General features: G+C 59.3%; 48 protein-coding genes and 2 pseudogenes (1 of these 50 running past the window's edge). 29 read left to right on the top strand and 21 right to left on the bottom strand.

What is annotated here, in order from left to right:
• Together Ga0074115_RS03880 and Ga0074115_RS03875 are read left to right on the top strand one after the other, a co-directional pair.
• Positions 1-1654 carry the 3' portion of an EAL domain-containing protein gene (locus Ga0074115_RS03880; RefSeq protein ID WP_060528225.1) on the top strand. Its footprint begins 1595 nt before the window's first position, so the window shows 1654 of its 3249 coding nt (coding positions 1596-3249); its start codon lies beyond the left edge, outside the window; it ends in the stop codon at positions 1652-1654.
• Between the two features lie 84 nt (positions 1655-1738).
• Positions 1739-5095, top strand: coding sequence for a PAS domain S-box protein (locus Ga0074115_RS03875; RefSeq protein ID WP_057957097.1), 3357 nt, complete (start codon positions 1739-1741; stop codon positions 5093-5095).
• Between the two features lie 67 nt (positions 5096-5162).
• Here Ga0074115_RS03875 and Ga0074115_RS03870 read toward each other — a convergent pair whose 3' ends face one another.
• Entirely contained in the window at positions 5163-6767 is a 1605-nt protein-coding gene (locus tag Ga0074115_RS03870; protein ID WP_057957096.1) for a methyl-accepting chemotaxis protein, read from the bottom strand.
• 511 nt (positions 6768-7278) lie between these two features.
• On the opposite strand from Ga0074115_RS03870, the gene Ga0074115_RS03865 reads away from it, so the two are divergent.
• A complete protein-coding gene (locus Ga0074115_RS03865) occupies positions 7279-8349 on the top strand; it encodes a TIGR04283 family arsenosugar biosynthesis glycosyltransferase (RefSeq protein WP_057957095.1) in 1071 nt (356 codons plus the stop codon).
• Between the two features lie 93 nt (positions 8350-8442).
• On the opposite strand, the gene ppsA is transcribed toward Ga0074115_RS03865, so the two are convergent.
• The 10 genes from ppsA to Ga0074115_RS03815 all read right to left on the bottom strand — a co-directional run bounded on the left by ppsA (position 8443) and on the right by Ga0074115_RS03815 (position 22858).
• Entirely contained in the window at positions 8443-10830 is a 2388-nt protein-coding gene (ppsA, locus tag Ga0074115_RS03860) for a phosphoenolpyruvate synthase (RefSeq protein ID WP_087959723.1), read from the bottom strand.
• A gap of 175 nt (positions 10831-11005) precedes the next feature.
• Complete coding sequence (locus tag Ga0074115_RS03855) at positions 11006-11206, bottom strand: hypothetical protein (RefSeq protein WP_006475765.1); 201 nt, start codon at positions 11204-11206, stop codon at positions 11006-11008.
• A 1-nt stretch (position 11207) separates the two neighbouring features.
• Positions 11208-11792: an electron transport complex protein RnfA gene (locus Ga0074115_RS03850; RefSeq protein ID WP_006475764.1), complete on the bottom strand. Its 585-nt coding sequence runs from the start codon at positions 11790-11792 to the stop codon at positions 11208-11210.
• A gap of 11 nt (positions 11793-11803) precedes the next feature.
• Positions 11804-12448: an electron transport complex subunit RsxE gene (gene rsxE, locus Ga0074115_RS03845; RefSeq protein ID WP_057957262.1), complete on the bottom strand. Its 645-nt coding sequence runs from the start codon at positions 12446-12448 to the stop codon at positions 11804-11806.
• Positions 12445-13161, bottom strand: a complete 717-nt coding sequence (locus Ga0074115_RS03840; protein WP_060528224.1) for an RnfABCDGE type electron transport complex subunit G — start codon at positions 13159-13161, stop codon at positions 12445-12447. The genes rsxE and Ga0074115_RS03840 overlap by 4 nt, the downstream gene beginning before the upstream one ends.
• The gene (locus Ga0074115_RS03835; RefSeq protein WP_057957260.1) at positions 13158-14201 is read right to left on the bottom strand and encodes an RnfABCDGE type electron transport complex subunit D; all 1044 of its coding nucleotides are present in this window, start codon (positions 14199-14201) and stop codon (positions 13158-13160) included. Before Ga0074115_RS03835 ends, Ga0074115_RS03840 begins: the two co-directional genes overlap by 4 nt.
• Before the next feature lie 6 nt (positions 14202-14207).
• On the bottom strand, positions 14208-15548 hold the full coding sequence (gene rsxC / locus Ga0074115_RS03830) for an electron transport complex subunit RsxC (RefSeq protein ID WP_057957259.1): 1341 nt from the start codon (positions 15546-15548) through the stop codon (positions 14208-14210).
• A gap of 184 nt (positions 15549-15732) precedes the next feature.
• Positions 15733-20718: a 2-oxoacid:acceptor oxidoreductase family protein gene (locus Ga0074115_RS03825; protein WP_060528223.1), complete on the bottom strand. Its 4986-nt coding sequence runs from the start codon at positions 20716-20718 to the stop codon at positions 15733-15735.
• 27 nt (positions 20719-20745) lie between these two features.
• Positions 20746-21582: an RnfABCDGE type electron transport complex subunit B gene (locus Ga0074115_RS03820; RefSeq protein ID WP_198295035.1), complete on the bottom strand. Its 837-nt coding sequence runs from the start codon at positions 21580-21582 to the stop codon at positions 20746-20748.
• Between the two features lie 313 nt (positions 21583-21895).
• Positions 21896-22858, bottom strand: a complete 963-nt coding sequence (locus tag Ga0074115_RS03815; RefSeq protein ID WP_232432885.1) for a ligand-gated ion channel — start codon at positions 22856-22858, stop codon at positions 21896-21898.
• A gap of 632 nt (positions 22859-23490) precedes the next feature.
• Between Ga0074115_RS03815 and Ga0074115_RS17210 the strand changes: the two are divergent.
• Both Ga0074115_RS17210 and Ga0074115_RS16560 read left to right on the top strand, forming a co-directional pair.
• Positions 23491-23626: pseudogene (locus tag Ga0074115_RS17210) on the top strand (IS5/IS1182 family transposase); the annotation flags it as partial.
• Between the two features lie 90 nt (positions 23627-23716).
• Positions 23717-24146 (top strand): annotated as a pseudogene (locus Ga0074115_RS16560) (IS5 family transposase); the annotation flags it as partial.
• 10 nt (positions 24147-24156) lie between these two features.
• On the opposite strand, the gene Ga0074115_RS03800 reads toward Ga0074115_RS16560, so the two are convergent.
• Positions 24157-24747, bottom strand: a complete 591-nt coding sequence (locus tag Ga0074115_RS03800) for a Maf family protein (protein WP_057956195.1) — start codon at positions 24745-24747, stop codon at positions 24157-24159.
• Between the two features lie 312 nt (positions 24748-25059).
• Between Ga0074115_RS03800 and Ga0074115_RS03795 the strand changes: the two genes are divergently transcribed.
• From Ga0074115_RS03795 to Ga0074115_RS03715, 17 genes are all read left to right on the top strand, one after another.
• Positions 25060-25320 (top strand): OadG family protein, encoded by a 261-nt coding sequence (locus Ga0074115_RS03795; protein WP_057956194.1) that lies wholly within the window; start codon positions 25060-25062, stop codon positions 25318-25320.
• Between the two features lie 61 nt (positions 25321-25381).
• A complete protein-coding gene (gene oadA / locus Ga0074115_RS03790; RefSeq protein ID WP_060528222.1) occupies positions 25382-27181 on the top strand; it encodes a sodium-extruding oxaloacetate decarboxylase subunit alpha in 1800 nt (599 codons plus the stop codon).
• A gap of 4 nt (positions 27182-27185) precedes the next feature.
• Positions 27186-28325 carry a sodium ion-translocating decarboxylase subunit beta gene (locus tag Ga0074115_RS03785; RefSeq protein ID WP_057956192.1) on the top strand — a complete coding sequence of 380 codons (1140 nt, stop codon included), beginning with the start codon at positions 27186-27188 and terminating at the stop codon, positions 28323-28325.
• A gap of 79 nt (positions 28326-28404) precedes the next feature.
• A complete protein-coding gene (locus Ga0074115_RS03780) occupies positions 28405-28935 on the top strand; it encodes a YceD family protein (protein WP_057956191.1) in 531 nt (176 codons plus the stop codon).
• 53 nt (positions 28936-28988) lie between these two features.
• Entirely contained in the window at positions 28989-29168 is a 180-nt protein-coding gene (rpmF, locus tag Ga0074115_RS03775; protein WP_005959210.1) for a 50S ribosomal protein L32, read from the top strand.
• Between the two features lie 96 nt (positions 29169-29264).
• The gene (gene plsX, locus Ga0074115_RS03770) at positions 29265-30287 is read left to right on the top strand and encodes a phosphate acyltransferase PlsX (RefSeq protein WP_057956190.1); all 1023 of its coding nucleotides are present in this window, start codon (positions 29265-29267) and stop codon (positions 30285-30287) included.
• Entirely contained in the window at positions 30284-31252 is a 969-nt protein-coding gene (locus tag Ga0074115_RS03765) for a beta-ketoacyl-ACP synthase III (protein WP_057956189.1), read from the top strand. Before plsX ends, Ga0074115_RS03765 begins: the two co-directional genes overlap by 4 nt.
• Positions 31253-31283: 31 nt before the next feature.
• Positions 31284-32225 (top strand): ACP S-malonyltransferase, encoded by a 942-nt coding sequence (gene fabD / locus Ga0074115_RS03760; RefSeq protein ID WP_057956188.1) that lies wholly within the window; start codon positions 31284-31286, stop codon positions 32223-32225.
• Complete coding sequence (gene fabG, locus Ga0074115_RS03755) at positions 32222-32965, top strand: 3-oxoacyl-ACP reductase FabG (RefSeq protein WP_005960716.1); 744 nt, start codon at positions 32222-32224, stop codon at positions 32963-32965. The genes fabD and fabG overlap by 4 nt, the downstream gene beginning before the upstream one ends.
• A 189-nt stretch (positions 32966-33154) precedes the next feature.
• On the top strand, positions 33155-33388 hold the full coding sequence (gene acpP / locus Ga0074115_RS03750) for an acyl carrier protein (RefSeq protein ID WP_005960717.1): 234 nt from the start codon (positions 33155-33157) through the stop codon (positions 33386-33388).
• Positions 33389-33487: 99 nt separating this feature from the next.
• On the top strand, positions 33488-34729 hold the full coding sequence (gene fabF, locus Ga0074115_RS03745) for a beta-ketoacyl-ACP synthase II (protein ID WP_005960718.1): 1242 nt from the start codon (positions 33488-33490) through the stop codon (positions 34727-34729).
• A 56-nt stretch (positions 34730-34785) separates the two neighbouring features.
• Complete coding sequence (gene pabC / locus Ga0074115_RS03740) at positions 34786-35628, top strand: aminodeoxychorismate lyase (protein ID WP_060528221.1); 843 nt, start codon at positions 34786-34788, stop codon at positions 35626-35628.
• A 76-nt stretch (positions 35629-35704) separates the two neighbouring features.
• The gene (gene mltG, locus Ga0074115_RS03735) at positions 35705-36703 is read left to right on the top strand and encodes an endolytic transglycosylase MltG (protein WP_082626822.1); all 999 of its coding nucleotides are present in this window, start codon (positions 35705-35707) and stop codon (positions 36701-36703) included.
• Positions 36700-37341 carry a dTMP kinase gene (gene tmk / locus Ga0074115_RS03730; protein WP_005960721.1) on the top strand — a complete coding sequence of 214 codons (642 nt, stop codon included), beginning with the start codon at positions 36700-36702 and terminating at the stop codon, positions 37339-37341. Before mltG ends, tmk begins: the two co-directional genes overlap by 4 nt.
• A complete protein-coding gene (locus tag Ga0074115_RS03725) occupies positions 37342-38331 on the top strand; it encodes a DNA polymerase III subunit delta' (RefSeq protein WP_060528220.1) in 990 nt (329 codons plus the stop codon).
• Positions 38332-38354: 23 nt separating this feature from the next.
• Positions 38355-38705: a PilZ domain-containing protein gene (locus Ga0074115_RS03720; RefSeq protein WP_005960723.1), complete on the top strand. Its 351-nt coding sequence runs from the start codon at positions 38355-38357 to the stop codon at positions 38703-38705.
• Between the two features lie 37 nt (positions 38706-38742).
• A complete protein-coding gene (locus tag Ga0074115_RS03715) occupies positions 38743-39528 on the top strand; it encodes a TatD family hydrolase (RefSeq protein ID WP_057956513.1) in 786 nt (261 codons plus the stop codon).
• 5 nt (positions 39529-39533) lie between these two features.
• Here the strand turns inward: Ga0074115_RS03715 and Ga0074115_RS03710 are convergent, their stop codons facing one another.
• From Ga0074115_RS03710 to Ga0074115_RS03670, 9 genes are all read right to left on the bottom strand, one after another.
• A complete protein-coding gene (locus tag Ga0074115_RS03710) occupies positions 39534-41315 on the bottom strand; it encodes an AMP-dependent synthetase/ligase (RefSeq protein WP_057956517.1) in 1782 nt (593 codons plus the stop codon).
• An 85-nt stretch (positions 41316-41400) separates the two neighbouring features.
• Positions 41401-43428, bottom strand: coding sequence for a 3-hydroxyacyl-CoA dehydrogenase NAD-binding domain-containing protein (locus Ga0074115_RS03705; protein WP_060528219.1), 2028 nt, complete (start codon positions 43426-43428; stop codon positions 41401-41403).
• Positions 43428-44729 (bottom strand): acetyl-CoA C-acetyltransferase, encoded by a 1302-nt coding sequence (locus Ga0074115_RS03700; protein WP_057956511.1) that lies wholly within the window; start codon positions 44727-44729, stop codon positions 43428-43430. The genes Ga0074115_RS03705 and Ga0074115_RS03700 overlap by 1 nt, the downstream gene beginning before the upstream one ends.
• Positions 44730-44750: 21 nt before the next feature.
• A complete protein-coding gene (locus Ga0074115_RS03695) occupies positions 44751-47216 on the bottom strand; it encodes an acyl-CoA dehydrogenase (RefSeq protein WP_082626856.1) in 2466 nt (821 codons plus the stop codon).
• A complete protein-coding gene (locus tag Ga0074115_RS03690) occupies positions 47213-48190 on the bottom strand; it encodes a YiiX/YebB-like N1pC/P60 family cysteine hydrolase (protein ID WP_060528218.1) in 978 nt (325 codons plus the stop codon). The genes Ga0074115_RS03695 and Ga0074115_RS03690 overlap by 4 nt, the downstream gene beginning before the upstream one ends.
• Positions 48191-48398: 208 nt before the next feature.
• The gene (hypD, locus tag Ga0074115_RS03685; RefSeq protein ID WP_057956510.1) at positions 48399-49496 is read right to left on the bottom strand and encodes a hydrogenase formation protein HypD; all 1098 of its coding nucleotides are present in this window, start codon (positions 49494-49496) and stop codon (positions 48399-48401) included.
• Positions 49497-49552: 56 nt separating this feature from the next.
• Positions 49553-50371, bottom strand: a complete 819-nt coding sequence (gene hypB / locus Ga0074115_RS03680; RefSeq protein ID WP_057956509.1) for a hydrogenase nickel incorporation protein HypB — start codon at positions 50369-50371, stop codon at positions 49553-49555.
• A gap of 75 nt (positions 50372-50446) precedes the next feature.
• The gene (locus Ga0074115_RS03675; RefSeq protein ID WP_057956508.1) at positions 50447-50803 is read right to left on the bottom strand and encodes a hydrogenase maturation nickel metallochaperone HypA/HybF; all 357 of its coding nucleotides are present in this window, start codon (positions 50801-50803) and stop codon (positions 50447-50449) included.
• Complete coding sequence (locus tag Ga0074115_RS03670; RefSeq protein WP_057956507.1) at positions 50796-51032, bottom strand: HypC/HybG/HupF family hydrogenase formation chaperone; 237 nt, start codon at positions 51030-51032, stop codon at positions 50796-50798. Before Ga0074115_RS03670 ends, Ga0074115_RS03675 begins: the two co-directional genes overlap by 8 nt.
• An 82-nt stretch (positions 51033-51114) precedes the next feature.
• Here Ga0074115_RS03670 and Ga0074115_RS03665 point away from each other — a divergent pair, with 82 nt between their 5' ends.
• The 7 genes from Ga0074115_RS03665 (at position 51115) to Ga0074115_RS03635 (ending at position 57646) form a co-directional block, all read left to right on the top strand.
• Positions 51115-51630, top strand: a complete 516-nt coding sequence (locus Ga0074115_RS03665) for a HyaD/HybD family hydrogenase maturation endopeptidase (protein WP_060528217.1) — start codon at positions 51115-51117, stop codon at positions 51628-51630.
• Positions 51631-51716: 86 nt separating this feature from the next.
• Positions 51717-52157, top strand: a complete 441-nt coding sequence (locus Ga0074115_RS03660; RefSeq protein ID WP_057956506.1) for a hydrogenase expression/formation C-terminal domain-containing protein — start codon at positions 51717-51719, stop codon at positions 52155-52157.
• A gap of 16 nt (positions 52158-52173) precedes the next feature.
• On the top strand, positions 52174-53265 hold the full coding sequence (locus Ga0074115_RS03655; RefSeq protein ID WP_057956505.1) for a hydrogenase small subunit: 1092 nt from the start codon (positions 52174-52176) through the stop codon (positions 53263-53265).
• Complete coding sequence (locus tag Ga0074115_RS03650) at positions 53262-53924, top strand: hypothetical protein (RefSeq protein WP_057956504.1); 663 nt, start codon at positions 53262-53264, stop codon at positions 53922-53924. The genes Ga0074115_RS03655 and Ga0074115_RS03650 overlap by 4 nt, the downstream gene beginning before the upstream one ends.
• On the top strand, positions 53921-55186 hold the full coding sequence (locus Ga0074115_RS03645; protein WP_057956503.1) for a (Fe-S)-binding protein: 1266 nt from the start codon (positions 53921-53923) through the stop codon (positions 55184-55186). Before Ga0074115_RS03650 ends, Ga0074115_RS03645 begins: the two co-directional genes overlap by 4 nt.
• A 55-nt stretch (positions 55187-55241) precedes the next feature.
• Positions 55242-56963: a nickel-dependent hydrogenase large subunit gene (locus Ga0074115_RS03640; protein ID WP_057956502.1), complete on the top strand. Its 1722-nt coding sequence runs from the start codon at positions 55242-55244 to the stop codon at positions 56961-56963.
• A gap of 170 nt (positions 56964-57133) precedes the next feature.
• Complete coding sequence (locus Ga0074115_RS03635) at positions 57134-57646, top strand: hypothetical protein (RefSeq protein ID WP_060528216.1); 513 nt, start codon at positions 57134-57136, stop codon at positions 57644-57646.
• The last annotated feature ends 25 nt before the right edge of the window (positions 57647-57671 follow it).

The following is a 57671-nucleotide window of genomic DNA, read 5'->3' as shown; positions in this document are numbered from 1 at the left end:
GCTGGCAACCACGGTGTTCGACAACACCCACGACGGCATTCTGGTCACCGATGAGAAAGGAACCATCCTGACGGTCAACCCGGCCTTCAGCGAGATCACCGGTTACAGTGAGGCCGAGGTGCGGGGGCAGAATCCCCGCCTGCTTCGGTCCGGTAAGCAGAGGGCCGATTTTTATGAGGCCATGTGGTCGACGATTCGCCAGCAGGGACGCTGGCAGGGTGAGATCCGAAACAGGAATCGAGATGGGGAGATCTTTCCTGCCTGGCTGACCATCAGCAGCGTCAAGGATGACCAGGGAGAAGTGACCAACTATGTCGGTATCTTCTCCGACATCTCCCCCCTCAAGCACAGCCTCGAACAGATCGAGCACCTGGCCAACCATGATCCTCTTACCGGTCTGCCCAATCGGTTGCTGTTTCTGGATCGCCTCAAGGTCGCCGTGCGTCAGGCGCGCCGCGGCGGCCATTCGTTGGCAGTGCTGTTCCTCGATATCGATCGTTTCAAGGATATCAACGACAGTCTGGGGCACGCTATGGGCGACCAGTTGCTGTTGGAGATGGCTGCGCGCGTTCGCGGACAGGTGCGGGAGGAGGATACCGTCGCCCGACTCGGTGGTGATGAGTTCGTGATTCTCATTGGAGATGTGGAGTCAGCCAGCGAGGCGGAACTGGTGGCGAGAAAGGTGATGCAGGGTCTGGAGGTGCCGATCCGGCTGGAGACCTCGGAGATCATCCTGCGGGTAAGCATGGGCATCAGCCTCTATCCCAACGACGGTGAGAGTGCGGATGAACTGATCCGGCATGCTGATATAGCCATGTATCACGCCAAGGAGCGTGGCCTCAGTGAATATCATTTTTACAACGATGAGATGAGTGCTGGTACGCGGGCGCGTCTGGCCATGGAGTCGGCACTGCGTAGAGCTATCGAGGGTCAGGAATTTGAGCTTCACTACCAACCTCAGGTCAATCTTGCCGATGGCAGCCTGTGTGGTGCCGAGGCACTGCTGCGCTGGCATCATCCACAGGAGGGACTGGTGACCCCTGACAGGTTTATCCCGCTGGCGGAAGAGACGGGGTTGATTGAACCCATCGGCGCCTGGGTGCTGGAGAGCGCCTGCCGCCAAGCCGTGGAATGGCAGGCTCAAGGCATCTCCTTCGGCCGCATCGCGATCAATGTCTCAGGTGTGCAGATACGGCGTGGCACCCTGGTGGAACGGGTGACAACGGCGCTGGAGCTGAGCGGCCTTGATCCCACCCGCCTGGAGCTGGAGATCACGGAAAGCGTCATCATGGAACAGACTGGCCAGACTCTGACGATGCTGCAGGAACTCAAATCCCTAGGTGTGCAGCTCTCGGTGGATGACTTTGGCACCGGCTACTCCTCTCTCAGCTATCTGCAGCACCTGCCGGTGGACAAACTGAAGATCGACCGGGCCTTTGTCTGCAATCTGCCCAATGCAGGTAAGGATAAGGCCATCGCGCGGGCGGTGATCGCCTTGGGGCAGGGGCTTGGCTTGCAGACTATTGCTGAGGGGGTGGAGACGGAGGCGCAACGCGATTTCCTTCGACAGCATGGTTGCCAGGAGGGACAGGGATGGCTCTTCGGGCGGCCCATGACGTCAAAGCTATTCACCCAGCGCTATGTCGGACATTGACGTGACGGCCCCTTGCCCCTCACTCATCATCACCTCAAGTACTGCCTGTCGCTGGGCGATGGCCGGACAGTGGAGGAGGCTTCGGTGAAGGCATGGGATGATGGCTTTCGCCGCACGTTGCTGCTGACCCTGATCTTCGCCCTAGTGGCTGGGCTCTGGTTGTTGGGGGGCGACACTGTTATCAGCGGGCTCTTCCCGAACACTACTCCTCCCGAATGGCAGGAGGCCTGGAAGGAAGGGTTGTATCTGCTGGTTATCTCGCTGATTTTCTTTCTGCTGTTGCGACGTGAGGCGGCCATTGCCGCGCGCCATCGGCAGGCATTGATAGAGAACCGGGACCACTACCGCCAGTTTTACGCAGAGGCGCCGGTCGCCTATCAGTCTGTCGATTCAAAGGGAAACATTCGTGAGGTCAATCATCAGTGGGAATGCTTGACCGGCTATTCACGGCAGGAGGCTTTGGGCCGACCCATGCGTAGCTTGATCTCCGAACGGGGACTACCGGCCTTTGATGCGACCTATGTCCGCTTTTTGCGTGGCGAAGATATCGGGGGCACAGAGCTGCTCCTGTGCCATCGTGATGGTCGGGAGTTGATTCTGAAAGTGGAGATCCGTGTGCGTCGGGAGTTCTGGCATGGAGAGGCTGAGGATATTTGTGCCAATACATACTGCGCTCTGTTTGATGTTACCGCCCAGCGGCACTTCGAGGAGGCGCTGCGCGAGAGCGAATCCCGGCTGTCGCTGGCGTTGGAGAATGCCACTGACGGTATCTGGGACTGGCATGTTGCGACCGGTGAGACCTATTTCAGCCCACGTTGGGAGACCATGCTTGGTTTCGAGCACGGCGAGCTGCCGCCGAACTACCGTAGCTGGACCGATCGCGTCCATCCCGATGACTTGCCATTGGCTGAGGCGGCGCTGGAGGCCCATTTCGCGGGCCGTACCCCAGAATACGCCATAGATCATCGGCTGCGCACCAAGGGTGGCCGCTGGAAATGGATACTTGCCCGGGGACGGGTGGTGGAGCGTGATGCTGCAGGCCAGCCCTTGCGCATGGTCGGCACCCATGTGGACATAGATCGGCGTAAGTCGATGGAGCAGCGGCTGATCGCCTCGGAGGCGCGCTATCACCTGGTGGCGCAGGCGGGCCGGGTCGCCGCCTGGGAGCTCTGGCCGGAAACTGGGCGCTTGCTGGGGGATCCAATGCTGTTCCGCCTGTTGGGCTACCAGCCTAAAGATCTGAGTGACGCCTGGGCGGAGTGGATCAAACTGGCGTTGCCCGAGAGCCAGCGTCAAATCGAGGAAGAGATAGAACGATTGCGCCGGGGCGATGCGCAACGGGTCTCCCTTGAGATGCAGGTGCGGCACAAGAGTGGTCGGACGGTCTGGTTGCATTGTAATGGCCGCCTGATGGATGAAGGGGAGGATGGAATCGAACGGGTGCTTGGCATCTGTGTTGATATCAGTGAGCTGCGACAGGCGATGGCCGATCTGCAAGCGAGGGAGACCCAGTTTCAGGAACTGCTCGACTCGCTCAGGGAAGGGGTCTGGGCCGCCGAGCTCGATGGCAGCCGCATCCTCTATGTCAACCGTGCTGTGGAGGAGATCTACGGTCGTCCCGCCAAGGCCTTCGATGAACAGCCGGAGCTCTGGCTTGAGGCTGTGCATCCGCAGGACCGCAAGGGTGTTGAGGAGAGAACCGCCCGCCTCTGGGATGATGGACGGGTCGAGCTCGAGTACCGTATTTGCCATCCTGATGGCGAAGTGCATTGGGTACTCGACAACAAGTCGGTGATCATGGATGCGCAAGGCCGCCCCGTGCGCATCGGTGGCGTAATGACAGACATCACCCGGCGCAAGCAGGCGGAGCAGGCATTGATCCGGGAGCACCTGCAGGCCGAGCGCTATCTGGAGGTGGCGGAGGTGATGCTACTGGGGCTCGACCAACAGGGGCATATCAAACTACTCAACCGCAAGGGATACGAGATCCTCGGCTATGAGCCGGGCAGCCTCGAGGGGCGGGACTGGTTTGAAACGGTGCTGCCTGACGGGGAGGTAGAGCCGGTCCGGCAGATCTTCGATGAGATCATGCAGGGTCGTGTCGATCTGCATACTTATGTGGAGAATGAAATTGTCACGCGCAGTGGGGAGCGGCGGCTCATTGCCTGGCGCAATGCCACTGTCCGTGATGATGAGGAAAGGATTACGGGCACTTTCAGCTCAGGCAGCGACATCACGGAACTGCACCTGGCCGCTAGTGAACGGGAACGGCTGCGCCGGGAATTGGCGCAGGCACAAAAGATGGAGGCGGTGGGGCGGCTTACTAGCGGCATCGCCCATGATTTTAACAATATTCTCGCTAGTGTTCTCGGCTATACCGGCCTGGCAATAGAACGTTTTGCTGGCGAATGCCCGGCAAAGATGAGGGACTATCTGTACGAAGTTCAGACTGCCGGTGAACGTGCCCGGGATCTGGTGGCACAGCTATTGCGATTCAGTCGGGGCAGCGGGAGTGAACCCCAGTGCCTTCAGCTTATCCCCCTCGTCAAGGAGGTGGTGAAGATGCTGCAGGCGCCCATGACTACAGGTATCACCTTTGAGACCGATCTTGATCCTGACACGCCGCCGGTCTACATCGATCCGGTTCAGGCCCATCAGGCCCTGGTAAACCTCTGCATCAATGCCAGGGACGCGATGGGGGGGCGGGGCATGATCCATATTAGCCTGCACCGGTTGAAGCAGGTTCAGGCCGAATGCGCCAGCTGTCACAAGATCCTCAATGGTGAATGGGTGGAACTCTCGGTGAGTGATGAGGGAGTGGGTATAGAGCCGGGTCAGTTGAATCACATCTTCGACCCCTTTTTCACCACCAAGGAGCTGGACGAGGGGAGTGGCATGGGGCTGGCCGTGACGAGGGGTGTTGTTGAGCAACATGGCGGTCATATCCTGGTGAATAGCGTACCCGGGGAAGGTAGTTGCTTTCGGTTGCTGCTGCCGCTCGCCGCCGAAATGGCATTGAAAAACGAAAGGCTTTCGTCGTCGCCTGACACCACCGTACCAGAGCGGATCAGCGGACATCTGCTGGTGGTAGATGATGAACATTCACTCATCGACTATCTGCAAGACCTGTTACAGAGCCAAGGATGCAGGGTCACGGCAGTGGATAATGCACAGAAGGCCTTGGAGTGCTTTATGGACGCACCCGAATCATTCGATCTGGTGATCAGCGACCAGATCATGCCCAATATGACCGGCAGTGAACTAGCCCGTCGTCTGCTGGCAATTCGTCCTGGGTTGCCGGTTATTATCTATTCCGGCAATAGTGAGAGCCTGGACGAGAAACGTGCCCATGAGATGGGTATCAGCCGTTTCTTGCGCAAGCCGGTGGAACCCAGGACCCTGTTGCAGGTGGTGGCGGAGTTACTGCCCGCAACCGACTGATCCCCCAGGGGCCACCGCAAGTTGTCGAATGCAACGCCTGGTTTGACCCCGCCATGCTCAGTTCCCCTCATGTGGCATCGATCCGGAAACGGCTGGCCTGGGAGCGGAGGGAATCTAGCCCCTGGCTGAGCATGCTGCTGACCTGGATCGTCTTGTCCGCTGCCTCGGCGGTTTCCGCTGCCACGGTCCCGATGGTCTCGACATTTCGACTCATGAGCTCAGCGGTCTGTCCCTGTTCCTCCGCAGCAGTGGCGATCTGGGTATTCATGCTGGTGATGGTGCCGATGGCATCGATGATCTTCTCCATGGCATTGCTGGCCTCGACGGCGCGGCTGCTACCCTCGTCCGCTTGGAGCCGGCTCTCCTCCATGGTTACCACAGCCTTCTTCGACTGTTGTTGCAGGCGTTCGATGATCTGGCGGATCTCTTCGGTGGAGGTCTGAGTGCGGGCCGCCAGGGCACGGACTTCGTCGGCTACCACGGCGAAGCCGCGTCCTTGCTCACCGGCGCGGGCCGCTTCGATGGCTGCATTAAGGGCCAGTAGGTTGGTCTGTTCCGCAATGCCTTTGATCACCTCCAGCACCTGACCAATGGACTGGCTGTCCTGTTCCAGCTCACCGACTACCGTCGCTGCGGCGCCGCTCTGCTGCATTAAGGCATCCATCACATCCGCTAACTGGGTCATTATTCTCTTGCCGGAGACCGCCTCCTGGTTGGTCTCCTCTGCCGCATCCGCGGCTTGGGCAGCGCTGCGGGCCACGTCCTGAACTGCATCGGAAGTGGTGTTCATAGCACTGGATAACTGGTTGATCTCGATATACTGCTTGCGCGCCCCGTTCCGGGAGATCTCGGCCACCGAGGTCAGGTTGATTGCCTCCTGACCGATGTGGATGGCGTCATCGATCACTTGGCGCACCATGTTCCCGATCTCCACCAGCATGGCGTTGTAGGCGCGGCTAGTCTGGCTTACTTCGTTGTCCAGATCGGATTCGGGCATCGGTTGCGTGAAGTCCCCTTCGCTGACCCGCAGGAACCGGTTACGCAGGGTCTCGATTGGGTCCATCAGTGTATGCAGGGTATAGATACGGATATTGTTAGTGAAGAGCAGCAGGACGACGATCATGCCGATGGCCCAGCCGGCTCGCAGGAAGACCTGGTGGTTGGCCTCTCTCTCCATTAGCTTGACTGCCAGGTTGGCCTCCTCCTGTACTTTTTGGGCCTTTTCCCGAATCGCCTTCAGGCTGTCGGGGGAGGGGGTGGCGAGATAGGCCTCCAAGTGCCGCCGGTAGGCCGACCAGAGTTGGCTGGTCTTTGCCAACTGTTGCCGGATAGCCTCGTTCATTGGCGGGGTGATGCCTGCTTCGGGATCTCCCAGGAGCAGTCGGTGCTGGGAATCTTCGAACAGCGCCAGGGTTTTCTGTACCACCGCCGGCGATTCCACCCCCTGAACCACCATCAACGCCTCCTTAGCCACCCGCTGGCTTAACATGCGCTGGCGGCCGGCGATGTTGATGGCAGCGGCGTCACTGTCGAGGCTCCAGTAGATGGATGCAATCGAAAACAGACCAAAGGCGATCAGTAGGACATTGAGCGTTAGCAACTGGCTGCGGATGCGCTTGATTCCCACCAGATCCAGGGAATGTTGGATGAAGCTGCCGATCAGTCTTTTCATGGTTCAGCCTTCTTTTGAGTGCGTTTGAACGGGGCCCGGCTGCATGCCGTCTCGGCGTTAGAGATATCGATTAGTTAAAAAATATCGAATACATCGATATTCGGCGGGAAGAGGCAATACTTTAGGATTACTTTGTCTGACTGGACCTAAAAATAACTGATTGAAAAATATAAAATATATGGCATGAATGACCTGCCAAGCAATGAAAGGAAAAGCATCAAATGAGGATTGCCAAGGTCATCTTGGTTATCTAATAGGAGTATAAATATAATAAATCGCATTGTAGGGCGATTCTAAGATTTTCAATACTGTTTCAAATTACATTTCACGAACAAGACAAGGTCCGTATTTCATTTGGCCACACACGATATCAATGGTCTGATGCAAGCGCAGAGAAAGAACATGGAACGCATGGAGGAGGTGGTTGTGGAAGCCGATGCCCTACGTTTCCAGCAATCCCTGTGGGATCATCGTGCCATCTTGGATCCAGTTGCTATGGCCGCATTTTTTTATGCTCTCTAGCGCTTCTCAACTCAGTGTCATCATCCCGGCTATCGATGAGGAAGATGCCCTGCCGCTGTTACTGAAGCAGTTGTGGCGACAGCAGGATATTGAACTGGAACTGATCCTAGCCGATGGTGGTTCGCGGGATTCGACCCTGTCGATCGCCACCGCCCACGGGGTTAGGGTTGTGGCAACGGATGCGGGGCGGGGGCGGCAGATGAATGCTGGTGCCGCCGTCAGCTCTTCTCCGTTCCTACTGTTCTTGCATGCGGACTCGGGCCTGACTGATGAGCGGCAGTTGGCCGATGCCTTGGCTGCGCTCAAACAGGCGATGCAGGCGCGTGGTCAGCAACGCATTGCTGGCCATTTTCGCCTGAGTTTTCGCCGCAGCCGCCCCGATCAGGGGTTCGTCTACCACTACTACGAAGAGAAGAGCGCCCTCAACCGGCCGGAGTGTACCAATGGCGATCAGGGGTTTCTGCTGCCGCGTAGCCTGTTCGATGCACTCGGTGGGTTCGATGAGTCGCTCTGGTTTCTGGAGGATCAACGCCTGGCCGAGACGATCCGCAGCAAAGGAGAGTGGATCACCCTGCCGGGTACCCTGGAAACCTCGGTGCGCCGTTTCGAGCAAGAGGGGCTGGGTCGGCGCATGATCCTCTCGGCACTGATCATGAATTTTCACGCTATCGGCCTGGATGCTTTCTTCGAGCGTGTCGCATCAGTCTATCGTAACCAGTCGCAGACCGGGCAGCTGCAGCTGGCGCCGATCTTCCGCTTGATTGATGCGCTGAACCGGGAGGTCGGCAGTCGCGTGGCCCGACAGCGCTGGCTGGCGTCCGGGCGTTATGTGCGTGGTCATGCCTGGCAACTCTTCTTCCTGTTCGATCTGGTGCTGCAACGGCTGTTGGGGGTCCGCCGCCGACCCGGTCTCTGGCTGCATGACCGTGTGTTCCGGCCGCTGACCGATTTTGTGCTCTTCGACTGGCTGACAGCCGGCCTCGCCTGGCTCTGGTTCCACGCCAGCTGGCGGCTGTTTCGCCGGCTGGAGCGGGGCCAAACGGAGCTCGACTCACCGTGAAATATAGGGCGGCCCGTGGCCGCCGCGTGTCATCGATTAAAATCAAGGATGATGTCGTGCACAGCCCGATCTATAGCTTGGCCGCTGCAGCTTCTAGCAACTTTGGGTGGCCAGCGACTGCCAGGTGCTGACCACCGTGTCCGGGTTGAGGGAGATGCTGCTGATGCCTTGTTCCAGCAGCCACTGGGCTAGATCCGGATAGTCGGATGGACCCTGACCGCAGATGCCGACATACTTGCCCTGCTTGCGGCAGGCTGTGATCGCCATGCCAAGCATCTTCTTCACCGCCGGGTTACGCTCGTCGAACTTGTCGGCGATCAGCGCGGAGTCGCGATCCAGCCCCAGGGTCAGCTGGGTCATGTCGTTGGAACCGATGGAGAAGCCGTCGAAGTGCTCGAGAAACTCCTCCGCCAGCACCGCGTTGGAGGGCAGTTCGCACATCATGATTACGCGCAGATCGTTTTCGCCGCGCTTCAGACCGTTGGCCGCCAGTAGCGCCTGCACCTGAGCCGCCTCTTCCAGGGTGCGCACGAAGGGGATCATGATCTCCACATTGTCGAAGCCCATCTCCTCGCGTACTCGCTTCAGCGCTCGGCACTCCAGCTCGAAGCAGGGCTGGAAGCTGTCGGAGAGATAGCGGGAGGCACCGCGAAAGCCGATCATCGGGTTCTCTTCGCTGGGTTCGTAGCGCTCGCCGCCGATCAGGTTGGCGTATTCGTTCGATTTGAAATCCGACATGCGCACAATCACCGGATGTCCCTGAAATCCCGCCGCCAGGGTGGCGATGCCCTCCACCAATTTGTCGATATAGAAGGAGACTGGGTCGGCGTAGCCGGCGCACTGATCGCTGATCTGCGCCTGCAACTCTTCAGGCAGCTGGTCAAACTCCAAGAGCGCCAGTGGGTGCATGCCGATGGTGGTGTTGATGATGAACTCCAGCCGTGCCAGACCGATGCCGGCATTGGGGATGCGGCTGAAGGCGAAGGCGTGGCTCGGGTTACCGATGTTCATCATGATCTTGGTGTCCAGCTCCGGCAGTGCGCCGCTGTCACCTTCGGTGACGCTGAAGTTGAGCTGTCCCTCATAGATAAAGCCGTCGTCGCCCTCGGCGCAGGAGACAGTTACCACCTGGCCGTCGCTCAGTTTGTCGGTGGCGTCGACGCAGCCCACTACCGCCGGAATGCCCAGCTCGCGGGCGATGATCGCCGCGTGGCAGGTGCGGCCGCCGCGGTTGGTAACGATGGCGGCGGCGCGTTTCATCACCGGCTCCCAGTCGGGGTCGGTCATGTCGGTCACCAGCACGTCGCCTGGCTGAATCCTGGCCATCTCGGAGATGTCGTTGATCACTTTGGTGGTGCCGGTGCCGATACGCTGGCCAATGGCGCGACCCTGAGCCAACACAGTGCCCTGCTCTTCGAGACGAAAGCGTTCCACCTTGGCGTGATCGACCCGGCTCTCCACCGTCTCGGGGCGCGCCTGCAGGATGTAGAGCTGGCCATCTTCACCATCCAGACCCCACTCGATGTCCATCGGACGGCCGTAGTGTTGCTCGATGATCAGCGCCTGGCGGGCGAGGGCTTCCACCTGCTCATCGGAGAGGGAGAAGCGTTTGCAGTCAGCCTCCGGTACATCGATGGTGATGACGTTCTCCTCGCCCGCCTTGCCGTAGGTCATCATGATCGCCTTACTGCCGAGGGTTTTGCGCAGGATGGCGGGGCGACCAGCAGAGAGATTCTCTTTGTGGACGTAGAACTCATCCGGGTTGACTGCGCCCTGTACCACCGTCTCGCCGAGACCGAAGGCGCTGGTGATGAAGACTACGTCGCGAAAGCCTGATTCGGTGTCGAGGGTGAACATCACGCCTGAAGAGCCGATGTCGGAACGCACCATGCGCTGGATGCCGGCGGAGAGTGCCACCTCGTCGTGGTTGAAGCCCTGGTGCACCCGATAGGCGATGGCGCGGTCGTTGTAGAGTGAGGCGAACACCTGCTTGATGGCAATCAGCACATCGTCGATGCCGCGTACGTTGAGGAAGGTCTCCTGCTGGCCGGCGAAGGAGGCGTCGGGCAGATCCTCCGCAGTGGCCGAAGAGCGTACCGCCACCGCCGGTTCGACACCGCTTGCGCGGGTCATCTTCTGGTAGGCATGCACCACCGCGTTCTGTAGCGCTTCCGGCAGAGGGGTCTCCACCACCCACTGGCGGATAGTACGGCCCGCTTCGGCGAGGGCCTCTACGTCGTCCACGTCGAGCTTTGCCAGCAGAGGGTCGATGCGCTGATCGAGGCGGCTGTAGCGGATAAACTCGCGGAAGGCGTGGGCGGTGGTGGCAAAGCCGTCGGGCACGCTGACCCCAGTTTCAGCGAGGTTACTGATCATCTCGCCCAGGGAGGCGTTTTTGCCACCGACCTGTTCCACGTCGTCCATTCCCAGGTTCTCGAACCAGATGATTTGTTCTGCCACAGTATCGCCCTCGTTCTTCATAAGCTGATTTGAATTACGCATGGTGTTGCCCTCGCGTCAGATGCCTTGTTGGAGCCTGGGAAATCTGCTGGATGTACTTCCATGTTGATCTCCACTAAAAAAAGATGTTACCTGTGTGTGCCGATATCCCACGCTAATGGAAGGCTTTTTTTTGTGATAGGCGGCACACAAAAGATTATTTATTCGTCTTAGTTTGTTCCCGTTTGCAGCTTCCACCACTGCCACATAGGCAGTTGCCACCGCAACCGCCTCCTTCTTGCGGGGGCGGGCCGAACTCTGGGTGGGCCTTGGCAAACCGCCGTGCCAGCGACTGCACCAATAGCCAGCCCAGCAGTAGCAGCGGGATCACGCTCATGGCGATCAAGTAGTCCCACATCTCACCCGCCTCCCAGTCCGGCAAATCCCATGAAAGAGAGCGATAGCAGGCCACCGAGCATCAGACTGATGGCCGCACCCTGGGAGAGACTCGGCAGGGTGGAGAGCTCCAATTTTTCGCGCAGTCCGGCCATTAGTAGGATGGCGAGAATGAAGCCGGTACCGGCACCGATCGCATAGACTAGCGACTGCAGAAAGTCGTACTCCTTGAAGGTCTGGAACAGCGCTAGGCCAAGGATCGCGCAGTTGGTGGTGATCAGTGGCAGGAAGATGCCGAGGGAGCGGAACAGCGCCGGGGTGAACTTCTTCAGTGTCATCTCCACCAGCTGCACTGCGCTGGCGATCACTGCGATGTAGGCGATCAGGCGCAGAAATTCGATGTCGAAGGTAACCAGTATCTGGTTGATGGCGAAGGCGCAAACTGAGCTGACCAGCATCACGAACATCGTCGCCAGCCCCATTGGCAGGGCGGTGTCGAGCTTTCCCGAGACGCCGAGAAAGGGGCAGAGGCCGAGAAACAGCGCCAGCACGAAGTTGTTGGCCAACACTGCGTTGAGAAAGATGAAGCTGAGTGATTCGGTTGGCATGTTCTTTCTCCTTAACTTTGCTCCACTGCTGCCAGTTTTGCGGCTTCACGGCGCTGATTGATCCACTCGAACAGCAGTAACCAGGCCCCCAGCACAATGAAGCCTCCTGGCGGCAAGACCATCACCACCCAGGGCTGAAATGCCTCGCCGAAGAGATCGATGCCGAACAGTGCGCCGGCGCCAAGCACCTCGCGCACCACACCGAGGCAGAGCAGGGCGAAAGTAAAGCCGGCCCCCATGCCAAGATTGTTGATGAAGGTCTTGATGGGGCGATTTTTTGAGGCATAGGCCTCAGCGCGACCGAGGATAATGCAGTTGACGACAATCAGCTGGATGAAGGCGCCGAGCGCGTTGTAGAGATCGAGGGAGATCGCCTGAATCGTGTAGTCGACGATGGTGACGAAGGTGGCGATGATAACGATGTAGGTGGCGATCCGCACCTGCCTGGGGATCATATTGCGCATCAGCGAGATCAGCAGGCCGGAGGCGAGCAGCACAAAGGTCGTTGCCAGTCCCATCGCCAGCGCATTAATACCGGAGTTGGTTACCGCCAGCACCGGGCACATGCCGAGCAGCATCACGAATACCGGGTTCTCTCTCCAGAGGCCGGCGGTGAAGGTCTCCCAACTGACCTGGTTTTCCTGTTTTCTGCTCATTCTTCCACCTGTCTGTTTGGCGGTGTGACGGGCTCGGGTTCGATCTGATCGAGATGGGGAGTGAGTTGCGGCAGCAGGGCTCCGGCTGATTGGTTCAACGCCTTGCCCACCGCCTTGGAGGAGATGGTGGCGCCGGAGATGGCGTCGATCTCCCAGGGGTTGTGTTTGCTGCCGTGCTTGACGGTGACGATCGGGTGTTCGAGGACTGTGCCGGCCGAGTCGAGGCGGGCGTCGAGCTGGTCGAAATTGGCGACAAAGCTGGCATCCGTGATGATCTTGTCGCCTAGGCCTGGGGTCTCGGTTAGCTTCAACACCTTGATGCCGCGGATGCACTGGCAGGCCGGATCGTAGCCGTAGAGCAGATGGATCACATTGGCATAACCCTGGGCCCCTGCATTGGCGGCGATGCCGCGCAGTTGGCCCTGGGCGTCGAAGCCGGCATAGATGCGGGTTCCACTGCCTGGATCTTTATCACTGACGGGTGTGATGCCCTGATCGGTGACGATGAAATCTCGGTGCGAGACTGCCTCGGGGATCACCTGGAATACCGCCGCCTCGATGGCGCGGCGCTGATTCTCTTCGATGGCTGGTTTGGTCAGATGCACAGTGGTGACCACCAGCGCACCGGAGAGCATGGCGATACCGCCGAGGGTACGGATCATCCTGCCGGTGGGTGTGGCCGGCTGCTGCAGTTCGTGCTCGGCCAGACTCATCGGTTTGCCCTTGCGCCAAACACCCGGGGTTGGGTGAACTGGTCGATCAGTGGGGTGGCGGCGTTGCCGAGCAGGATGGCGTACATCACCCCTTCAGAGAGCCCGCCAAAGAGTCGGATGATGACAGTGAGAAAGCCGATCAGCAGGCCGTAGATTATCACTCCCCGGGGAGTGACCGGAGAGCCCACCATGTCGGTGGCCATGAACCAGGCCCCCAGCATCAGGCCGCCGGAGAACAGCATGAAGAGTGGATCCGGTGTATTGGCCGGATCATTCAGATAAAAAGCGCCGCTAGTCAGCACCACGCCCGCCATCACCGACAGCGGGATGCGCCAGTCGAGCATGCGACGGAATGCGAGATAGAGTCCGCACAGGAGGATTAAAAGAGCGGAGGTCTCACCGGCGGAGCCGGTGGCGGTGCCCAGCAATAGGTCGAGGCTGTTGGTCTCGATACCTTCGAATTTCTGCAGACCTAGTGGGGTGGCGCCGCTGAAGGCATCGATCCGCACCTGCTCCACCCAATCGCCAAGCGCCGGTGGTTTCAGGAAGGGCAGGGTCAGGGTGGTCGGTACAAAATGGCTGAAACGGCCGTCGAACAGGGACGGTATCCAGCTGGTGATTGCGACCGGGAAGGCGGCCTGGACAAACGCACGTCCAACCAGGGCCGGGTTGAGCACGTTCATGCCCAGGCCGCCGAACAGGGCCTTGCCGAGGGCGATGGCGGCAAAAGCGGCGACAACTCCCATCCAGAGCGGAAAACCGGGCGGCAGGGTCAAGGCGAGCAGCAGCCCGGTGATGGTGGCGGACCAGTCACCGAGGCTGCTGGGTTCACCGCGCATCTGGTTGAATAGCCGCTCGAACAGCAGACAGGAGAGTGTCACGGTCAGCAACAGTGCCAGCGCGCTCAGGCCAAACTGCCAGACTGACCAGGTCGCGATCGGCAGCAACGCATAGACTACGTTGCGCATGATCTTCACCACATCGTCCGCCGCATGGGCGTGGGGGGTGGTGCGCAGTTCGATTTGCGGTTTATTGGTCATTTTTTATCAAGCCGCCTGTTCCCGGTTGATCGCCTTGGCGATGCGGAAGTACTGCACCAGCGGGATGTTGGAGGGGCAGACATAGGAGCAGCAGCCGCACTCGAAGCAGTCGTTGAGATGGTAGCGCTCCGCCATGGTTTGGTATTGGCGTTTTGCTGCCAGCTGGCCCAGCTGCGACGGGTTGAGGTGCATCGGGCAAGCGTCGACGCAACGCGCGCACTTGATGCAGGGCCAGATGCGGCGGGTCTCCGAGTTGATGTTCGGTTCATTGAGCACCAGCAGGCCGGAGCTGCCTTTGGTGATCGGTGTCTCCAGCGCGGAGACCGCTGGGCCCATCATCGGGCCACCGAGGATGAATTCGTTCTGTCCGCCGCTGTAACCCACCTGATCCAGCACAAAACCGATCGGAGTGCCCAATGGGACGAGATAGTTGCCGGGGTGCTTCACGCCGGGGCCGGCTACGGTGATCACCCGTTCGATCAGTCCTTCGCCCTTTGGCAGCAGTTGGCCGAGCGCAGCCAGGGTGCCGACGTTGTTGACCACCACGCCTACATCCGCAGGCAGGCCGCCGGCAGGGACTTCACGGCCCAATGCTGACTTGATCAGCATCTTTTCCGATCCCTGGGGATATTTGGTCTCTACTGCCACTACCTTGATGGTGTCGTCTCGGGGGGCATGGGTCTGCAGCTGCTCTACCGCATCCATCTTGTTATCTTCGATGCCGATCACCGCCTGCTTGGTGCCGGTGGCGCGCATCGCGTAGCGGATGCCGCGCATCAGCGCTTTCGGGTGCTCCAGCATCACCCGGTGATCGCAGCTCAGATAGGGCTCACACTCACAGCCGTTAACCACCAGGGTATCCACCTGCTTGCCCTCTGGGAGGGTCAGCTTGACATGGGAAGGGAAGGCGGCGCCGCCTAGCCCGACCATGCCGCTCTCTTGCACCGCCTGGATCAGCTGCTGTGGGGAGAGTGCGCCGATGTCGCGCTCCGATCCCCACAACACCTCTTGGGTGGACCCCTCATAGACCTCGAGCAGGATCGATAGCGACTTCGGCCCGCGCGCCGTCGGCATCAGCTCGATGCCTTTGATGCGTCCCGTCGCCGGTGCGTGGATCGGCACTGAGACAAAGCCGTCCGCCTCGGCAATCGGCTCGCCGCGCACCACCTCCTGGCCCTTGTTGACGATCACTCTGGCCGGTTTGCCGATGTGCTGATCGAGCGGCAGCACCAGCAGTTCGGGAAACGGCAGTCGACGGATTGGCTGTGAGGCAGTCTGCTGCTTGTTATCCGGCGGATGAATGCCGTGCTGAAAAGAGCCCCGGCCGAAAAGCCCGAACAAGCTCATCGCTCATCACTCCCTAGCGAGAAAAAAAAGTGGGAATGCAAAGGGCGCAAAGGAGACGCAACGGACACCAAGAAAGATAAATTCATGGACTTTTTCGCTGTCCTCATCTTCGTCGGCAACGATATGCTTTCCTTAGTGATTGGCATCATTAATAACCTTACGGCCTTTGCGTTATGCTTTTGACTCACTGGAACTTGGCTGCCCGTTTGATCAGTTTCTCCACATCCTTCTCACCCATGTTCCAGGGTGTACCGGGATGCAGGCAGCCGGCGGTGCACTTCTCTGCCGCCTTGACGATGTCTTTGTAGCTACCCGCCTGGGGGTCGATGACTATGGCCAGTTTGTCGTCGTTATAGGCGAAGATCTTCGGGTTGATCCCGGTGCACTCGTCACAGGCGGTGCATTCGGGGGTTTCGATCCAGACCGGTTCATAGCCCTCGGCGATGGTGCCGCTGTTGCTCCCGGCCGTCGCCGCGCCGCTGCCATTGGCGGAGACTGCGCCGGTCAGTGCCGCCGCATTGCCGGAGGCTGCCATCGATAGCAGGGTGGAGCTGAGGCGGTTGGCCATATCGACCTTGGCCTGTTCCACCAGGGCATCCACATCCACCTTGTCGAGTTCGCCGGCGATGCTCTTGAGCTGGTGCCAAAATTGGCGGCGCTCTTCAGCAGATTTGACGATCTCTGCAGAGCAGAGGATGCGCATCAGGCGGTTCTTTCCATCGACGCCCCAGATGTAGGGGTAGTTGCCCTCCCGCTCGTCATCGTCCATGTCGAGGAATTCGTGGAAGGGGATCATCTCGTCACCCCAGGTCTCCGGCGGCGCCTTGCGGAAGTGCTTGCGGAAGCGCCCTTCGGTGGCGGCGAAGTCGGCGAAGGTCATCGGCAGTTCCAGTTTTGCTTCTTTGCCGTGCTCATCGACGTAATCAAGAGTGTAGCTCGGCCAGTCCCCTTCAAGCGCCGGGTTGCCCTCTAGGTCGATGCATTCTTCCAGGGTCTCACCCGCATCCGGGTCGAACTTCATCAGCGGATAGGCGCGGGACTCCACCGCCAGTTTTGACTGGCGTGCGGTAGCATCGTCGGCGACGCCGTGCTCCGGCTGGCAGACCGCGTAGATGTTGAACAGGGCCGGCCGGCGGCTGTTGAGACCGTCAATATAGCCCTCGATCAGGTGAGTGATGTTGCTCAGCGAGCCCTGCAGCACATAGCTGGTGCGATGTGCTACGCCGATCAGGCTTATCTCTTTGCGCATCTCCTCTTTGCCCTTCATCGCTTTGCCGTAGGGGGACATATCGGCTATCTGGGAGATGAAGCCGGAGGTGCAGGCCTGACCGCCAGTGTTGGAGTAGACCTGGGTGTCGAGCACCAGCACCTTGATCGGCATACCGGATGCCAGGGCGCGGGAGAGGTTCTGGAAGCCGATGTCGTACATCGCGCCGTCACCGCCCACCGCGACCACCGGCGGGCACATCAGCCACTCGTCCTCACTAAACTCTTTCCAGCTGAACTGCTGGAAGAAGGGGTCGTGCTCCACAGGATTGTATCTATCTGCAAGCTCCAGCTCGGCACGGCGGATCGCCTTGAAGCCGTCGGCCATCTTCGCCATGTGGCCCTCGAACAGGCCCATCGCCATGGAGGGGCTGTCCTGAAACAGATGGCTGGCCCAAGGGAAGGGGTAGGGATTGAAGGGGTAGGTGGAGCCCCACACCGAGGTGCAGCCGGTTGAGTTGACTATGCCCATCGCGGCGCGGCCTTTTTTGCTCGGGCCTTCGCGGTAGTGCCAGTGCAGGTCGCGCAGTTGGTTTAGTATGCCTGTTACCCGTTTCAGCCACTCCCTGTCGAGCAGGGTGTTCTCATGCCCTGGGTCGATGGTGTCGCTCAACCGGGCGAGGGTCAGATCGCCTTCATCAGTTTCTGCCGCTTCATTGATCGCATTGGGGTCGCTCAAGTCGACACCGGAGGCGAGCTTGAGGCGGATGTGCTGCTCCAGTTGGGCGATCAGGTCGTCTAGTTTCGCCAGCTGCCGTTTTACTCGCGGCTGCATCAGCGCGGTGACTGTGCCGGTGAAGAGGTGGGTGACGGTCTTCTCGCCACAGCCCAGGCAGGCGCCATCGCCGCACTCCATTGAGCTGTAGGTGTGTTTGTCGAGCAGCAGGGTCTCCAGCGCGCCGATCTTCTCGTCGAGGTCGTCGATACGGCTGTAGATTTCGTTGGTGGTGGGCAGATCGAGCCAGAAATTCCAGTCGTTGCGCAGCCGTTCGATGGCTGCGTTGTCCTGATGCTCGGCGACTAGCGCCAAGTCGTCACAGACATCCACACACTCCATGCAGCCCTTGCAGGTGTAAGGATTGACGGTGATGGAGAAGAGTCCGCCGCTGTTGGGGGCCTTCTTCTCTTTGATGTTCCAGTAGGGCTTGGTGACAGCGAAGTCGAAGCTGCCGAGACCGTCGATGAAGCGGCCGAATTCCGCCTCCAGGGCGCTCCTGCGCATCCCTGCTCCCGCGTCATTAGGACGTCCCTGTTCGTCGTTGGTCTTGGCGTCCGCCTCCAGGTCGCTGGCGGCAATGGTCTCCAGGATCGCCTGGTCGAGCAGGTCGCGGACTCTGGCGTTCGCCCCCTGCTCTTTGATCAGTTCGCGCAGCCGCTTCTCCACCTTGCGGGTTTCGCGGCGCAGGTACTGGGTCGGCATGCCACCGGCTTCGATCCGGTTAATGACCGAGTTGAAGATCTCGCTGATGGTGTTGACCAGGCCGGGGATCGAGGAGTCGGGGCAGACGGTGTAGCAGTCGCCGCAGGCGGTACAGTTCTCCGCCACCCATTTCGGGTAGTCGAAGCGGATCTGTGTCATATCGCGGAAGATGCCGGTGGAGGCGGGCACCAGCGATAGCGCCTGGTAGGGGTCGGCCAGGTTGTCGGAGCCCTTGCCGCTGGCGTAGAAGCTGCCGGTCTGCTCCCAGAAGCGGTGGATGTCGGCGATGCCGCCGTCGCCCTCGGGCAGTTGTTTGAGCATCACCGGCAGGCCGATCTCCTTCTTCAACTGGTTGACGCTCTGAGTGCCGACCTGCATATCGGTGATCGGGTGGATCTCATCGAAGCCACGACGCACGATGCGCAGGTTGTCTTCCACCACGCGTTTGCCTTTGGCGCCGAACTTGGCCTGCAGCTGCGCTTCGATGGATTGGAACAGCTTCTTCTCGTCGAGGCTGGCCATCTCCATTAGCGGTGAGCCGGCGAAGAAGGCGCCTTGGAAGGCATTGCCCTGCATGCGCAGTTGCAGTTCCGGGTTGCTGGCCTCCTCGCGGGCGATCTTGAAGCCGTCGATGTAGAAGATCTTGATCTCGTCATCCACCGCCTGCTGCTGCATCCAGCGTGGAAAGCTGGCCCACACCGCTTCGGGGCTCTGCAGACTCGACTGGATGATCAGGGTGCCGCCCTTTTTCAGGCCGTAGAGAGGGTTGGAGTGGCTGAATACATTAGGGTCGGGGCTCAGCACCACGTCCACATAGTGGTATTCACAGTTGAGCGGGATTGGTGTGGGGGCCGCGGAGAGGTAATAGGTGGTGGGCTGGCCCTTCTTCTCGGAACCGTATTTCGGGTTCGCCTTGATCTCATAGCCGAGCAGGTCGTAGAGGGTCATCACCAGGTTCTTGCCGGTGGTGATGGCGCCCCAGCCACCCACTGAGTGCATCCGCACCGTGATGGAGCCTTCCGGCATCAGGTTGGGGTTTTCGGAGCCGCGTACCGAGAGCTCACCCACATTAGGGTAGGCCTCCAGCAGCTTCTGGATGTGGATCTCCTGCTTCGGGTTAGCGGCCTCGCGCACAAAGTCGATGCCGAGGTAGAAGAAGGTCTTCTGATCACCGTCGGGCAGCATGTTCTCGATGGCGCCGATCAGCCCCTCGGGCTGTAGGTCGCGGGAGCCCATGCCGTAGGCACCGGAGTAGAGGCGTGGCGCCTCTTTCAGCGTCTTGTAGGTGGCGTAGTCGGGGTAGGGGAGCCTGTTTCCGGATTGGCTATCAGCTTGGCCGTTCTCCATGCACTTGGAGATGGCGGCGCGCACTTCGCGCATCAGTGGCAGGTCTTCTGCTAGCGGCTGGTCGGTACGCTCCAGCACCACCACACCTTTTTTCCCCTGCAGCGCCTTGCCGAGCAGGTCGCCGGGGAAGGGACGGAACAGGGTGATGTCGATTACACCGATCTTCAGTTTGCGGCTCTTTTGCAGATACTCGGCGACACCGCGTGCCTGTACTACCATCGAGCCCATGCCGATGATCAGGTAGTCGGCCTTGTCGCTGTTGAAGCTGCCGATGCGACCGTAGCGGCGCCCCGTCAGCTCGTAGTACTCGTCCATCACCTGTTCGGTCAGCTCGGTGATATGGTCGTAGAAGTAGGGACGCTGCGCCGCCTGAGTTTGCATGTAGGCGTCCTGGTTCTGTACGCCGCCCGACTGCATCGGGTTGTCCACGTCCCAGATCGCCGGGATGCGGCGGCGCTTCTCACCGTAGAGCATCCGCTGGGCCGGGGTGGGGGATTCAATCTCGTCGTCTGGGCGGCCGAGAAACTCCTCAATCAGCTCGCGCTCCGGCACCTGCAGGGGTTCGATTAAATGGGTGGTGAGAAAGCCGTCCTGGGCCACTACTGCGGGGGTCAGTGACAGTTCGGCCACCTTGCGACCGATCAGGTTGAGGTCAGCGGCGCCCTGGGCGTCGTTGGCGAAGAGTTGGAAGAAGCCGGTGTCGTCGATGCAGTGGAAATCGTCGTGGCCGCAATGCACGTTGAGCGACGCCTTGGTAATGGCTCGGCAGCCGATGTTCAGCACATAGGGAAGGCGTTTACCCGCCGCCGCGTAGAGCGACTCGTGCATGAAAGCGACACCCTGGGCCGAGGAGAAGTTGGTGGCGCGCAGACCGGTCATCGTCATGCCGGCGGTGACGGCAGCGGCGGCGTGTTCGGATTCGGGTTCGACAAAGATCAGTGAACGGTCGGAGATATTGATATGACCCTTGGCTCTCTCCTCCGCCCAGTACTCGCCCATCTGCGTCGATGGCGTGATGGGATAGGCGCCGGCCGCGTCGGAGGCCTCCCGCTCACACATGATCACGGCGGTATTGCCGTCCATTGCCATGCGGATGCCAGGGTACTTGAATTGTTTCTCAGGCTTTTTGCCGAACATTGGTTACTCCACCAAACTTCAAAATTTCTAACTCACGGGTAGCGCTTCTTCCCGCACGATGTGCTTCGCCTTGATGCCTTTGTGAACGCTACCGTCTGCATCGAGCCAGACGATGGCGCCGGTGGGGCAGCGCTGAGTTGCGATGGGAGAGGCGAGGCCGTTCTTTTCGTAGTTGATCACCGCCAGGTTATTCTGAATTGTGATCAATCCTTCCGGGCTGTCTTTGGCGCAGCGCTCGCAGTTGGTGCAGGCGACCTCGCAATCGGCCTCGGCCAGGTCACCGTCCATCTGGCTTTTGCAGGCGACCCAGAGGCGGTGGGTGATCGGTTGGATCGAGAAGAGCCCCTTGGGACAGACCTCAACGCAGTCTTCGCAGGCGGTGCACTTGGCGCTGTCTACAATCGGTAGGCCGTGGGTATCCATGGTGATGGCTTCGAAGTCGCAGACCTCGGCGCAGTCGGCCAGACCGAGACAACCCCAGCTGCAGGCCTTGGGTCCGCCGGAGACCGCAGCGGCGGCACGGCAGGAGTCGAGGCCGGCGTAGTGGGCGCGCATGCGGGCGACATGGCTGCCGCCGGCGCAGGCGAGGCGGGCGACGCGCTTGACGATGTCGCCGCTCTCCACGCCCAAGTAGTCGGCGATCTCTTCGTTGCCGTCGGCGCTGTTGACGGTGCACTGGCCTGGCTGTAGCTCGCCGGCGATCAGTGCCTCGGCGAAGGGGCGGCAGCCAGCGGTGCCGCAGGCGCCACAGTTGGTGGAGGGCAGCATCTCCTCCACCACATCGATGCGCGGATCCTCATAGACCCAGAGCTTGCGGTTGGCGATGGCGAGGGCTGCGGAAAGCGCGAGCCCGAGTCCACCCATGAAGAGGATGGATATGGTCACCTGAATCAACGCCTCGCTGCCCATGACACTAAAACCCAACTGAGTTGCTTGGTAATAAACCTATAACTTTTGAGGGAGTCTAGGCAGGTGGCGATTATTAATCTACCAAATGTTTTTAATACAAACCATTAAAATAAATGGAATCAATACATTAGATTGAATATACCAATGAAGGGGCGGTCTAGCGGAATCGAAGGCCTAGCTGTAGGCGGAGATCACCTGCGGAGAGCATTGGGCTCTTTGCTACGATAGAACTGCTCCGTTTTCTGGCAGATCAGCGACGAAGCGACGGTCAGTATGATCGCCAGAAAAAGAGTAACCACAGGGTGAGGGCACCGAGGAGGTAGGCCAGTGGGTAACTGGTGATAGCGTAGATGTCGAGCTTTCTCGCGAGTGCTTGTTTGCCGTGATTTTCCAAGCGCCGTAGCCAGACATTACCCAATACCACCAGGGCAGTGATGATGAAGGTGCCGACGAGAAAGGCATCCATCAGGGTGATGTAGCCGAGCCGGGGCAGGTCACTGGAGATGGTGAAGTTGAAGGCGATGAAGAGCAACAGATTGCCGCCGGCCAGATCGATGCGCTTGGTGTAGTCCTGCAGGAAGAAGGTGAACCAGGAGACGGTGATGATCAGCAGCACCGGGATCAAAATCCGCATCAGATAGTAATTGAGATGGCGCTCGGCGTGGAACTCCAGCACGAAGCGGGAGGCATCCCCTTTGGTAAATTCATTGTGGGTCGTCAGGTGGGTATTCACCTCGGTGACGATCCACTCCTCTTCGCCTAACTGATCCCCCAGTCCGCTGAACCCCTGCATCTCCTGAAATCGGAATAGACGCTGTGGGAAGATCGAATCCACATGGATGAAAAAGAGTTGGTTGTCGAATGGAAACAGCCGGAAGTCGAACGCTGGGGCCTGGAAGGTGGAGGTGAATCGTTCGAGGTACATGATGGTACCATCCTCCGCGAGGGAGATGAGGCGGTTCTGGAAGTCCATTCGCCCCTGCTGGTTATGGTAGGTGAAGGCCGGCCAGCGGATTTGCTTCTCTTCTAATAGTTTGAGAAAAGTGGCAAGGGTGTAGGTGCGGTGTTTTGGTTCACCGGGGGCGTGCTCGAATGCCAGCAGCGGCTGGCGCCAGTCGATGCGCAGGCTGCCGACAACGCTGAAGTTCTCCTCCTTCTGATTGATGCCGGTGATCTGGTCGATCTTCAGGCCGATAAATACATCGCTGGGTTCGGCTGCTAGGCAGGTCAAGCTGATTAAAGATAGCAGACAGAATATGAGAGTCTTTGCAACGGTGTTTCCGTGGCTTCTTTGTATTGGCTGCATTGTTTTTTCGATTGAATTGCCTATCTACGGATCAGAATGGCCTGATGGCAGGAGTCTGCTAAATGGTCAGCAGCTTGAATAGAACAAAACAACACGATAGAAAAAAGAAAGATAATATGTTTTTAATTTCCATGATTAATATTCCACGTCGAGTAGTGTAAATTAGACCTAAAATTTAAGGATCTTGATTGATACTTATCCCAGGAAAATTGCTCTATAAAGTCCTCTTCTTAGTATCATATTACCCGCCACGGAGCAGTGATGAAATTTGCCTGTTAAAATGGCGAGTTTGTTATGGAAAACAATGCCGCGGCTGGTGGTGCTAGTGCGGACGTCGGTGGCGGCTCTGCTGTAGAGTTTGGCTGTTGGGGCAATGTCATACAAAAAGGAAAGCGCTTTTTGATTGTAAGTTAGGGAAAGGAGTTTTGCGCGCAGTTTTTTCTCTTTGTTTTTTCTCTTTCGGTGCCAGCTTCTGTCAGTTAGGGAAACTCTGAACAAGCCCCTGGAATGAGTGATAATAGTACTTTCCAGTTTTACGAGATAAGAGCATCGACCCGATGAGCTTCTCAGATGCGGAGCATGCCGCCAAACGAAAACAGACCCGCCGGGAGAAGTTTCTGCTGGAGATGGATAAGAGCATCCCTTGGAAGCGACTGGAAGAGCGGATAGCCCCTCACTATCCCAAACTCCATCGCGGGATCACTCAGTTCATATCAATGCTGCAGTCAGTGAATGCGAAGCAGGCTCGACAGGGGATAGGGCTGGCGGCCATCCCCCCGCTTTGTCCTGTATGAAATCACCTCCGCGTCAGTTTGCCGGGTTATCGCTATTTAGGAAGCGTATCCTCGATGAAACCACCACCCTGAATTTTCGGCACCTGCTGGAACAGCATCAACTTGGAAAACAGTTATTTGATGAAGTTTCAGCCTACCTGGGTGAACGCAGGACTCCTGTTACGGGAAGGTACGATCATTGATGCCAGCCTGATTGATGCGCCCAGTTCTACCAAAAGCCGGGAAGGCAAACGTGACCCAGATATGCATCAGACGAAAAAAGGCAATTAATGGTGCTTTGGCATGAAGACCCATGTCGGCGTTGATGAGACTTTTGGTCTGGTCCACAGTCTGGTGATACCGCAGCCAGCGTGCACGACCTGATGCCCGCCCATGTGCCCTTACATGGCGAGGAAGAGCGCGTATATGCTGATTCTGGGTGTTGAAGCATTATGCTCCAATCACCGCAACCCCTTCCTCTTCCAACATCCCGACCAGCCGGATCAGCGGCAGGCCGATCAGGGCATTGGGGTCGTTACCTTCGAGTTTCTCAAACAGTGTGATGCCAAGCCCCTCTGATTTAAACGAACCGGCACAGTTATAAGGTTGTTCCCTCCTTAGATAGTCGTCAATGGCTGCGGCATCCAGTGGCCGAAAATGAACATGAAATGGCTCACAGATGATCTGTGACTCGCTGCTGGCACTATTGAGCAGGCAGAGCCCGGTATAGAAGGTCACCCGGCGTCCCGCTGCGGCGCTAAGTTGTTCCAACGCCCGTTCGTGGTCTCCTGGCTTGCCGAGAATGCGTTCATCGATGGTCGCTACTTGGTCTGAGCCGATGATCAGGGCGTTGGGGAATTGCCCGGCCACCGCTTGCGCCTTCTTCAGGGCAAGTCGCTGCACCAGCGCATCAGGCGTCTCCCCATCGAGGGGTGATTCATCCACCTCTGGCGAAGCCGTGGTGAAGGATAAGCCGAGGCGGGCGAGCAATTCTTTGCGAAACGGGGAGGTGGAGGCGAGCACCAACGTGCGTTCGCCCATCCTGTCTTTTCCGTGCATGATTTACATTCTATTTAACAATGGGTTGAAGGGGATGAGGTGCGCATTTTAGCAAATAAAGTGGAGTGTCATCTGTTGGGAATACGGGTCGTAATCAAGTATTGCTTTTCCTAAGAGGAGTATTTTTTAGGATTGAGTATTGCAATACAGACTATGAATAATATTAATATAACAGTACATTTTCCAATAAAAACAATAGGTAATTAGATATACTTAATGTTTTATCTCCTTGACAAGGGGCGCTGAGAGAACGTACAACGTCCACACTGAAAAAACCAAGGGTGCTCTGTGCCTATGCTAATTTCTGATCTGATGCTCTCTGGCGTGAAGTTGATGTTCTTGGGGATGGGGGGCGTGTTTTCCTTTCTGGTGATCTTGGTGTTTACCATGTTAGCCATGTCCCGTTTGGCTGAAGTGCTCAGCCGATCCCCGGCCCTCAACGGCACAAATGAATTGAGTCCTGTAAGGCCGGTGGTGACACAGTCCGGCGTGCGCAGTGATCTCGTCGCGGTCATTTCAGCAGCGATCACCCGCTACCGCACGACACAGGTCTGATTTCGCTGTAGAGTTGCGCGCATACAGACTCCCTTTATCCTTCACACAGCCTGTTTCCCTTATGAGCGATAAGAAACCCCTCGGAATAACCGATGTCGTCCTGCGCGACGCGCATCAGTCGCTGTTTGCAACCCGCCTGCGCATCGACGACATGCTGCCGATTGCGGAAAAGCTGGACAAAGTCGGCTTCTGGTCGCTGGAGAGCTGGGGCGGTGCAACTTTTGATGCCTGCATCCGCTTTCTGGGAGAAGACCCCTGGGAGCGCATCCGGCGCCTCAAGGAGGCGATGCCCAACATCCCACAGCAGATGTTACTGCGCGGACAGAATATCCTCGGTTACCGGCACTATGCCGACGACGTGGTAGAGGCCTTCGTCGATCGCGCTGCTGCGAACGGAGTCGATGTGTTCCGCATCTTCGATGCGATGAATGACCTGCGCAATCTGGAGACTGCGGTCAAGGCGGCCCTGAAGACCGGCAAACATGCACAGGGCACCATGTCCTATACCGTTAGCCCGGTGCATGATCTCGACTACTGGGTCAACATGGGGCGCCAGCTCGAGGAGATGGGCTGCAACTCGATCTGCATTAAGGACATGGCCGGCCTGCTGCGCCCCTACGTGGCTGAACAGCTGGTCAGCCGACTGAAACAGACCTGTTCCATCCCAATCGCCATGCAGAGCCATGCCACCACCGGCATGAGTACCGCCACTGCGGTCAAGGCTGCGGAGGCGGGCATCGACATGATCGATACCTCGATCTCCTCCATGAGCATGACCTACGGCCACTCGCCTACTGAATCGGTAGTGGCAATCATGCAGGGTACCGACCGGGATACCGGTCTCGATCTGCATCTGCTGGAGGAGATCGCTGCCTACTTCCGGGAAGTGCGGAAGAAATATGCCAAATTTGAAGGGGCCCTGAAGGGAGTCGACTCGCGGATTCTGGTGGCCCAGGTGCCTGGCGGCATGCTGACCAACATGGAGAGCCAGCTGCGCGAGCAGGGCGCCCACGATCGCCTCGACGAGGTGCTGGAGGAGATCCCCAAGGTCCGCAAGGATCTGGGTTATATACCACTGGTCACTCCGACTTCGCAGATCGTCGGCACCCAGGCGGTGCTCAATGTGCTGATGGGCGAGCGCTACAAAAGCATCGCGAAAGAGACCGGTGGTGTTCTCAGAGGGGAATACGGTGCAACGCCTGCACCGGTCAACGCTGAACTCCAGGCGCAGGTCTTAGCGGAGGGCGAAGAGGTGATCACCTGTCGTCCAGCCGACAGGATCGACCCGGAGATGGACAAACTCACCACGGAGTTCCGGCGGCTTGTCGAGGAGAAGGCAATCCGTGTCGCTGATGCGGAGGTGGATGATGTCCTGATCTATGCGCTCTTCCCACAGGTGGGGCTGAAGTTTCTCGAGAATCGGGACAACCCCGATGCCTTCGAGCCGGTGCCGGGCACTGAAGCCGAGCCAGAGGCGAGCGCGACTGCCGCTCCGGCAGCTGCCGCCGGAGGTCCTGAGTCCTATCAGGTGGAGGTCAATGGGGTCGCCTACAACGTTAAGGTGACGCCAGGCGGTGCGGTTACTGATGTGCGGCCGACGGTTGCTGCACCAGCCGCAGCGGTTGCCGCGCCTGAGGTGGCCGCGGACGGCATCCCCATTGTTGCGCCACTGGCGGGCAATATCTTCAAGATCAAGGTGGCTGAAGGGCAGAGCATTGCCGCCGGTGAGGTGGTGATGGTGTTGGAGGCGATGAAGATGGAGACTGAGGTGCGGGCATCTGTCGCCGGCATCATTGGCAATATCACTGTAAAAGAGGGGGATGCCGTGCAGGTTGGTGAGACCCTTCTGAGACTTGCCTGACGCTATGGAGATAGGATTCGAACCAATCTGGCAATCCATGGGGATTGCCAACATGAGTTGGGGCCAGCTGCTGATGATGAGTGTCGGTGGCCTGCTGATCTATCTGGCAATCGCGCGCAAATTTGAGCCATTGTTGCTGTTGCCGATCGGCTTCGGCGCGATCCTCAGCAATATCCCGGTGGCAGGCATCGGCGGCGAGGGTGGGCTGCTCTACTATATCTACCATGTTGGCATAGAGACCGGCGTCTTTCCGCTACTGATTTTCATGGGTGTCGGGGCGTTGACCGATTTCGGTGCGTTGATCGCCATGCCCTGGACACTGCTGCTGGGGGCAGCGGCCCAGTTCGGTATTTTCATTACCCTGATCGGTGCGTTGGCGCTGAATATGGTGCCGGGCTTCAACTTCTCCCTGGCCGATGCCTCCGCGATTGCCATCATCGGTGGCGCAGATGGTCCCACCGCGATCTTTCTCGCCTCCCGGCTGGCGCCCGATCTGCTCGGTGCGATCGCCGTGGCCGCCTACTCTTATATGGCCCTGGTGCCGATCATCCAGCCGCCGATCATGCGCCTGCTCACCTCTGAGGCGGAGCGCGGCGTGGTGATGCAGCAGATGCGTCACGTCAGCAAGCTGGAGAAGATCCTCTTCCCGTTCACGGTATTGCTGCTCTGCATCCTGTTTCTGCCCTCGGCGGCGCCGCTGATCGGCATGCTAACCTTTGGTAATCTGCTGCGCGAGAGCGGCGTGGTGGACCGTCTGAGCCATGCGGCGCAGAACGAGCTTATCAACATTGTCACCATCTTTCTCGGTCTGGCCGTGGGATCCAAGCTCTCGGCTGATAAGTTTCTCAGCCTCGAAACCCTGGGCATTCTGGCGCTGGGTGCCTTCGCCTTCTGTATCGGCACCGCCGCTGGCGTGCTGATGGGAAAGGTGATGAATCGTGTCACCGGCGGCAAGATCAATCCGCTGATCGGTGCGGCCGGGGTCTCGGCGGTGCCGATGGCGGCTCGGGTGGTTAACAAGGTGGGGCTGGAGTCCAACCATCATAATTTCCTGCTAATGCACGCCATGGGACCGAACGTGGCCGGTGTCATCGGCTCTGCGGTAGCGGCGGGCATCCTGCTGGCCATCGTCGGGGGACAGTAATCCCCATTCTCAGACTAACTGCGTGAGCGGGCTGATGTTTTTGACATCGGGCCGTGTTGCATAATATCATCGCGCGCTTATGTCGAAACGGTTGCCCGAGCATCTTGATCCTTGGCGGTTTGCCGATCTTGGCGAGACGTTTGCCGGTAGCGTTGCGCTGCAGGATCTGTCGAGGTTGCGTGAGTCTCTGCTGGATGATCAGGGGCGCGCCAGCTTTGAGCTGGAATTCTATCGCGATGAACACCGCCGGGCCTGTCTGAAGGGGCGTGTCGAGGCGACACTGTTGCTCGAGTGTCAGCGTTGCCTGAAGGCAGTGCGGCTGAAGGTCAGCAGCGATACCGCCATCGCCTTTGTCGAAGGTTTCGATGAGGCGGAACAGCTGCCGGAGGCGCTCGATCCCTGGATGGTTGAGGATCAGCGGGTCAGTCTGCAGGATCTGATCGAGGATGAGCTGCTGCTGGCCTTGCCCCAAGTGGCGATGCATCCTGCTGATGAGTGCACTGCAACTGACACAGGCGCTAGGGGTGATACGGCGATTGAGGCAGCAGACGAGGCGGAGCGCGAGAATCCGTTTGCCATCCTCAGCGGACTGAAAGCGACAAAAGATTGAGATACAACAGGTATCGATTGATACTGATTTGAACTGAATATAGGAGCAAAATCATGGCTGTTCAAAAGAGCAAAAAGACCCCTTCCAGACGCGGCATGCGTCGTTCTCACGACTCCCTCACCGGTGAAACCCTCTCCATCGATTCCACCTCTGGCGAGACCCACCTGCGTCACAATGTTACCGCCGATGGTTTCTATCGTGGCCGCAAGGTAATCAACACCAAGGGCGAATAAGGCCGTTCAGGCTGATTTTGCACGACTGATTCAGGTTCCTGGCGCGTCTTCGACGGGCGTGCCGGGATCTTTGCATTTTGGGGGGCCTACGGCGGCATGAATAGCGCTGTCACTATCTCACTCGACGCCATGGGCGGTGACCATGGCGCTGCGGTTGTCGTGCCTGCCGCGCTGGATTACCTCAGGAATGATCCTGATGTGTGCCTGATTCTGGTCGGAAACGAGGCGCTCCTGCGGGAGAAGATCGGTGGCCACAGTTTCGGCGATCGCCTGCGGTTCCACCATGCTTCCCAGGAGGTGGGGATGGACGAGCTGCCCTCGAAGGCGTTGCGCGGCAAGAAAGACTCCTCCATGCGGGTGGCGATCAACCTGGTCAAAGAGGGTGTCGCCGATGCCTGTGTGAGCGCTGGCAACACTGGTGCGCTGATGGCAACCTCCCGCTTTGTGCTGAAGATGCTACCGAATGTGGATCGCCCGGCGATTATTACGGCGCTGCCTTCTATCGAAGGGCAGACCTACATGCTCGATCTGGGCGCCAATGTGGACTGCAGTGCCGAGCACCTGTTCCAGTTCGCGGTGATGGGGAGTGAACAGGTCTCTGCGGTTGCCGACATCAGCAACCCTCGGATCGGCCTGCTGAATATCGGCCAGGAAGAGATCAAGGGCAACGAGCAGGTGAAGGGAGCGCATGAGTTGCTGGCCGCCAGTTCGCTGAACTATATCGGCTATGTGGAAGGCGACGACGTTTTCAAAGGCGGCGTCGACGTGGTGGTCGCGGACGGTTTTGTCGGTAACGTTGCGCTGAAGAGCAGTGAAGGTGTCGCCAAGATGATCAGCCACGCCATGAAAGAGAGCTTTCGGCGCAACTGGCTGACCAAGCTGGCTGGGTTGGCGGCGATGCCAGTGCTGAAGGCCTTTCGGCGTCGCATCGACCCACGTCGTTACAATGGTGCCAGCCTGCTTGGGCTGCGCGGTATCGTCATCAAGAGCCATGGTGGCGCCGATCAACTGGCCTTCGAAAATGCCATCGGCATTGCCCGTAAAGAGGTGCTCACCGACGTGCTCAGCCGCATCGCTAGCCAGGTTGAAAAGCATCTGGAAAAAAGGGAAGGCGCGTGATCTATTCCCGCATAATCGGTACCGGAAGCTACCTTCCGGAGAAGATCCTGACCAATCAGGATCTGGAAAAGATAGTGGATACCACGGACCAATGGATCGTCGAACGGACCGGCATTAAAAAGCGCCATATCGCCGGTGACGAGGAGTACACCTGCGATCTGGCGGAGAAGGCCGCACGCAACGCGATGCAGATGGCGGGGATCGATGCGAAGGATATCGACCTGATCATCGTCGCCACTACCACCCCGGATCAGGTCTTTCCCAGCACAGCCTGTCTGCTGCAGGGGCGGTTGGGCATCCATGGCCCGGCGGCGTTTGATGTGCAGGCGGTCTGTACCGGCTTCGTCTATGCCGTGAGTGTGGCCGACAAGTTCATCAAAACCGGTAGCGCCAAGCGAGCCCTGGTAATCGGAGCGGAGACCCTGTCGCGTATCACCGACTGGAACGATCGCAACACCTGTGTGCTGTTCGGCGATGGTGCTGGCGCTGTGGTCCTAGAAGCGAGCGACGAGCCGGGCATCATTTCCACCCATCTGCACGCCGACGGCGCCTTCGAGAACATGCTGCGGGTCCCCAGCGGGATCTCGCGGAATTACGGCGCGCTACGCGAGGGCAGTGCCTTCATGGAGATGCGTGGCAACGAGGTGTTCAAGATGGCGGTTACCACCCTGGGGCGGATCGTCGACGAGACTCTTGAAGCCAACAACATGCAGAAGTCGGATGTGGATTGGCTGATCCCGCATCAGGCCAACATCCGCATCATCCAGGCGACCGCGAGGAAGCTGCGTACCCCGATGGAGCAGGTGGTGGTGACTGTGCACGAGCATGGCAACACCTCTGCTGCCTCAGTGCCGCTGGCGTTGGATACCGCAGTGCGAGATGCTCGCATCAAACGCGGCGAGACCCTGCTGATGGAGGCCTTTGGCGGCGGTTTTACCTGGGGCTCCGTGCTCGCCAAATTCTGACCCTAGCTAAAACAGGATTGCACAAACAATCATGAGCGACACCAATTTCTGTATCGTATTCCCCGGTCAGGGCTCCCAGTCGGTGGGGATGCTCAGTGCCCTGGCGGAGACCCATCCGGTGGTGCTGGAGACCTTCAACGAGGCCTCAGATGCACTGGGTTTCGATCTCTGGCAACTGGTTCAGCAGGGTCCGAAGGAGATGCTGAATCAGACCAGCAATACCCAGCCGGCGATGCTTGCCGCCGGTGTTGCGGTGTGGCGTGCCTGGCTGGCCGAAGGCGGTCCGCAGCCGGTCACCATGGCCGGCCACAGTCTAGGAGAGTACAGCGCGCTGGTCTGCGCCGGTGCCCTACAGTTTGCCGATGCGGTAAGCCTGGTGGCCGATCGCGGGCGCTTCATGCAGGAGGCGGTCCCGGAGGGTACCGGAGGCATGGCCGCCATTCTCGGCCTTGATGACGACAAGGTGCGCGAAGTCTGTGCTGCGGCAGCGGAAAGTGAAGTCGCCGAGGCGGTTAATTACAACTCACCCGGTCAGGTGGTGATTGCCGGCAGCAAGGCGGCGGTAGACCGTGCCTGCGGTCTGGCCAAAGAGGCGGGCGCCAAGCGTGCCCTGCCGCTGCCGGTGAGTGTTCCCTCACACTGCGCGCTGATGCGCCCAGCGGCTGAGCGCCTCAGCGAGCGCCTGGCGGATATTACCATCAGCAAGTCAACGATTCCGGTGATCCACAACGTCGATGTGGCCGAATCGGTAGATGCGGATGAGATCCGTCGCTGCCTGGCGGAGCAACTCTACAGTCCGGTGCGCTGGGTCGAGACGATTCAGTCGATGGCGGCGCAGGGTGCCTCGAACATCATCGAGGCGGGTCCAGGTAAGGTGCTCACCGGCCTGAACAAGCGCATCGACCGCAAGCTGACCGGTTATGCTGTGTTCGACAGCGAAGGATTGACCAAAGCCCTGGAGGCATTGCAATGAATCTGGAAAACGAGATTGCCCTGGTAACCGGAGCAAGCCGTGGTATCGGTGCAGCGATCGCCGACACCTTGGGAGCCGCAGGGGCGACAGTGATCGGCACTGCGACTTCTCAGGGCGGCGCGGATACGATCAGTGAGCGTTTCGCTGGGGCTAACATCAAAGGCCGGGGGATGGTCCTTAATGTTACCGATCAGGCCTCCATCGATGCCGTAGTGAAGCAGATCGGCGCCGATTTTGGTGTGCCGACGGTGCTGGTGAACAATGCCGGCATCACCCGGGATAACCTGATGATGCGGATGAAGGATGAGGAGTGGAATGACATCATCGACACCAATCTCAGCTCTGTTTTCAAGGTCAGCAAGGCGCTGCTACGCGGCATGATGAAGGCGCGCCATGGTCGTATCATCAATATCTCCTCAGTGGTTGGTGCGATGGGCAATGCTGGCCAGACCAACTATGCGGCAGCCAAGGCTGGGTTGTTTGGCTTTACCAAGTCGTTGGCGCGGGAGATCGGCTCCCGGGGTATTACCGTCAACTCGGTGGCGCCGGGTTTTATCGAGACTGATATGACTAGGGAGTTGCCCGAGGCACAGCGCAAGGCGCTGGTGGACAGCATCCCGCTGCAGAAGTTGGGCCAGCCCGAGGATGTTGCCAACGCGGTGCTGTTTCTCGCTTCGGCATCGGGCGCCTACATCACGGGCGAAACACTGCATGTCAATGGTGGCATGCATATGGCCTAAAAGAGCAGTTGCTTTAAGTTGATTCTCTATTCGAAATAATAGAGCTATCCGATTGAATTTTAAGATAAACCGCTCATTTTTTTGTGGTGCTGCATAAGTACAGTTTATGCTTTTCTCATAGAAAGTTTGAGCATACAATAGCGCATCGGCCAGAGTAGGCCGGCGAATATCCCAGAGGAAATTAAGAAGATGAGTGACGTTGTAGAGCGCGTTAGGAAAATTGTCGTTGAACAACTGGGTGTCAAAGAGGACGAAGTAACTCTCGAAGCGTCTTTTGTTGACGACCTCGGCGCAGATTCTCTCGACACTGTTGAGCTGGTAATGGCCCTTGAAGAGGAATTCGAAACCGAAATTCCTGATGAAGAGGCTGAGAAGATTACCACAGTGCAACTGGCTGTCGACTACATCACCTCACACAGCTGATCCAATCGGCGAATTTCGTGTGGGCCGCATCACTCCCCGTATCTGCGGGGTGCGGCCTTTTGCTTTATTGGGCCTAAATCAATTAGGGGGTAGTCTTCAATGACTGCAAGAAGGGTAGTCGTTACCGGGCTTGGCATGATTGCACCTGTCGGACTGGATGTGCCGTCGTCCTGGGAGAACATTCTCGCGGGGAAAAGCGGTATTCAACCGATCACCCATTTCGATGTCGGGCCCTTCACCACCCGTTTCGGCGGGCCGATCTACGGGTTTGAAATCACCGATTACGTACCGAAGAAAGACGCCAAGAAGATGGATAAGTTCATCCACTATGGCGTGGCTGCAGGCTGTCAGGCGATCGAGGACTCTGGTCTCGAGGTGACTGAGGAGAATGCAGATCGGATCGGCGTGTTGATCGGCTCCGGTATCGGCGGTATCACCGGTATTGAGAACAGCTACCAGGCCTATATCGATGGCGGCCCGCGCAAGATCTCTCCATTCTTTGTGCCGGCCAACATCATCAACATGGTGTCTGGTAATCTGTCGATCAAGTATGGCCTCAAAGGCCCCAACTACTCCATCGTCTCCGCCTGCAGCAGTGGCGCTCACAGCATCGGCGAGGCGGCGATGATGATCCGCCATGGCCGCACCGATGTGATGGTCGCCGGCGGCGCTGAGATGGCGACCTCACCGGTCGGGCTCGGTGGCTTTGCCGCAGCCCGTGCGCTCTCCCGGCGCAACGATGATCCGCAGGCGGCCAGTCGCCCCTGGGATCGCGACCGTGACGGCTTCGTACTGAGCGACGGTGCCGGCGTGGTGGTGCTAGAGGAGTATGAGCATGCCAAGGCCCGTGGCGCGAAGATCTACGCTGAGCTGGTCGGTGTGGGTATGAACTCCGATGCCTATCACATGACCGCCCCCTCTAAGGATGGCTCTGGTGCCGCCAAGTGCATGCAGCTGGCGTTGGCGGATGCGGGCATCAACCTGGAACAGGTCAACTACCTGAATGCTCACGGTACCTCGACCCCGGCCGGCGATCTGGCCGAGACCCAGGGTGTGAAGCGCGCCTTTGGCGACCATGCCTATAAGCTCTGTGTCAGCTCGACCAAGTCGATGACTGGTCACATGCTGGGTGCAGCAGGTGGTGCCGAGGCAGTCTTCACCATTCTGGCGATTCGCGATCAGGTGGCACCACCGACCATCAATCTGGAGAACCAGGATCCGGATTGCGATCTCGACTATGTACCCAACACAGCCCGTGAGATGACCATCGACGTGGCTATGTCCAACTCCTTCGGTTTTGGCGGCACCAACGGCAGTCTGGTGTTCAGCAAGCCTGAATGATCCGGATCGGAGCCCCTCAGCGGGCTCCGATTTCTTTCTAGGTCAGTCCATTCCGTATGCTGATCGACGGCATCACTACTGAGCAAATCCCCGCCTCAGATCGCGGTCTGCACTATGGTGACGGGCTGTTTGAAACCATTGCTGTAGCCGTTTCACGACCACGTCTCTGGGAACGCCACATGGCGCGGCTGGCCGAAGGCGAGAGACGCCTTGGCCTGCCGCCTCTGCCGCGGGATCTACTCTGGTCGGAAGCCGAATCGCTCATCAGTGGGGCGCAGCGGGGTGTTCTGAAGATCCTGCATACCCGTGGCAGCGGTGGGCGCGGCTATCGTCCTCCCACGCCCGCCAGCACCCGGCGCATTCTCTCTTTCCACCCCTGGCCCGACTTTCCTCGCTACTGGTTCCGTGAGGGTATCGAGCTGCGTCTCTGTGATACCCGGTTGGGTATCAATCCTGCGCTGGCCGGTATCAAACACCTCTGTCGACTGGAACAGGTACTGGCCCGCAACGAGTGGGATGATCCGGCGATTCCCGAGGGGGTGATGCTGGATATCGAAGGGCGGGTTATCGAAGGGACCCAAAGCAATCTGTTCCTGCTCAAGAATGGTGGGCTGATCACCCCGGATCTCTCTCGTTGCGGGGTTGCGGGTGTAATGCGTGGCCTGGTGCTGGAGAGTGCCCGTGCCTTAGGCATCGATTGCCTGATCAGAGATCTGGGTGTCGACGAGTTGGGCACGGCAGATGGAGTTTTTATTTGCAACTCCCTGGTCGGTATCGTGTTGGTGGCCCGCTTCGCTGCACACAAATTTGATCCCAAACTGATTCCGAGCGAGCTCGTGGAGACGGTCAGGCAGCGCGCCTTTGGCCAGCGGGATGCAGCACTCCTCAGCTCAGGCTGAGTCTCTATGCCAACAGAATCATCAATCCCATCTCTGCCTCTCCCATCAGACAGGCAATGGAGTAGAATCACTCGCTATGCTGCAACGGATATTTGGCGCCCTGATCTTTGTCTCCAGTCTCCTCATCGCCTGGGCCTGGATGGAGTACCAGCAGTTCCAGGAGATGCCGCTCAATCTGCCCGCCGACGGGCTGCTCTATCAGCTGGATCAGGGCGACACGGTACGCCAGCTGGCGGTGGATCTTAAGCAACTGGGGGTGATTGATCAGCCGCTGCTGCTGCGCCTGTTGGCGCGCCAGAGTGGGCTAGCCAGCCGCCTCAAGGCGGGGGAGTATCGGATCCCGGCGGGCACCACACCAATAGAGCTGCTTGAGTTGCTGGTTGCCGGCAAGGTCACCCACTACAGCCTGACCCTGGTCGAAGGCTGGACCTTCAAGCAGATGATGGCGGCGATAGATCGTGACCCGGTATTGCGCCATACTCTGCGAGGTGCCACAGATGTGCAGATCATGCAACAGATCGGCCATGCAAACGAGCATCCAGAGGGTCGATTCTTTCCCGACACCTACCACTTTCCCAAGGGTACCAGTGATCTGGATCTGCTGCGGCGCGCCTATGCACGGATGACAGAGACGCTGGAACAGGCCTGGCAGCAGCGCCAGTCAGAACTGCCCCTGAAGAGCCCCTATGAGGCGCTGATTCTCGCCTCCATCGTTGAGCGCGAAACGGGACTGCCGGAGGAGCGCCCGCAGATCGCCGGAGTGTTTATCCGGCGTCTGCAGAAGCGTATGCGGCTGCAGACCGACCCTACCGTGATCTACGGCATGGGGGAGCGCTATGATGGCAACATCCGTCGCCGCGATCTGAAACAGGACACTCCCTACAACACCTACGTACATGCAGGCCTGACTCCAACCCCGATCGCCATGCCGGGAGCGGCAGCGATCGAGGCGGTATTGCATCCAGCCGAAGGGGATGCACTCTACTTTGTCGCCACCGGCAATGGTGGCCATAAATTCTCGGCCACCCTGGAGGCACACAACCAGGCGGTGCGCAAATATCAGTTGAAGCGATGAAACAGAAGCAGGGCAGATTTATCACCGTCGAAGGAGGCGAAGGGGCAGGCAAGAGCAGCAACCTCGACTTTATTCGCCAGCAGTTGGAAGCGCAGGGCAAGCAGGTTCTGTTTACCCGCGAACCGGGTGGCACCCCGCTGGGCGAGGCGATCCGTGAACTGCTATTGGGGCATCAGCATCAGGGGATGGCCCACGACAGCGAACTGCTGTTGATGTTCGCGGCGCGTGCCGAGCACCTGCAGCAGAAGATCCTGCCTGCCCTGGCACAGGGAACCTGGGTGCTGTGTGATCGCTTCACCGATGCCAGTTACGCCTACCAGGGCAGTGGCCGAGGGCTGAAGACGGCGCGCATCGCCCAACTCGAGCAGTTTGTGCAGGGGGATCTGCGCCCCGATCTAACCCTGCTGCTCGACCTGCCGGTGGAAGTTGGTCTGGCACGGGCCGGGCAGCGCTCGGCGCCGGATCGGTTCGAAAGCGAGCAGCAGCACTTTTTCCAGCGAGTCCGTCAGGGTTACCTGCAGATCGCGGCGGATCAGCCGGAGCGGGTCAGGCTGATCGATGCCTCGCTGCCCCTGGCGCAGGTACAGCAACAGATCAGTCGTGAGCTGGAGCGTTTCATCCAGCGCCTGGGAGGATAGATGATGACGCTGCTCCCTTGGCAGAACACCATCTGGTCACGTTTGCAGCAGATGCGCGACAGCGGCCGACTGCCCCATGCGCTGCTCTTCTCTGGTCCCCAAGGTGTTGGCAAGGATTTGTTTGCGCAGCTGTTTGCCAAGTCACTGCTCTGTCACGAACCCGACAGCTCCGGCCTGCCCTGCGGTCACTGTCAGCCCTGTCATCTGCTCGCCAGTGGTGTGCATCCCGACTTCACCAACATCGCTCCGGATGCGGAGAGCAAGAGCGGCGAAATCCTGGTCGATACAATTCGCGGGCTTGCCTTCAGCACGACTCTGACTTCAACCGCCGGCAGCCATCGGATCGTCCTGCTGCGCCCGGCGGAGCGGATGAGCAACTCGGCTGCAAACGCCTTTCTCAAGACCCTCGAAGAGCCCCCGCTGGGCACGCTGATGATACTGATCAGCGATCGGCCCTCGCGGTTGTTGCCAACCATCCGCAGTCGTTGCCAGCTGATCGGTTTTGCCACCCCGCCGGCAGAGCAGGCGCTGCCCTGGCTCGAGGCACAGGTGAAGCACGGCGATCCTGGGATGTTGCTGGCGCTTGCTGGCGGCGCCCCGTTGCGGGCGCTGGAACTGGATGACAGTGCGCTGCTTGAGCAGCGGGATTCACTGCTCACAGCCTTTATTGCGTTAGCCGAGGGGCGCACCGATCCGGTCAAGGTTGCCGCCGACTGGGCGAAGCAGGACCTCAACATGCTGTTCGAGTGGTGGAGCGGCTGGTTGATCGATTTGTTGCAGCTGCAGGCAGTGGAGCAGCCTGTCACACTCTTCAATAAAGATCGACGGGAGACTTTCAAGCAACTGGCGGAACGGCTAGACTCAGGCGAGTTACAGCGCAATCTTCAGCGCCTCTATCGGGCGCGCCAGGACGTTGAGGCCAATCTGAATTCCCAGCTGTTGCTGGAGAGCCTGACCATCGACTGGACGGGTCGCGCGGCCAATAGATAACCAGCATCAGAGACAGGTGAACCATGCCGGCAGGCGGAGCGAGACAGGGGATACTTTCACTCACCATCAAGGATAAAAACGCCTTGTATGCCGCCTATATGCAGTTTGTCAAAAACGGCGGCCTGTTTATCCCCACTAGCAAAAAGTACAACCTCGGTGACGAAGTCTTCATGTTGCTGACGCTGATGGACGAGGCGGAGCGCATCCCGGTGGCGGGCAAGATCATCTGGATCACCCCGATCGGTGCCGAGGGCAATCGCGCTTCCGGTATCGGCGTGCAGTTCAGCGACCAGGATGGCGGCGCCGCGCGCAACAAGATCGAGACCATTCTCGCGGGTGCGCTGAAATCGGATCGTCCGACCCATACCCTCTGACCTCTCTCCCTTTCCCCTGACTTAAAGGCCTGCAAGCATGCTGGTGGATTCCCATTGTCATCTGGATCGTGTCGATCTGGCGCCCTACGATAACGACTTCGAACGCTTCATGCAGGCCAGCAAGGCTGCCGGTGTCGAACACATGTTGTGCGTCTCCATCGATCTGGAGTCTTGGCCGGCGATGGTTGCGCTGGTGGAGGCACATACCGAGATCTCGATCTCGGTCGGGGTGCATCCCAACGATCGGGAGCGCAAAGAGCCCTCAGCTGATGAGCTGATTGAGCTGGCTGCCCATCCCAAGGTGGTGGCGATCGGTGAGACCGGTCTCGACTATTTTCACGGCAAGGGGGATCTGGAGTGGCAGCGTCAGCGTTTTCGCACCCATATCCAGGCGGCGAGGCGCTGTGGCAAACCGCTGATCATCCACACCCGGGCAGCCAAGGCCGATACCCTGGCGATTATGGAGGAGGAGGGGGCCGGCGAGGCTGGCGGGGTGATGCACTGTTTCACCGAAGATCAGGCGATGGCCGAGCGCGCCCTGGAGATGGGCTTCTATATCTCCTTCTCTGGCATAGTCACTTTCAAGAATGCCGAAGCGCTACGTCAGGTGGCGCAGGCAGTACCCCTCGACAGGCTCTTGATCGAGACCGACTCACCCTATCTGGCTCCGGTGCCTCACCGTGGCAAACCGAACCAGCCGCTCTATGTCGCAAAGGTGGCTGAATGCATCGCCGATTTGCGGGGGATTTCAGTGGAGGCGCTGGCGAAGCAGACCCGGAAAAACTTCTTCCGCTGTTTTTCTGACGCCCGCTCTGACGCCTGAGGATATCAGCTGTGGCGCGTGTAGAGCGCTTCGAGCTGATCTGAATAGCGCTCGATAATGCGATGGCGGCGCGCCTTGAGGGTTGGCGTCAGCAGGCTATTCTCTACCGTCCATGGCTCATCAATTACGGCTAGACGGCGTATCTGCGCATAACCAGGAAAGCTGCCCAGATGGCTGCTGATACGTTCCAGCAGCCGCTTGTTGAGCGCACCGTCTACTGAGAGGTTTTCGATATCGATCCCCTCATGCTCGCACTGCTTCGTATTGAGTACCACCATGGCGCTCAGATAGGGGCGCCCCTCGCCGATCACCAGCACCTGTTCAAACAGTGGGTCGAGTGCGATGCACATCTCCATATCGGCGGGTGGAACCTTCTCGCCATTGGCTAGCACGATGATCTCTTTGATCCGACCGGTGATGAAGAGGTGGTTCTGCTCGATCTTCACCTTGTCACCGGTGTGCAGCCAGCCATCTGGATCGATGGTTTCGGCAGTGGCTTGCGGATTGTTCCAGTAGCCCAGCATCACCGTCGGGCTGCGCACCTGCAGTTCATCATTCTCACCGATGCGCGCCTCGATTCCCGGTAGGATAAGGCCGACACTATCGGGGATGTTGTCCGCATGGGTGTTCTCCGCAATGATTGGACTGGTCTCGGTTAAGCCATAACCCTGCAGGATTGGCACTCCCAAGCCGACGAAGGTTCTGGCGATCTCTGCGGTGAGCGGCGCGCCGCCTGATACCGCGATGCGCAGTCGACCGCCGAGTCGTTGCTGCAGTTTCTTTGCCACCAGCCGCTCCAGCAGCGGCCAGCTGAGCAGTCTCGGCGACCAGTGTGCGCGCCCCTGCTGGTAGTTGAAGTTTCGCCAGCCTGTCTGCACGGCTGACTCAAACAACTTGCGTTTGAGCGTCGGCCCCTCATCCAGCGCGCTCATCAGCTTGTTGTAGATCCGTTCAAAGATACGTGGTACCGCGATCAGCACCGTGGGCCGCAGTTGCTGGAGATCCTCCGCCAGCTCCGGGATGGAACGGGCATAGGCGACCCGAGAGCCGGCGACGATCGGCAGATAGTAGCCGACGGTGCGTTCCAAGGCATGGGAGAGCGGCAGGAAGGAGAGGAACAGGTCGTTGCTGAAGACGTCGATCAGCTTGAGCCCGGCCTCGATGTCCCAGAGGATGTTGCGGTGGCTCAGCATCACCCCCTTGGGGCGACCGGTGGTGCCAGAGGTATAAACGATGGTGGCAAGGGCGTTAGTGTCGAGATCAACAGCCTGATACTCGCCGGCAGTGGCGGGCAACCAAGCGTCGAGATGCAGCAGTCGTGGCTGGGGGATCTCTGACTCAACCATCTGCAGGGTGACGATCCGTGCCAGGCCGGCCAACTGATGCTGGATCTGCTGCAGGCTCTGCCACTGCTCGTGATTCTCCAGCAGTAACAGTTTCACCCCAGCATCCTGCAGAATGTAACCGATGTTCTCGGGCCGGTCGTTGGTGTAGATCGGAACGATCACCAGCCCCAGCCCCTGGGCAGCCAGATCATAGATGGACCAGTGTCGGCAATTGCGCAGCATCAGTGCGATGCGGTCGCCCGGTTTGAGCTTTTCGCGCTGCAGCGCAGCCTGCCAGCGGGCTACTTCCGCGGCTGTTTCGCGCCAGCTGTATTTGATCCAGCGTTGTTGTTCGCGATCGTATTCGATATAGGCGGTGGCGTCCGGGCTGCGGCGCAACCGCTGTTGAAAGAGTCCGCCAAGGGTGTCTGCCTGGGCGTAACTGATGTAATCGGTGTTCACGGTTGTTGTAACCCGTTGGTTATTGTCGTTGTTGGAACATCCGAGTTCCGGTACACCTGCGTTGATTTGGTCGAACCATAACATGCTAAACCCTCCCCAGGTTAGTCCAGCCTGAATCGGGGTGGAATTGCTCGCCGTGGCGGCGTTCCAGCTCTTGAATGCGCTGGCGCATCTGCTGTAGTCCGCCATTTTTGATGTAGTGCATGGGGCCACCGCGGAAGGGAGCAAAACCGGTGCCGAAGATGATCCCCGCATCGAGCAGATCGGCATCCTCCACCACTCCTTCGCGAAAGCAAGCCACTGCCTCGTTTAACAGGCGGAAGATCAGCCGTTCGGCCAGGTCGTTGGGGGCATGATAGAAGGCATCGAAACGCTGCTTGAGCGGACGTTTTTTCTCCCAGCGATAGAATCCCTCACCGCTCTTCAATCCCAGCTTGCTCTCTCTAACCATAAATTCCAGCTGTCCCGGTAGTTTGAACGGGTAGTGGGCAGAGAGTTCTTTCGCCACTGCCAGGCAGATGTCGAGTCCGACCCGATCGGCCAGTTCGATCGGCCCCACCGGCATGCCGAAGTCCACCGCCGCCTTGTCGATCACCGGCCCAGGGACGCCCTCCTCAAGCAGTTCCATCGCCTCCAGCAGGTAGGGCATCAGGACCCGGTTGACCAGAAAACCGGGATAGCTCTTGACCGGCACCGGCAGCTTATCGATGCGCCTGGCAAAACTGGCGCCGCGGCTGATCTGCTCAGCGGCGGTCTGCTCACCATGCACCACCTCTACCAGCTGCATTCGCGCAACCGGATTGAAAAAGTGCAGTCCGATCAACCGTTCAGGACGGCGCATCGCCACGCCGATAATCTCCAGCGGGATGCTGGAGGTGTTGCTGGCGAGCAGTGCATTGGGGCGCGCTCTGGCCTCTAGTTTACGGAACAGCGATTGTTTCACCCGAGTATCCTCGAATACCGCCTCAATGATCACATCGGCGTGGGCGATGCCATTGCCTTTGGGGTCTGGCATCAGCCGATCCATCGCCGCCTGCACCTCGCGCCGGGATTTGAGCCTCTTGCTGAAGAGTTGGTGGGCGCTGGCCAATGCCCGGCTGAGATACTTCGCCTCCCGATCCTGCAGTGAGACCCTGAGCCCCTTGAGAGCACACCAGGCGGCAATATCCCCACCCATGACTCCGCCACCGATCACATGCAGATGCTGCGGCTTGAAACCGCTGTCGTTGCCGAGGGATTTGAGCCGCTCCTGCAGGAAGAAGACGTGGATCAGGTTTTGCGCAGTCTTGCTGCGTAGCAGTCTGGGGACTCGCTGGGCCTCACCCTCAAACAGCTGTGCACGCTGATCACCGGCGTGCCGCCAGTGGTCAATCAGGGCAAAGGGTGCGGGGTAGTGCGCCTTGCGCACCCGTTTTGCTGTTTGCCGCTCCACCATCCAGGCCAGCGGGAGGCGCAGCGGTCGGCTGTTGAGGATTCGCTGCGATAGCTTTGGACGCTGCTTCGGCGGTGCCTCCTTGAGCAGATGGCGGGCGGTAATCCGTTCCAACCGCTCGGCAGCGATTCGGTCCACCAGGCCGATATGCAGTGCCCGGCGGGCATCGATGTTGCGACCGCTTAGCATCAGTCGGAGCGCATCCAGCGGAGCCAGTGTTTCGAAGCTGCGCGCGGTACCGCCGTAACCGGGGAAGATGCCCAGGCGCACCTCGGGAAAACCGAGCCGGGTGGCGGGATCATCCCGTGCGATGCGGTAGTCACAGGCCAGTGCCAGCTCCAGACCGCCACCCAGGCAGAAACCGTGGATCAGCGCCAGGGTTGGGAAGGGCAGCTCTTCCAGTCGCTGCAGGATGGCATGCACCTGCTGCAGATGGGCCTTGATCTGCTCCTCGCTGGAGGGCAGTGCGAACCCCTTCACGTCAGCACCGGCCATGAATCCAGCGGGTTTGTCGGAGAGGATCACCAAGCCTTTGGCAGCAGAGTGTTGCAGGCTCTGCAGCTGGCTGTCGAGCACCTCGAGTGTCTCCAGAGAGAGCAGGTTGACGCTGCTTTCGGCCATGTCGAAGTGGAGCCAGGCGAGCTGCTCTTGGTCCCACTCAATTCGCCAATGTCTATCCATCACACACGCTCCACAAGTATTGCGCCACCCTGTCCGCCGCCGATACAGAGGCTGGCGATGCCGAATTGTCCCCCCTCCTGCTGCAGGCGTTTTAGCAGATGCAGTACTAGCCGGGCGCCGCTGGCACCGACCGGATGCCCGATGGCGATGGCGCCGCCGTTGCGATTGAGCCGCTCCTCAAAGATCGGCGCCATTGGCTGTTCGATACCCAGCTCCCGCTGCAGATAGTCGCCATCCTGCCAGGCGGCAAGGCAGGCAAGTACCTGGACGGCGAACGCCTCATTGATCTCCCAGGCGTCGATCTGATCACTCTCCAACTGGTTGCGCTGTAGCAGTGGCGCCATCGCGTGCACTGGTCCAAGTCCCATCTGGGCCGGGTCGAGTGCGGCCCAGTGGCTATCGATGAGTCTCCCCATCGGCTGCAGCTGGAAGCGCTCCACTGCGTGTTCCGAGGCGAGCAGCAGCAGCGCCGCACCATCGCTTATCTGGGCACTGTTGCCGGCGCTAACCCGGCCGTAGGGTGGATCAAACACCGCTTTCAGGGTGGCGAGCTTCTCCAGGCTGGAATCGGCGCGCAGGCCATCGTCATGGTCATAGAGCCGGCCCTGGTGATCGAACAGGGGCTCGATCTCGTCGAGACGCGCCTCCTGCATCGCCTGTTGTAGCCGTCGGTGGCTGGCCAGGGCGAAGCGGTCCATCCTCTCCCGATCGATGCTGAAACGGGTTGCCAGGTTCTCCGCAGTCTGTCCCATGGAGAGCCCCACTGTGGGGTCGGTGAGGCCGCGCAGCAGGGCAATGATGAGCTGAAAGTGGGCAGGCCGCAGCCGGCTCAGCTGCTGGCTACGGGCGATTAGGCCGCGGCTGCGCTGCCACTGGGCGAGCCAGCCGACCATCTTCATGTTCAGCAGCAGTGGCTGGCGGCTCATCGCCTCGCTGCCGCCGGCCAGTATCAGTTCGGCACGACCGCTGGCGATCTCGATCGCGGCGCTATCGACCGCTTGCAGGCCGGAGGCGCAGTTGCGTTGCACGGTCCAGCCCGGTACCTGTTTGCCGCAGTCGAGCCGCAGCGCTAGCAGACGACCGATGTTGGCCTCATCGGGACCGGGCCCGACACAGCCGAGGATTACCTGATCCAGCTGGGCCGGGGAGAGTCTGGCCTGCCGGGCCAACAGCGGCCGGCCGGCGGCGACTGCCAGATCGCTGGCGCTGAAGGGGCCGGGGGTGCCGCGGGCCTTGAGAAATGGGGTGCGGCTGCCGTCGATGATGTAGACCGGTTGACACACTGAGTCTCGCTGTTCCATCTGGCTCCTCCATCTCGCTAGTTAGGCAACACCCCGTTGTGATTCTTCTTGCACCGCCTCTCTGGTCTGGGGTGTCAGTCCATCGAAGGCGTCAACCTGGATCACCTGGTCGATCCACTGTTCGGCCTGGTGCAAGGTTTCAATCTGAGTATGGGTGATAATTCCCAATTCTAGTGCACTGTTGAGCTGAGCGGCACGGCTGTCGCCGATGATCTGTCCGGCGTGGCGTGCCTGGCGCAGGGTCTTCTCGATTGGTGCCGCCAGGCTGACCGCCTTGAGCGCCAGCTCCAGCCGCCCAGCCGGTTCGCCAGGATCGTTGCTGCTGAAGACATGCGCGGTCAGCCGATCGCGTGGGTTGCCGGGGGTTTGCAGCAGCCGCGCGAGCTGGCCGTCGAGTTGGTCGGAGGCGGCTTTGAATGGCATGCCGCTGGGGAAGATAGCGATCCTTAACAGCCAGGCGAGGGGGCGTAGCGGCAGATTGTGCAGCAGTGCAGAAAAGGCCTGCTGGATACGAATAAGGCTGTCGGCCATGGCCCAACGCAGCAGTGGCAGATCCTCTTGCTGAGAGCCCTCATCGGCAAAGTGTTTCAGCAGTGCGCTGGCGATGTAGAGTTCGCTGAGAATGTCGCCAAGCCGGGCTGAGAGGCGCTCTTTGCGTTTCAATGCCCCGCCCAGCGAGAGCAGGGTCAGATCGGCGGCCAGGGCAAAGCCGCTGCTCATCCACTGCAGATGTTGCAGGCTGCGTCCGGCAAAGCCAGGCAGTGGTGTAGAGGCAAACAGCGCACGACTCAGACCGAGCCAGAGGCTGCGCGCCAGATTGCCCAATATGAAATGCGCATGGCCAAACAGGGCCTGGTCGAACTGGATCACTGCCTCGCGGGAATCGGCCAGCAGGGCGGCGTCAAGTTCACGCAGCAGATAGGGGTGGGCACGGAGTGCGCCCTGGCCGAAGATGATCATGTTGCGGGTGAGGATGTTTGCCCCCTCCACCGTGATCGCGATCGGGATCGCCTGATAGGGGCGGGCCAGCAGGTTGTTGGGGCCGAGGCAGATGCCGCTGCCGGCCTGGATATCCATCGCCTGGTTGATCACCTCGCGGTAGCGTTCGGTGAGGTGGTATTTGACGATGGCGGTGACCACCGAGGGGTGTTCGCCGCGGTCGAGGGCAGCCAGGGTCAGCAGGCGGGCGGCATCCATCTGATAGCTGGCGCCAGCGATCAGGGCTAAGGCCTCTTCTATCCCCTCAAAGCGGCCGATCGGCTGACCAAACTGGCGACGGATCCGAGCATAGGCGCCGGTATAGCGGCAGGCCGCTTTGCTGGCACCGGTGGCCAGCGCCGGCAGGGAGATGCCGCGGCCTTCCGCCAAGCTTTTCATCAACATGCGCCAGCCCTGACCGATGCCGTCGCGGCCACCGATCACCCAGTCGAGCGGGATGAACACATCCCGGCCGCTGATGGGGCCATTTTGGAATGGGATATTGAGCGGCAAGTGGCGTTTGCCGATGCTCACTCCAGGGGTCTGGCGCGGGATCAGCGCCAGGGTAATGCCGGGCTCGCTCTCTTCACCCAGCAAATGCGCGGGGTCGTGGAGCTTGAAGGCGAGCCCGATCAGGGTGGCAACCGGGGCTAGGGTAATGTAGCGCTTCTCCCAGTTGAGGCGGATGCCGAGCACCTGCTCGCCTTTGAACTCGACATACTCCACCACGCCGCTGTCGGGCATCGCCCCGGCATCGCTGCCCGCCTGTGGACCGGTGAGGGCGAAGCAGGGGATCTCTTCACCGCTGGCGAGTTTGAACAGATAGCGCCGCCTCTGCGCATCGTTGCCGTAGTGGAGCAGCAGCTTGGCCGGGCCGAGGGAGTTGGGCACCATCACGGTGACTGCGGCGGTGATGCTGCGGCTGGCAAGCTTCATCACGATGGTGGAGTGGGCGAGGGCGGAGAACTCCAGGCCACCATATTTCTTTGGGATAATCAGCCCAAATAGACCGCACTGCTTGATGAAGGCCCAGACCTCCGGCGGCAGATCATAGTCCTGATGGGTGATCTGCCAGTCATCGAGCATCCGGCAGAGTTGCTCTAGCGGGCCGTTGATAAAGGCCTGCTCTTCTGCGCTCAGTTGCGGCGCCGGTTGGCTGAACAGCTTCTGCCAGTCGGGCTGGCCACTGAACAGTTCGCCGTCCCACCTGACGCTGCCCGCCTGCAGTGCCTCCTGTTCGGTTCGGGAGATCGCCGGCATCATTTGGCGGAACTGCTTCAACAGCGGCGCGCTGATCCAGCGACGGCGCTGCTTGGGCAGGGCATAGAGTAATAGGCCGAGGGCATAGGCCAGCCAGAATGGGATCGACCAGAGGGGGGTGAGCAGTCCGCCCAGTTGCAGTGCCAGCAGCAGGCTGGGTGGCAACAGCAGCCAGATGGGGGCCGATGCCGCAGCATAGATCAGTCCCCATAGGATGACCCCGATCAGGATGATTCCAACGCCACTCATGACTTAACCTCCCGCAGCGGGGATGATCGCTCAGGCTGATCTTCATCTCCGCCTGTCCGCTCAGGATCTGTTCCGTCCCGCTCATCTGGATGCATCTCGGCAAGCCTCAGTTTGGGGGTGCAGGGATCACAGTGCTCGCGGGCCTGGTTGGAAAACTCGATCTCGTTATCATTGTAGAGCACCCTGTCATCGCACCAGGGCAGACGGCGATAGACACCCAGATCATCCAGTCCGAGGAAGGGGTACTTGATGATGTCGAAGTAGGGGGAGTAGTCGAAATCCTTGGGGGTGAAGAGGCGTGGGTTGCGCTTGAAAAAGCGGATGCTGCCATCGTCTCCCCGGTCGATGAAGGGCAGGATCGGGAAGTTGACCAGGTTGTAGGCTTCGGCGAGCAGACAGGAGCAGACGGTGCGAGTTGGGCCGCCCACGTTATGTTCAAACAGACTGGAGCGCCAGCGCCAGCGCCAGCGCCTGGGCAGGACGGTCCAGGGAAAGAGGAAGCGGGCCAGGTCGAGCAGTTGACGTACATCGTAACCGCTGCCGAGGTGTTTGATCACATAGGCGATGATCCGCTGTGCATCGCTCGGTTCGAGGCCGCTGGGGCGGCAGATGCGCAGATGCTCCATGCGGTATTTCGAGATGGGGGCGACGATGGTGCCCTCGCCCAATAGGGCCTCGATGATCAGCTGCTGGTTGGGATCACCTTGGTAGGCATCCTTGACCCGCTTGCGCAGTTTTGGGTCGGCGATGTCGTAGAGGCGGCCAATATAGAGTGCAGAGTGAGTCCAGGAACTCTGGGTGATGATCTTGATCACCTCGCTGACCCGGCTGCGTCCCTCGAGCAGCAGGATATCGCCGGGACGCAGCTCATAGCAGAGGCGGTTGAAGTCACACAGTGGAGAGTTAGGCGGCGGGCCTTCTTTAACCAGCCACTCGGAAATCTTCCTCGCAAGCCATTGTCCCAACTCTCTCATGGTAAATAACCAAGCAATCTACTCTGTTACTCCAGAGTATAGACACTGGCCGGGGTGGCTAATTCAATTTGGGAAAACCGGAACCTGAGGTGGAAGAGATCGTGTTTCTGGCTTTGTCCCATGTGCCTATATCGAAGGAATTGAGTCCGTAAGCGGACGCTCCTACGAATTACAGGACTTTACGTGGCGGCTGAGGAAGAGAGGGGTATCAAGCCTGGACCGAGCGCATCCCGCCACTCCACCAGATGCGGCAGGCACCCTCGTCGGAGACCATGCAGGGGCCGACCGGGTTGCGCGGGGTGCAGGCGCTGCCGTAGAGGCGGCACTGATTGGGGTATTTTCTCCCAAGCACCACCTGGGCGCAGTCGCAACCCGGCGGCATCTCACCGGCACGTCGGCGCGCAGGTTCTTCATACTCGGGGAAACGCAACCGGGCATCCGCTTCGGCAAAAGCCTCGCGCAGTTTGAAGCCTGAGGCAAGGATGGTTCCGATGCCACGCCAGTTGGCATCCACCACCTGCATTGATGCATTGAGATGCTGTTTGGCGCTGGGATTACCGCCGGGCCGAACCAGTTCCGGATAGCAGTTGTCGAGAAACTGTTTGCCATCGATCAACTGGCGCAGCACGGAATAGGTCGCTGCCAGCAGGCTCTCCGGGGTGAAGCCCGCTACGGCGGTGGAGATGTGGTGTTTATCCACCACAAACTGCCACTCCTCCGGCCCCATCACGGTGGCGACATGCCCTGGGGCGACCAGGGCATCGAAACCGGGGGTGCCAGAGTCGAGCAGCATCGCCACCGCCGGCCAGGTGAGGCGGCCGGAGAGCAGGATCGACAGATTCTTCGGGATGCCCTCTACCAGCAGCGAGGCCACCGGTGCGGTGGTGGTCTCGAAGCCGGCGGCAAAAAAGACCACCTGACGATCGGGATTAGCCTGGGCAATCTGCAGTGCCTCCATCGGCGAGGCGATGGGACGGATGTCAGCGCCGGCGGCGTGGGCCTGATCCAGCGAACGGGGTTGATCCTTCGGCACATTCACCGGTACCCGCAGCATGTCGCCAAACGCCACCAGGATGACCGATTCGTTGAGTGCCAGCTGGATTGCCTGGTAGACATCCTCTTCGGGACAGACGCAGACCGGGCAGCCGGGGCCGGGGATCAGTTCGATTTTTTTCGGCAGCGCAGCGCGCAGCCCGGCCTGGGTGATGGAGCGCTCATGGCCGCCGCAGACGTTCATGATACGCACCCGCTTCGGCAGGGGCAGGGTGTGGATCTGTTCGAGCCACTGTTTGGCAGTGATGGGCATGGTGGTGTAAGGATTGCCGACTGCAGGGCTTTGCACCCTCCAGTTGGCGTGATGAATCAGCTGTGGGAGTGTAATTTCGCCCCTTCCAGTTGGATCTTTGGTGTCAGGGTCTCGCCCAATACCACCCGTTCCAGCTGTTTGTTAGCCTCGCTGTGGAGCCAGTCGAGCCACTCGTCGAGTCCGGAGCCGCTCTTGGCCGAGAGGGTGATGATGGGGACCTCTGTGGCCAGGTTGCGGATCGCGGTTTCGGCGCGCTCCGGGCTGAAGTCGTCCAGGTAGCGCAGCAGATCGGCCTTGCTGATCACGATGTTATCGGCGGCACGGAACAGCACCGGGTATTTGGCCGGTTTGTCGTCGCCCTCGGTGACTGAGAGCAGCGCTACATTGAGGTGTTGGCCCAGGTCAAAACTAGCGGGACATACTAGGTTGCCGACGTTTTCGATGAAGAGGATGTCGAAGCGGCTCAGGTTCAGATCGTGCAGGGCATTGTGGACCATGTGGGCGTCCAGATGACAAGCAGTGCCAGTGGTGATCTGTACCGCTTCGATACCAAGCCTACGCAGCCGCTCGGCATCGTTTTCGGTCTCCAGGTCGCCCTCGATAACACCGATACGATACTCACCACCCAGGGCCTGCACGGTGGCCTCGAGTAGGCTGGTCTTGCCACTGCCGGGGGAGGACATCAGATTGATAGTGAGTACGCCGTGGCTGTCGAAGTGGTGACGGTTGTGGGCTGCTTGGCGATCGTTTTCGCTGAGCAGGTTTTCCAGCACCTCAACCGCATTGCTGCCGTCCTGGGTGTGGGCGTGTTTGCCATCCTCTTCGATCAGGTGACGGTTGCTCTCAGTTACATTGCAGCCACAGGTATCGCACATGGTTATCTCATCCTGTCCTTAAGTTCGGGTTGTTCCAGTCCGCTCCAATCATTGTCCAGCCAGCGGAGACGAATCTTATTTGCTGTCGGCCCGCTCGAGCTCCAGGCTCGCCAGCAGTAGCTCATCACCGCCGCTCAATTGTGTCCGATAGTCGCCGCATACGCCACATAAAAGTCGGTTGGGGGTGGCATCGCTCTCAGCACCGCAGATAGTGCAGCGGACCCTGACCGGTTGAGTCTGTGTTACCAGTTCTGCCGTCTCTGCGACAGTGCCGGTGCGGGCGATGGTGAAAGCCTGTTGCAGCAGTTCAGGCACCACCCCGGAGAGGGGGCCGATCTGCAGGATGATTCGGGTAACACGCTCGGCAGCTTCACGGGTCGCTATCTCATCGACCTGCCGCATCAGTGCCTGGCAGACTGCAAGTTCATGCATCCTGATCGAGTTTTCTCAACATCTCGTCATAGATCTCCCAGGCGGAGCGGGCCTCTTGGGGCGTTACTTTCTGAATTGCGTAGCCGACGTGGACCACAACAAAGTCGTCGGGCTGCAGGGTCTCGTGTTGCAGCATGAAGAGGCTGACATCGCGCTCGATACCTTTGGCTTCACAGCGGGCGGTGAAGCCGTCGATTAATTTGATCTGCATGGGGATACCGAGGCACATGGCGGATGGTTCGCTCCTGCGATAGATTTATGGCGGCCAGGCCGCGTAGCGGTTCAATCCCATTCTCGCCAGGAGTCCATGCATGTCAATCGAAAACGTTTTGATCCTGGGGATCGGCAATCTGCTGTTCAGCGATGAGGGGGTGGGGGTGCAACTGGTGGAGCGGCTGCGCCGGCAGCTCGGTGAACAGGCCGGGCTGGAGTGTCTGGATGGGGGGACGCTCAGCTTCACCCTGGCGGAGCCGATCGCCAGGGCTGATGGCCTGGTGGTGGTGGATGCTGCCCGTATGCAGGCCGAGCCCGGTGAAATTGGCGTCTTTTGTGGGCTGGAGATGGATCGTTATCTCAGTGGCAACCGCCAAAGTGTGCATGAGGTGAGCCTAGGAGATCTGCTCGATATCTCGCGGCTCTCAGAGCAATTGCCAGAGCAGTGCTGCCTGGTGGGTATAGAGCCGGCCTCAATGGAGTGGGGGGAGCGGCTGAGTCCACCGGTTGAGGCCGCAGTTGAACCCGCAATTGAGCGGATTCTGACTATACTCAGCAGATGGGAATTCCCCGTCACTGGCAAGGGTATTAGGCATACTCGAGGGGCAGATTAGAAGTTAATCAATTCCTGATCTGCGTCAGTATGAAGGGTTTGTTCTGGAGATATGCTTAGGTTGCAAGGTCGCTTTAGGAGTGTACCGTGGCGCAGTTAGGGGGCATCGACGTTCGAGTTGAATCACCTGGAGTGTTGCCGGAAAGTCATGGCAACGTGGTTCCCTTGCTGCATGAAATTCTCCATGCCCTCAACGAATTGCAGCGACAGGGCAGATCCACCACTATCGATCTGAGATCGATCCCCTTCGCCCCCGGTGACCAGCAGCGGCTGCTGGATACCCTTGGAAAAGGGGAGGTTGAGGCCAGTCTCGACAGCTTGGGTAGCAGCGCCATCTACGAGAGCAGCTTTGTCGGGGTCTGGGTCGTCGAGCACAAAAACGCCTCGGGTGAAGTTATCGCCCTGCAGGTCGAGATCACCACCATCCCCGAGATCCTCAAGTCCCAGGCGATGGATATTTCCGATTCCCTAATCCGATTAAGCGAACAGCTGTCTGCTCCGGCCGAGGAGGAGGGGCAGAAGGCGTGACAGAGGGGCGAGTGTGATGGCTGAAATAAAAACACTGGGCGAAAGCCTGCGGCTCAGAGGGGTGTCGCGGCGGGGTTTTCTGAAGTTTTGCACTGCTACAGCCTCGATGATGGCGTTGCCGCCCTCGATGGTGCCGGCGGTTGCTGCGGCCCTGGAGAAGGCCAGACGCCCATCGGTAATCTGGCTCTCCTTTCAGGAGTGCACCGGCTGTACCGAGTCCCTCACCCGCAGCCACGCACCCACCCTGGAAAACCTCATCTTTGACCATATCTCCCTCGACTACCATCACACACTACAGGCCGCGGCCGGTGATGCCGCGGAGGCGGCCCGCGAAGCGGCGATGCACGAGAATGCCGGTAAATACCTGGTAGTCGTCGATGGCTCGATTCCGCTAAAGAACCCTGGTTACTCCACCATCGCCGGTATCAGCAATCTCGATATGTTGCAGGAGACGGTGGCCGGTGCCGCCGCTGTGATAGCCGTGGGCAGCTGTGCCGCCTTTGGCGGTCTGCCGCATGCCAATCCCAACCCGACCGGAGCGGTGGCGGTCTCTGAGATCGTCAAGGACAAACCGGTGATCAACGTTTCAGGCTGTCCGCCGATTCCGGTGGTGATCACCGGTGTGCTGGCGCACTTTCTGACCTTCGGCTCGATCCCGGAGTTGGATGAGCTGGGACGCCCCAAGGTCTTCTATGGTAAGAGCATCCACGACCGTTGCTACCGTCGGCCCTTCTACGACAAGGGATTGTTTGCCGAAACCTTTGACGACGAAGGCGCACGCAAGGGCTGGTGCCTCTACCGCCTCGGCTGCAAGGGTCCGAGCACCTATAACGCCTGCGCCACTGCCAAGTGGAATCAGGGCACCAGCTGGCCGGTGGAGTCGGGACACGGCTGTCTGGGCTGCTCCGAACCCGATTTCTGGGATGGCGGAGGCTTCTATAAGGCACTTTCCATTCCCGACAGCGATATCGCCAGAAATGCCGCCTACTCGGTGGCCGCCGGCCTTGCAGTCGGTGCGGTCGCGGGCGCGCTCAATCGGAGTCAGCAGGCCCAGGCAGTGGCGAAACATGAAACAGTCAGCGTGGATGATCTGGAAAAATCGTCATGAGCACTCAGATCGATTTTCTTCTATGGGTTAAGGGGCCGGGATTTGATCTGGCTCTGGCGGTGTTTGTCATCGGTGTGGTGGTGCGCTTTTTGGAGATCTTTCTCCTTGGAAGAAAACCGGACTTTGCCGAACCGCGTGGCAGTGAGTTTGGTCCGGGCATGCGCACGGTTTTCAGCCGCTCCCTACCGGATCCTGGCAGTTTCAGACGTTCCCCTTTCACGGTGATCGGTGGTTATGCCTGGCATATCGGGTTCCTCATCTGCCTGCTTTTTTTTGTCCCCCACATTGAGCTGATCAAGAGTGCGTTTGGCTTGAAGTGGCCCGGCCTGCCAAATCATCTGGTTGATGCAGTGGCGGTCATCACCATCGTGACACTGATGGCGATGTTGGTGGATCGTCTGACCCACCCGGTAAAACGTTTTCTCAGTGATACCGAGGATTATCTGATCTGGCTGTTGACCTTTCTGCCGATGCTGACTGGCTACTTGGCCTTCCACCGGTTGATTGATCCCTACCCGTTGGTGCTGGGGCTGCACATTCTGAGTGTGGAGCTGCTGATGGTGGTGTTTCCCTTTACCAAGCTGATGCACGTATTCACCATCCTGTTTGCCCGTTGGTACAACGGCGCCATGGCCGGCCGCAGGGGGGTGAAGTCATGAGCAAGGCAACCCTAGAACGGGGGCTCAACGCCTTTCGTGAGCAGATGGACGCACCGACTGCAGTCTTCTTCAGCAGCTGCGTCAGTTGCGGTATGTGTGCTGATGCCTGCCTCTTCTACACCGAGACAGGTGATCCGCGCTATACGCCTATCCACAAGCTGGAGCCATTCCGCCTCATCTGGGAGCAGGAGTTCACGCTCTGGGGGCGCATCAAGAGCACCATCGGCCTTGGTAAAAAAGTGGACGATGCAATGCTCGAGGCGTGGGAGCCGCTGATCTACGACAGTTGCACACTCTGCGGGCGCTGTTCCATGGTTTGCCCGGTTGGCAACGACATCGCCTACATGATCCGCCGCGCCCGCGAGGGTTTTGTCGCCTCCGGCAACGCCCCGGAGGGGATGAGAGATGCCAGCACCCGCGCGGTGAAGGTCGGTAGCCCGATGGGGGTGAAGTTTCCGGCGCTGGCGGCACAGATTCGCCATATCGAAGCCGATACCGGTCTGAGCATCCCGGTGGATGTGGAGGGGGCCGACTACATGGCGCTGCTCTCCTCCATGGAGATCATGAACTTCCCTGAGTATATCGAGGCACTGGCGAAGATCTTCAAGCAGGCGGATCTGAGCTGGACCCTCTGCTCCGAGGCCTTCGAGGCGACCAACTCTGGTATCCAGATCGGTTCCAGCGACATCGCCCGGGAACTAGTCTCCCGGGTCGTAGCCGGTGCTGAGAAGCTCAAAGTGAAATATGTGATCAGCCCCGAGTGTGGCCACGCCTACACCGCGATCCGCTGGGAGGGACCCAATCTGATCGGCCGCTCCTATCCCTTCAAGGTGGCGCATATCCTTGAACTGTTGGATGAATTGCGTGCCAGTGGTCGGCTGAAAACTGAAGGGATGGAGTCAGCGCGTATGACCTTCCATGACCCTTGTCAGATCGTGCGAAAAGGGGGGGTGCTGGAGCAGCCGCGCAACCTGCTCAATCAGGTCGCCGCCAACTTCGTCGAGATGCATGATAACCGAGAGATGAACTGGTGTTGCGGCGGTGGCGGCGGTGTCAGCGCCAATGAGCGGGCGGATGCCTTGCGTCTCAAAGTGTTTCAGAGAAAGAAGAGCCAGCTCGATGAGCTGCAGGTGGATCGGCTGGTTACCGCCTGCGCCAACTGCCGCCTGATGCTGGAAGATGGTATCGAGGAGTACAACATGGAACTGCCGGTGGTCGGTCTGACTGAGATGCTGGCGGATCACCTGGTCGAGGATAAGTAGGTCAGGCGATAGTCTGAACTGTGCGTGGAAACCGCACCAGCAGGAGATGAAAAAAATGGCTGAAAGAATCGTCGTTGATCCCATAACCCGCATCGAGGGTCACCTGCGTATCGAGGCGCAGATGGAAGGCGATCAGATCGCCAGCGCCTACTCCTCCGGCACCATGGTGCGCGGCATCGAGTTGATCCTGCGTGGGCGTGATCCGCGCGACGCCTGGGCCTATGCACAGCGCATCTGCGGTGTCTGCACCCTGGTGCATGGCATCGCCTCGGTACGTGCGGTGGAGAATGCACTGAACTACCCGATCCCGCCCAACGCCCAGTTGATCCGTAATCTGATGATCGGCGCCCAATACATCCACGATCATGTGATGCACTTCTACCACCTACATGCGCTCGACTGGGTGGACGTGGTCTCCGCGCTCTCTGCTGACCCGGCGAAGACCTCGGAGCTGGCGCAGTCGTTGAGCAACTGGCCGAAGGCATCCCCCGGCTACTTCTCAGATATGCGGAAGAAGCTGAAGGGGTTTGTCGAAGCCGGCCAACTCGGCATCTTCGCCAAGGCCTACTGGGGCCACTCTGCCTACAAGCTGCCGCCGGAGGCCAATCTGATGGCGGTGGCTCACTATCTGGAGGCGCTCTCCTGGCAGCGTGACGTGGTACAACTGCACACCATCTTCGGTGGCAAGAATCCGCACCCCAACTTCCTGGTTGGTGGCACCGCTTCCCCCATCGATCTCAACTCCGATTCAGCCATCAACATGAAGAAGCTGGCCCAGGTGCAGAATGTGATCGATAAGATGCGCAGCTTCGTTGATCAAGTCTATCTGCCCGACACTCTGGCTATCGCCGGCTTCTACAAGGAGTGGGGCGAGCGTGGTGAGGGCCTTGGCAACTTTCTCTGCTACGGCGATCTGCCGGGCACCAGCATGGATGATCCCGACAGCTACTTCTTCCCCGCCGGGGTGATCCTCGATCGGGATATCTCCACCGTGCATCCGCTCGACATGAACAATCCAGATGAGATCCAGGAGTTTGTGGCTCACTCCTGGTACGACTACAGCGATGGCAAGGAGCAGCCCAAGCACCCCTACGACGGCGAGACTAACCTCAACTACACAGGCCCCAAGCCGCCCTACAAACAACTCGATGTGGAGCAGGCCTACTCCTGGATGAAAGCGCCGCGTTGGAAGGGCAAACCGATGGAGGTGGGGCCGCTGGCGCGGGTGCTTATGCTCTATGCCAAGGGCCACGAGCAGACTCAAAAGTTGGTCAATATGACCCTGAAGACCCTGGACCTGCCGGTGCGTGCGCTCTTCTCCACCCTTGGTCGCACCGCTGCCCGGACCCTGGAGACCAAGATACTGGCCGATGCCATGCAGGGCTGGTACGACCAGCTGATCGCCAACATCAAGGCTGGTGATACCAAAACTTTTAACGAGGCTCTGTGGGATCCCTCCACCTGGCCAAACCAGTGTAAGGGGGTTGGTTTCATGGAGGCGCCGCGTGGTGCCCTCGGCCACTGGGTGGTGATCGAAAATGGCAAGATCAGCAACTACCAGGCGGTGGTTCCCAGCACCTGGAATGCCGGACCGCGGGATGCGCAAGGTCAGGCTGGTGCCTATGAGGCGGCGCTACAGGATAACCATCAACTAGCCGATGCCAAACAGCCGGTGGAGATCCTGCGCACCATCCATAGCTTCGATCCCTGTATCGCCTGCGCGGTGCATCTTTCCGATGAGGATGGTGAAGAGCTGCTACAGCTCAAAGTCACCTGAGCGGACTGGCTGGGCGCGCGGGCCTGCAAGTCGCGGGGCGGGTTAAAGTGGGATGATTGACACGGAATACCACTGATCCAGCTCTTAGCTTTGCGGTCAATTGTACCTAAAATGGCGGATCAGGCTGAGGGAACGCCTCCAGCAGAGATATCCCAGCAGGAAGGCTGAAGATGAGACCAACCACATTTATCGCATCCTTGTCCCTAATCCTCTCTTCGTCCTCTTGGGCGTTCGATTATGGGGAACAGATCAAAGGGCTCAGCTGTGATCAAGACAAGACCTGCATCTATAAACGTCCTACGCATGACGGCCAGACCGGCGACAAGGGTGTTGAATTCCCGTCTGGGTTTATCGGGGATTGCGCCCGGTTTATCAGTTCTTTTGATAAACCGGCAGCAGCTGAGTCGTCTCACGAAATCAAACAGCCCGAGCAACAGCAAAAGGATACGTCAGATAATAGTGACGACAGCAACCTGGTCATATCCGTTAAATACAAAAAACGGGATGAGCCTGAGTTTGTCTTGTCCCGGGAGCTTGGACATGGTTATGGCCGGGCAGGCATGTTTCTCACCCTGACCGGAACAATGATGGGTGGTGATGCCGGTGAAACCCAGATATTAATCGTTCCGAAAGTATTGGCAGTGTATACTGCTTTCCATGGCTACGATAAAAGAACAGCGTGATCAGAAAAGGAAAGATGTAGTGGAG

Origin of the sequence: endosymbiont of Ridgeia piscesae, from assembly GCF_001443665.1 — a bacterium.
Lineage (GTDB): Bacteria > Pseudomonadota > Gammaproteobacteria > Chromatiales > Chromatiaceae > Endoriftia > Endoriftia persephonae.
Note: the sequence above shows the minus strand (reverse complement) of the source record. Positions and strands in the feature narration are given on the sequence as shown.

What these genes read in the sequence shown, in the direction of transcription:
- Ga0074115_RS03870 (WP_057957096.1), bottom strand. Translation starts at nt 6,767, where the DNA reads ATGAAAAGACTGATCGGCAGCTTCATCCAACATTCCCTGGATCTGGTG.
- Ga0074115_RS03865 (WP_057957095.1), top strand. Translation starts at nt 7,279, where the DNA reads ATGCTCTCTAGCGCTTCTCAACTCAGTGTCATCATCCCGGCTATCGAT.
- ppsA (WP_087959723.1), bottom strand. Translation starts at nt 10,830, where the DNA reads ATGAAGAACGAGGGCGATACTGTGGCAGAACAAATCATCTGGTTCGAG.
- Ga0074115_RS03855 (WP_006475765.1), bottom strand. Translation starts at nt 11,206, where the DNA reads ATGTGGGACTACTTGATCGCCATGAGCGTGATCCCGCTGCTACTGCTG.
- Ga0074115_RS03850 (WP_006475764.1), bottom strand. Translation starts at nt 11,792, where the DNA reads ATGCCAACCGAATCACTCAGCTTCATCTTTCTCAACGCAGTGTTGGCC.
- rsxE (WP_057957262.1), bottom strand. Translation starts at nt 12,448, where the DNA reads ATGAGCAGAAAACAGGAAAACCAGGTCAGTTGGGAGACCTTCACCGCC.
- Ga0074115_RS03840 (WP_060528224.1), bottom strand. Translation starts at nt 13,161, where the DNA reads ATGAGTCTGGCCGAGCACGAACTGCAGCAGCCGGCCACACCCACCGGC.
- Ga0074115_RS03835 (WP_057957260.1), bottom strand. Translation starts at nt 14,201, where the DNA reads ATGACCAATAAACCGCAAATCGAACTGCGCACCACCCCCCACGCCCAT.
- rsxC (WP_057957259.1), bottom strand. Translation starts at nt 15,548, where the DNA reads ATGAGCTTGTTCGGGCTTTTCGGCCGGGGCTCTTTTCAGCACGGCATT.
- Ga0074115_RS03825 (WP_060528223.1), bottom strand. Translation starts at nt 20,718, where the DNA reads ATGTTCGGCAAAAAGCCTGAGAAACAATTCAAGTACCCTGGCATCCGC.
- Ga0074115_RS03820 (WP_198295035.1), bottom strand. Translation starts at nt 21,582, where the DNA reads ATGGGTGGACTCGGGCTCGCGCTTTCCGCAGCCCTCGCCATCGCCAAC.
- Ga0074115_RS03800 (WP_057956195.1), bottom strand. Translation starts at nt 24,747, where the DNA reads ATGGGCGAACGCACGTTGGTGCTCGCCTCCACCTCCCCGTTTCGCAAA.
- Ga0074115_RS03795 (WP_057956194.1), top strand. Translation starts at nt 25,060, where the DNA reads ATGCTAATTTCTGATCTGATGCTCTCTGGCGTGAAGTTGATGTTCTTG.
- oadA (WP_060528222.1), top strand. Translation starts at nt 25,382, where the DNA reads ATGAGCGATAAGAAACCCCTCGGAATAACCGATGTCGTCCTGCGCGAC.
- Ga0074115_RS03785 (WP_057956192.1), top strand. Translation starts at nt 27,186, where the DNA reads ATGGAGATAGGATTCGAACCAATCTGGCAATCCATGGGGATTGCCAAC.
- Ga0074115_RS03780 (WP_057956191.1), top strand. Translation starts at nt 28,405, where the DNA reads ATGTCGAAACGGTTGCCCGAGCATCTTGATCCTTGGCGGTTTGCCGAT.
- rpmF (WP_005959210.1), top strand. Translation starts at nt 28,989, where the DNA reads ATGGCTGTTCAAAAGAGCAAAAAGACCCCTTCCAGACGCGGCATGCGT.
- plsX (WP_057956190.1), top strand. Translation starts at nt 29,265, where the DNA reads ATGAATAGCGCTGTCACTATCTCACTCGACGCCATGGGCGGTGACCAT.
- fabD (WP_057956188.1), top strand. Translation starts at nt 31,284, where the DNA reads ATGAGCGACACCAATTTCTGTATCGTATTCCCCGGTCAGGGCTCCCAG.
- fabG (WP_005960716.1), top strand. Translation starts at nt 32,222, where the DNA reads ATGAATCTGGAAAACGAGATTGCCCTGGTAACCGGAGCAAGCCGTGGT.
- acpP (WP_005960717.1), top strand. Translation starts at nt 33,155, where the DNA reads ATGAGTGACGTTGTAGAGCGCGTTAGGAAAATTGTCGTTGAACAACTG.
- fabF (WP_005960718.1), top strand. Translation starts at nt 33,488, where the DNA reads ATGACTGCAAGAAGGGTAGTCGTTACCGGGCTTGGCATGATTGCACCT.
- pabC (WP_060528221.1), top strand. Translation starts at nt 34,786, where the DNA reads ATGCTGATCGACGGCATCACTACTGAGCAAATCCCCGCCTCAGATCGC.
- mltG (WP_082626822.1), top strand. Translation starts at nt 35,705, where the DNA reads ATGCTGCAACGGATATTTGGCGCCCTGATCTTTGTCTCCAGTCTCCTC.
- tmk (WP_005960721.1), top strand. Translation starts at nt 36,700, where the DNA reads ATGAAACAGAAGCAGGGCAGATTTATCACCGTCGAAGGAGGCGAAGGG.
- Ga0074115_RS03725 (WP_060528220.1), top strand. Translation starts at nt 37,342, where the DNA reads ATGATGACGCTGCTCCCTTGGCAGAACACCATCTGGTCACGTTTGCAG.
- Ga0074115_RS03720 (WP_005960723.1), top strand. Translation starts at nt 38,355, where the DNA reads ATGCCGGCAGGCGGAGCGAGACAGGGGATACTTTCACTCACCATCAAG.
- Ga0074115_RS03715 (WP_057956513.1), top strand. Translation starts at nt 38,743, where the DNA reads ATGCTGGTGGATTCCCATTGTCATCTGGATCGTGTCGATCTGGCGCCC.
- Ga0074115_RS03705 (WP_060528219.1), bottom strand. Translation starts at nt 43,428, where the DNA reads ATGGATAGACATTGGCGAATTGAGTGGGACCAAGAGCAGCTCGCCTGG.
- Ga0074115_RS03700 (WP_057956511.1), bottom strand. Translation starts at nt 44,729, where the DNA reads ATGGAACAGCGAGACTCAGTGTGTCAACCGGTCTACATCATCGACGGC.
- Ga0074115_RS03695 (WP_082626856.1), bottom strand. Translation starts at nt 47,216, where the DNA reads ATGAGTGGCGTTGGAATCATCCTGATCGGGGTCATCCTATGGGGACTG.
- Ga0074115_RS03690 (WP_060528218.1), bottom strand. Translation starts at nt 48,190, where the DNA reads ATGAGAGAGTTGGGACAATGGCTTGCGAGGAAGATTTCCGAGTGGCTG.
- hypD (WP_057956510.1), bottom strand. Translation starts at nt 49,496, where the DNA reads ATGCCCATCACTGCCAAACAGTGGCTCGAACAGATCCACACCCTGCCC.
- hypB (WP_057956509.1), bottom strand. Translation starts at nt 50,371, where the DNA reads ATGTGCGATACCTGTGGCTGCAATGTAACTGAGAGCAACCGTCACCTG.
- Ga0074115_RS03675 (WP_057956508.1), bottom strand. Translation starts at nt 50,803, where the DNA reads ATGCATGAACTTGCAGTCTGCCAGGCACTGATGCGGCAGGTCGATGAG.
- Ga0074115_RS03670 (WP_057956507.1), bottom strand. Translation starts at nt 51,032, where the DNA reads ATGTGCCTCGGTATCCCCATGCAGATCAAATTAATCGACGGCTTCACC.
- Ga0074115_RS03665 (WP_060528217.1), top strand. Translation starts at nt 51,115, where the DNA reads ATGTCAATCGAAAACGTTTTGATCCTGGGGATCGGCAATCTGCTGTTC.
- Ga0074115_RS03655 (WP_057956505.1), top strand. Translation starts at nt 52,174, where the DNA reads ATGGCTGAAATAAAAACACTGGGCGAAAGCCTGCGGCTCAGAGGGGTG.
- Ga0074115_RS03650 (WP_057956504.1), top strand. Translation starts at nt 53,262, where the DNA reads ATGAGCACTCAGATCGATTTTCTTCTATGGGTTAAGGGGCCGGGATTT.
- Ga0074115_RS03645 (WP_057956503.1), top strand. Translation starts at nt 53,921, where the DNA reads ATGAGCAAGGCAACCCTAGAACGGGGGCTCAACGCCTTTCGTGAGCAG.
- Ga0074115_RS03640 (WP_057956502.1), top strand. Translation starts at nt 55,242, where the DNA reads ATGGCTGAAAGAATCGTCGTTGATCCCATAACCCGCATCGAGGGTCAC.
- Ga0074115_RS03635 (WP_060528216.1), top strand. Translation starts at nt 57,134, where the DNA reads ATGAGACCAACCACATTTATCGCATCCTTGTCCCTAATCCTCTCTTCG.